The organism is Actinopolymorpha alba DSM 45243 (assembly GCF_000373925.1).
GTDB classification, from domain to species: Bacteria; Actinomycetota; Actinomycetes; order Propionibacteriales; family Actinopolymorphaceae; genus Actinopolymorpha; species Actinopolymorpha alba.
Window position 1 is genome coordinate 1 of the sequence record NZ_KB892786.1, and the last position, 47,438, is coordinate 47,438.

The 47,438-nt window shown below is 65.9% G+C and carries 45 protein-coding genes and 1 pseudogene; 27 read left to right on the plus strand and 19 right to left on the minus strand.

The annotated features are described in order from the left end of the window. The coding region (locus B141_RS0128995) for an ArsR/SmtB family transcription factor (RefSeq protein WP_157180814.1) at nucleotides 1-239 on the minus strand (239 nt) is incomplete at its 3' end. 258 nt (nucleotides 240-497) lie between these two features. On the opposite strand from B141_RS0128995, the gene B141_RS43380 reads away from it, so the two are divergent. The 10 genes from B141_RS43380 (at nucleotide 498) to B141_RS0129050 (ending at nucleotide 10,639) form a co-directional block, all read left to right on the plus strand. Then, nucleotides 498-905: an ArsR/SmtB family transcription factor gene (locus tag B141_RS43380; protein WP_051114210.1), complete on the plus strand. Its 408-nt coding sequence runs from the start codon at nucleotides 498-500 to the stop codon at nucleotides 903-905. Then, complete coding sequence (locus B141_RS0129005; protein ID WP_020578698.1) at nucleotides 902-2,875, plus strand: heavy metal translocating P-type ATPase; 1,974 nt, start codon at nucleotides 902-904, stop codon at nucleotides 2,873-2,875. Before B141_RS43380 ends, B141_RS0129005 begins: the two co-directional genes overlap by 4 nt. A gap of 36 nt (nucleotides 2,876-2,911) precedes the next feature. Then, nucleotides 2,912-3,406, plus strand: coding sequence for an RpiB/LacA/LacB family sugar-phosphate isomerase (locus B141_RS0129010; RefSeq protein WP_020578699.1), 495 nt, complete (start codon nucleotides 2,912-2,914; stop codon nucleotides 3,404-3,406). 173 nt (nucleotides 3,407-3,579) lie between these two features. Further along, complete coding sequence (gene mscL, locus B141_RS0129015; RefSeq protein WP_020578700.1) at nucleotides 3,580-3,954, plus strand: large conductance mechanosensitive channel protein MscL; 375 nt, start codon at nucleotides 3,580-3,582, stop codon at nucleotides 3,952-3,954. Nucleotides 3,955-4,595: 641 nt separating this feature from the next. Next, entirely contained in the window at nucleotides 4,596-5,786 is a 1,191-nt protein-coding gene (locus B141_RS0129025; protein WP_020578702.1) for an exo-beta-N-acetylmuramidase NamZ family protein, read from the plus strand. A 17-nt stretch (nucleotides 5,787-5,803) separates the two neighbouring features. Beyond that, on the plus strand, nucleotides 5,804-6,787 hold the full coding sequence (locus tag B141_RS0129030) for a GNAT family N-acetyltransferase (protein WP_020578703.1): 984 nt from the start codon (nucleotides 5,804-5,806) through the stop codon (nucleotides 6,785-6,787). Beyond that, nucleotides 6,784-8,067 carry an extracellular solute-binding protein gene (locus tag B141_RS0129035; protein WP_020578704.1) on the plus strand — a complete coding sequence of 428 codons (1,284 nt, stop codon included), beginning with the start codon at nucleotides 6,784-6,786 and terminating at the stop codon, nucleotides 8,065-8,067. The genes B141_RS0129030 and B141_RS0129035 overlap by 4 nt, the downstream gene beginning before the upstream one ends. A 22-nt stretch (nucleotides 8,068-8,089) precedes the next feature. Further along, a complete protein-coding gene (locus B141_RS0129040; protein WP_020578705.1) occupies nucleotides 8,090-9,049 on the plus strand; it encodes a carbohydrate ABC transporter permease in 960 nt (319 codons plus the stop codon). After that, nucleotides 9,046-9,927: a carbohydrate ABC transporter permease gene (locus tag B141_RS0129045; protein ID WP_020578706.1), complete on the plus strand. Its 882-nt coding sequence runs from the start codon at nucleotides 9,046-9,048 to the stop codon at nucleotides 9,925-9,927. The genes B141_RS0129040 and B141_RS0129045 overlap by 4 nt, the downstream gene beginning before the upstream one ends. A 22-nt stretch (nucleotides 9,928-9,949) precedes the next feature. Continuing rightward, nucleotides 9,950-10,639 (plus strand): PIG-L deacetylase family protein, encoded by a 690-nt coding sequence (locus B141_RS0129050; RefSeq protein WP_020578707.1) that lies wholly within the window; start codon nucleotides 9,950-9,952, stop codon nucleotides 10,637-10,639. Nucleotides 10,640-10,923: 284 nt separating this feature from the next. Here B141_RS0129050 and B141_RS53000 read toward each other — a convergent pair whose 3' ends face one another. Next, entirely contained in the window at nucleotides 10,924-11,247 is a 324-nt protein-coding gene (locus B141_RS53000; protein ID WP_084678595.1) for a GNAT family N-acetyltransferase, read from the minus strand. Between the two features lie 6 nt (nucleotides 11,248-11,253). Next, nucleotides 11,254-12,249, minus strand: coding sequence for a hypothetical protein (locus B141_RS0129055; protein WP_202805958.1), 996 nt, complete (start codon nucleotides 12,247-12,249; stop codon nucleotides 11,254-11,256). 217 nt (nucleotides 12,250-12,466) lie between these two features. On the opposite strand from B141_RS0129055, the gene B141_RS46290 reads away from it, so the two are divergent. Further along, entirely contained in the window at nucleotides 12,467-13,615 is a 1,149-nt protein-coding gene (locus tag B141_RS46290) for an alpha/beta hydrolase (protein WP_157181378.1), read from the plus strand. A 74-nt stretch (nucleotides 13,616-13,689) separates the two neighbouring features. Next, a pseudogene (locus B141_RS48000) lies at nucleotides 13,690-13,955 on the plus strand (transposase); the annotation flags it as partial. Between the two features lie 343 nt (nucleotides 13,956-14,298). Here the strand turns inward: B141_RS48000 and B141_RS0129070 are convergent. Next, entirely contained in the window at nucleotides 14,299-15,060 is a 762-nt protein-coding gene (locus B141_RS0129070; RefSeq protein ID WP_020578711.1) for a class I SAM-dependent methyltransferase, read from the minus strand. Between the two features lie 139 nt (nucleotides 15,061-15,199). Here B141_RS0129070 and B141_RS0129075 point away from each other — a divergent pair, with 139 nt between their 5' ends. Together B141_RS0129075 and B141_RS0129080 are read left to right on the plus strand one after the other, a co-directional pair. Beyond that, nucleotides 15,200-15,523 carry a PadR family transcriptional regulator gene (locus tag B141_RS0129075; RefSeq protein ID WP_020578712.1) on the plus strand — a complete coding sequence of 108 codons (324 nt, stop codon included), beginning with the start codon at nucleotides 15,200-15,202 and terminating at the stop codon, nucleotides 15,521-15,523. After that, nucleotides 15,523-16,431 carry an HAAS signaling domain-containing protein gene (locus B141_RS0129080; RefSeq protein WP_020578713.1) on the plus strand — a complete coding sequence of 303 codons (909 nt, stop codon included), beginning with the start codon at nucleotides 15,523-15,525 and terminating at the stop codon, nucleotides 16,429-16,431. The genes B141_RS0129075 and B141_RS0129080 overlap by 1 nt, the downstream gene beginning before the upstream one ends. 54 nt (nucleotides 16,432-16,485) lie before the next feature. Here the strand turns inward: B141_RS0129080 and B141_RS43390 are convergent, their stop codons facing one another. Further along, nucleotides 16,486-17,262 carry a VOC family protein gene (locus tag B141_RS43390; protein ID WP_020578714.1) on the minus strand — a complete coding sequence of 259 codons (777 nt, stop codon included), beginning with the start codon at nucleotides 17,260-17,262 and terminating at the stop codon, nucleotides 16,486-16,488. Between the two features lie 225 nt (nucleotides 17,263-17,487). Here B141_RS43390 and B141_RS0129090 point away from each other — a divergent pair, with 225 nt between their 5' ends. Further along, nucleotides 17,488-18,474 (plus strand): GNAT family N-acetyltransferase, encoded by a 987-nt coding sequence (locus tag B141_RS0129090; protein WP_020578715.1) that lies wholly within the window; start codon nucleotides 17,488-17,490, stop codon nucleotides 18,472-18,474. 85 nt (nucleotides 18,475-18,559) lie between these two features. Then, nucleotides 18,560-19,111, plus strand: coding sequence for a phosphotransferase-like protein (locus B141_RS0129095; protein WP_040422654.1), 552 nt, complete (start codon nucleotides 18,560-18,562; stop codon nucleotides 19,109-19,111). A gap of 45 nt (nucleotides 19,112-19,156) precedes the next feature. Here the strand turns inward: B141_RS0129095 and B141_RS0129100 are convergent, their stop codons facing one another. Both B141_RS0129100 and B141_RS0129105 read right to left on the minus strand, forming a co-directional pair. Beyond that, a complete protein-coding gene (locus tag B141_RS0129100) occupies nucleotides 19,157-19,870 on the minus strand; it encodes a hypothetical protein (RefSeq protein ID WP_020578717.1) in 714 nt (237 codons plus the stop codon). Nucleotides 19,871-19,954: 84 nt separating this feature from the next. Then, complete coding sequence (locus B141_RS0129105) at nucleotides 19,955-21,022, minus strand: hypothetical protein (protein ID WP_237742839.1); 1,068 nt, start codon at nucleotides 21,020-21,022, stop codon at nucleotides 19,955-19,957. A 78-nt stretch (nucleotides 21,023-21,100) separates the two neighbouring features. On the opposite strand from B141_RS0129105, the gene B141_RS0129110 reads away from it, so the two are divergent. Next, a complete protein-coding gene (locus tag B141_RS0129110) occupies nucleotides 21,101-21,769 on the plus strand; it encodes a TetR/AcrR family transcriptional regulator (RefSeq protein ID WP_020578719.1) in 669 nt (222 codons plus the stop codon). On the opposite strand, the gene B141_RS46300 is transcribed toward B141_RS0129110, so the two are convergent. The 6 genes from B141_RS46300 to B141_RS43405 all read right to left on the minus strand — a co-directional run bounded on the left by B141_RS46300 (nucleotide 21,744) and on the right by B141_RS43405 (nucleotide 27,178). After that, nucleotides 21,744-22,391, minus strand: a complete 648-nt coding sequence (locus B141_RS46300; protein WP_020578720.1) for a GNAT family N-acetyltransferase — start codon at nucleotides 22,389-22,391, stop codon at nucleotides 21,744-21,746. The genes B141_RS0129110 and B141_RS46300 overlap by 26 nt on opposite strands. Next, nucleotides 22,388-23,155, minus strand: coding sequence for a 4'-phosphopantetheinyl transferase family protein (locus B141_RS0129120; protein WP_040422635.1), 768 nt, complete (start codon nucleotides 23,153-23,155; stop codon nucleotides 22,388-22,390). The genes B141_RS46300 and B141_RS0129120 overlap by 4 nt, the downstream gene beginning before the upstream one ends. Continuing rightward, nucleotides 23,152-23,970, minus strand: coding sequence for an aspartate kinase (locus tag B141_RS43400; protein ID WP_020578722.1), 819 nt, complete (start codon nucleotides 23,968-23,970; stop codon nucleotides 23,152-23,154). Before B141_RS43400 ends, B141_RS0129120 begins: the two co-directional genes overlap by 4 nt. Continuing rightward, nucleotides 23,970-25,346 (minus strand): aspartate aminotransferase family protein, encoded by a 1,377-nt coding sequence (locus B141_RS0129130; RefSeq protein ID WP_020578723.1) that lies wholly within the window; start codon nucleotides 25,344-25,346, stop codon nucleotides 23,970-23,972. Before B141_RS0129130 ends, B141_RS43400 begins: the two co-directional genes overlap by 1 nt. Further along, the gene (locus tag B141_RS0129135) at nucleotides 25,346-25,630 is read right to left on the minus strand and encodes a hypothetical protein (RefSeq protein ID WP_020578724.1); all 285 of its coding nucleotides are present in this window, start codon (nucleotides 25,628-25,630) and stop codon (nucleotides 25,346-25,348) included. The genes B141_RS0129130 and B141_RS0129135 overlap by 1 nt, the downstream gene beginning before the upstream one ends. Before the next feature lie 231 nt (nucleotides 25,631-25,861). Continuing rightward, nucleotides 25,862-27,178 carry a sensor histidine kinase gene (locus tag B141_RS43405; protein WP_040422637.1) on the minus strand — a complete coding sequence of 439 codons (1,317 nt, stop codon included), beginning with the start codon at nucleotides 27,176-27,178 and terminating at the stop codon, nucleotides 25,862-25,864. A 202-nt stretch (nucleotides 27,179-27,380) separates the two neighbouring features. Here B141_RS43405 and B141_RS0129145 point away from each other — a divergent pair, with 202 nt between their 5' ends. From B141_RS0129145 to B141_RS0129175, 6 genes are all read left to right on the plus strand, one after another. After that, nucleotides 27,381-28,139 (plus strand): response regulator transcription factor, encoded by a 759-nt coding sequence (locus B141_RS0129145; RefSeq protein WP_026257659.1) that lies wholly within the window; start codon nucleotides 27,381-27,383, stop codon nucleotides 28,137-28,139. A 271-nt stretch (nucleotides 28,140-28,410) separates the two neighbouring features. Beyond that, complete coding sequence (locus B141_RS0129150; RefSeq protein ID WP_157181379.1) at nucleotides 28,411-28,620, plus strand: hypothetical protein; 210 nt, start codon at nucleotides 28,411-28,413, stop codon at nucleotides 28,618-28,620. A 426-nt stretch (nucleotides 28,621-29,046) separates the two neighbouring features. After that, nucleotides 29,047-29,850: a maleylpyruvate isomerase family mycothiol-dependent enzyme gene (locus B141_RS0129160; protein ID WP_020578730.1), complete on the plus strand. Its 804-nt coding sequence runs from the start codon at nucleotides 29,047-29,049 to the stop codon at nucleotides 29,848-29,850. Nucleotides 29,851-30,100: 250 nt separating this feature from the next. Then, a complete protein-coding gene (locus tag B141_RS0129165) occupies nucleotides 30,101-30,424 on the plus strand; it encodes a YciI family protein (protein WP_020578731.1) in 324 nt (107 codons plus the stop codon). Then, nucleotides 30,421-31,662 carry an RNA polymerase sigma factor gene (locus B141_RS0129170; RefSeq protein ID WP_020578732.1) on the plus strand — a complete coding sequence of 414 codons (1,242 nt, stop codon included), beginning with the start codon at nucleotides 30,421-30,423 and terminating at the stop codon, nucleotides 31,660-31,662. Before B141_RS0129165 ends, B141_RS0129170 begins: the two co-directional genes overlap by 4 nt. Nucleotides 31,663-32,156: 494 nt before the next feature. Continuing rightward, entirely contained in the window at nucleotides 32,157-33,335 is a 1,179-nt protein-coding gene (locus tag B141_RS0129175; protein ID WP_237742841.1) for a PQQ-dependent sugar dehydrogenase, read from the plus strand. A gap of 84 nt (nucleotides 33,336-33,419) precedes the next feature. On the opposite strand, the gene B141_RS43410 is transcribed toward B141_RS0129175, so the two are convergent. Next, nucleotides 33,420-35,207 (minus strand): ABC transporter ATP-binding protein, encoded by a 1,788-nt coding sequence (locus B141_RS43410; RefSeq protein ID WP_084678597.1) that lies wholly within the window; start codon nucleotides 35,205-35,207, stop codon nucleotides 33,420-33,422. Beyond that, entirely contained in the window at nucleotides 35,200-37,071 is a 1,872-nt protein-coding gene (locus B141_RS46305; protein ID WP_020578735.1) for an ABC transporter ATP-binding protein, read from the minus strand. The genes B141_RS43410 and B141_RS46305 overlap by 8 nt, the downstream gene beginning before the upstream one ends. 320 nt (nucleotides 37,072-37,391) lie before the next feature. Between B141_RS46305 and B141_RS0129190 the strand changes: the two genes are divergently transcribed. Then, nucleotides 37,392-39,122 carry an alkaline phosphatase D family protein gene (locus B141_RS0129190; RefSeq protein ID WP_020578736.1) on the plus strand — a complete coding sequence of 577 codons (1,731 nt, stop codon included), beginning with the start codon at nucleotides 37,392-37,394 and terminating at the stop codon, nucleotides 39,120-39,122. A 52-nt stretch (nucleotides 39,123-39,174) separates the two neighbouring features. After that, nucleotides 39,175-40,068: a discoidin domain-containing protein gene (locus B141_RS0129195; RefSeq protein WP_157181380.1), complete on the plus strand. Its 894-nt coding sequence runs from the start codon at nucleotides 39,175-39,177 to the stop codon at nucleotides 40,066-40,068. Here the strand turns inward: B141_RS0129195 and B141_RS0129200 are convergent. Further along, nucleotides 40,017-41,009 (minus strand): LysR family transcriptional regulator, encoded by a 993-nt coding sequence (locus tag B141_RS0129200; protein WP_020578738.1) that lies wholly within the window; start codon nucleotides 41,007-41,009, stop codon nucleotides 40,017-40,019. The two genes, B141_RS0129195 and B141_RS0129200, sit on opposite strands and share 52 nt — an antisense overlap. 31 nt (nucleotides 41,010-41,040) lie before the next feature. Then, nucleotides 41,041-42,066: a YeiH family protein gene (locus B141_RS0129205; RefSeq protein ID WP_020578739.1), complete on the minus strand. Its 1,026-nt coding sequence runs from the start codon at nucleotides 42,064-42,066 to the stop codon at nucleotides 41,041-41,043. Nucleotides 42,067-42,317: 251 nt separating this feature from the next. Here B141_RS0129205 and B141_RS0129210 point away from each other — a divergent pair, with 251 nt between their 5' ends. Continuing rightward, nucleotides 42,318-44,033: a DUF4855 domain-containing protein gene (locus B141_RS0129210; protein ID WP_020578740.1), complete on the plus strand. Its 1,716-nt coding sequence runs from the start codon at nucleotides 42,318-42,320 to the stop codon at nucleotides 44,031-44,033. A gap of 17 nt (nucleotides 44,034-44,050) precedes the next feature. Here the strand turns inward: B141_RS0129210 and B141_RS46310 are convergent, their stop codons facing one another. Both B141_RS46310 and B141_RS0129220 read right to left on the minus strand, forming a co-directional pair. Then, complete coding sequence (locus tag B141_RS46310; protein ID WP_020578741.1) at nucleotides 44,051-44,926, minus strand: glycoside hydrolase family 16 protein; 876 nt, start codon at nucleotides 44,924-44,926, stop codon at nucleotides 44,051-44,053. 146 nt (nucleotides 44,927-45,072) lie between these two features. Continuing rightward, nucleotides 45,073-45,981 carry an RNA polymerase sigma-70 factor gene (locus B141_RS0129220; RefSeq protein ID WP_020578742.1) on the minus strand — a complete coding sequence of 303 codons (909 nt, stop codon included), beginning with the start codon at nucleotides 45,979-45,981 and terminating at the stop codon, nucleotides 45,073-45,075. A gap of 516 nt (nucleotides 45,982-46,497) precedes the next feature. On the opposite strand from B141_RS0129220, the gene B141_RS0129225 reads away from it, so the two are divergent. Further along, nucleotides 46,498-47,438: HAMP domain-containing protein (locus tag B141_RS0129225; protein ID WP_237742840.1), on the plus strand; the 941-nt coding region annotated here is incomplete at its 3' end.

Genomic DNA, 47,438 nt, shown 5'->3' on the forward strand with positions numbered 1-47,438 from the left:
TGGGCGTCGTCGAGGCGGTAGTAGGCCATCCGCCCGTCGCGGCGTACGGAGACGACGCGGTGGGCGCGGAGTAGGCGGAGGGCGTGTGAGGTGGAGGACTCACTCAGTCCGGTGACCGCGGCCAGGTCGCACACGCAGAGTTCGCCGTCGAGGAGGGCGACCAGCAGNCGTAGCCGTCCGGGGTCGGCGAGCAGGCTGAACACGTCCGCGGTGTCGACGACGTCGGTGTCGTGGGGCATCCGCGCGCACACGGCTGCCACGCGGTGCGGGTCGACCAGCCGGTTGCTGCAACCGTCGATCGCCGACACACGCTCATCTGAAGACTTGTTCACACGTCGATTTTGGAGAAGGTGGAGCTCGCGTGTCAACCCGGTCGCCTCGGGTATGCCCGCCGCCAGCCATGGCCACACGGGTCAGCCCCGGCGCGAAAGAGCAATCCATCAAGCCAGGGCTGCGACCCCCGCTCGATCATCGCCCGAAGGGGCTATCATCGTCGAATGGCGATGAAAAGCGAAGATCTTTGCCGGTCGTCGTGCGGGTCGGGGGTGAGCCTGGACTCGGCGGTGGCGCTGTTCCACAGCCTTTCTGATGGCACCCGGTTGGCGATCGTGCGTCTCTTGGCGGGCGGCGAGGCTCGGGTCGCTGATCTGGTTGCCGAGTTGGGGCTGGCGCAGTCCACAGTCTCGGCGCATGTGGCCTGCCTACGTGACTGCGGCCTGGTCGAGGGTCGGCCCGAGGGTCGGCAGGTGTTCTATTCGCTGGCCCGTCCTGAGCTGTTGGACCTGTTGGCGGCTGCCGAAACGCTGCTGGCGGCGACCGGAAACGCGGTTGCGCTCTGCCCGACGTACGGCATCACTGCCAGAGCAGCCGGTCCCGACCCCGCAGGCTCGGGCGCTGCCCGGTGAGCGACGCGTGCTGCGGCGACGATGAGCCCCGTGCCGCAGCAGGGTCTGAGGAACACGAGCCGGAACGGCTCTGGCAGGTAACCGAGCTACGGGCGGCGGCCGTTTCTGGCGTACTGCTCCTTGCCGCCCTTACTGCCGGCTGGGTCGACGCCCCAGAATCTGTCGGGCTTGCGCTCGAAGCGCTGGCCCTGCTGGCCGGTGCGTACACCTTCGTCCCGTCCACGCTCAAGCGCCTGGTCAAGGGCAAGATCGGCGTGGGCACGCTGATGACGATCGCCGCCGTCGGTGCGGTCATCCTCGGCGAGGTAGGCGAAGCGGCCATGTTGGCGTTCCTGTTCTCCATCAGCGAGGGCTTGGAGGAATACTCCCTTGCCCGCACCCGGCGCGGGCTGCGGGCGTTGTTGTCCCTGGTCCCGGAGCAGGCGACCGTGCTGCGCGGCGGTTCCGAAGTTGTCCTGGCCCCGGCGCGGTTGCGGGTCGGTGACGTCATGCTGGTCAGGTCAGGCGAGCGGGTCGCCACCGACGGCATTATCCGGAGCGGATTCAGTGCCCTGGACGTGTCGGCGATCACCGGTGAGTCAGTACCCATCGAGGCCGGTGTCAACGACGAGGTGTACGCGGGCTCGATCAACGGCACCGGCGTACTCGAAGTCCAGGTCACCAAAACCGCCGAGGACAACTCGCTGGCCCGGATCGTGCGGATCGTGGAAGCTGAGCAGGCCCGCAAGGGCGCCAGTCAACGGCTAGCGGACCGCATTGCCAAGCCCTTGGTGCCCGGAATCATGATCGCCGCGGCACTCATCGCCGGTCTGGGCAGCCTGTTCGGTGACCCGGTGACCTGGATCGAACGCGCGCTGGTCGTGCTGGTGGCCGCCTCACCCTGCGCGTTGGCGATCGCTGTGCCGGTCACCGTCATCGCCGCGGTCGGCGCCGCCAGCAAGCTCGGCGTCCTGGTCAAGGGCGGTGCCGCCCTGGAGGCGTTGGGTCGTATCCGGGGGATCGCGCTGGACAAGACCGGAACGCTGACCCGGAACCAGCCGGTGGTCATCGAGGTCGCAACGGCGAACGGCGCCAGCCCTGACGACGTGCTCGCGGTGGCGGCCGCGCTGGAGTCGCGCAGCGAGCATCCTCTCGCCCGCGCCATCCTCGCCTCCGTCAACGATCCGCGGCCGGCCACCGAGGTCGAGGCGGTGACCGGTGCTGGGCTGGTCGGCCGTGTCGATGGACGGACGGTCCGGCTCGGCCGGCCCGGCTGGCTTGAGGCGAGCGGGCTCACCAGCGAGGTGGAGCGGATGCAGCGGGCGGGCGCCACTGCCGTACTCGTCGAAGACGACGGCCAGGTGATCGGCGCGATCGCCGTCCGCGACGAGCTGCGCCCCGAAGCTGCCGAGGTGGTCGCCCGGCTGCGCCGAAGCCACTATCAGGTTGCCATGTTGACGGGCGACAACCAGGCCACCGCGGCCGCGCTTGCGCTGCAGGCGGGGATCGATGCGAACGCGGTGTACGCCGAGTTGCGCCCCGAGGACAAGGCTGACCTGATCCGGCGGCTCGGCCGGGAGCGGCCAATGGCAATGGTCGGTGACGGCGTCAACGACGCCCCGGCCCTCGCGACCGCCGATCTGGGGATCGCAATGGGTGCCATGGGGACCGATGTCGCCATCGAGACCGCCGATGTCGCATTGATGGGTGAGGACCTACGACACCTACCCCAAGCGTTCGACCATGCCGTCCGGGCTCGTCACATCATGTTGCAGAACGTCTGGATGTCATTGGCGATCATCGCCATTCTGGTGCCGCTGGCTCTGGTCGGTGCCATCGGTCTGGCCGCGGTGGTGTTGGTGCATGAGGTTGCAGAGATTTTCGTCATCGCCAATGGCGTACGTGCCGGGCGGGCCCGCCCGCTGGGATCCAGGCCCGGCACGATCTCGCCGACTCCCGAGGCTGCCGCTCCGGCGGGAGTGTCGACATAGAAAAACACAGGACTGCGCGGATAGGAGCCGCTAACGATGCGCATCGCCATCTCCAACGACCACGCCGGATACGCGCTCAAGCCGCTGATCGTCGACGCCGTAAGCCGGCTCGGCCACGAGGTGATTGACGTTGGCACGACAGACAACACGCCCGTCGACTTCCCACTCATGACACAGCGAGTCACTGGCCTGATCACCTCTGGGCGGGCCGACCGCGGCATCCTCGTCTGCGGTACCGGAGTTGGCGCCGCGATTGCCGCCAACAAGGTGCCGGGCATTCGCGCCGCGGTCATCCACGACACCCACGTTGCCCGGCAGGGCGTCGAGCACGACGACGTCAACGTCGCCTGTCTCGGAGCCTGGATCGTCGGGCCACGGATCGCCGAGGACGTTGTTGCCGCATACCTCGCCGCGAGCTTCAGCACCGACCCGGATTTCCGTCGGCGGGTGCGGCAGCTCTCAGACATGGAGCGATCGGCTCGTACTGGACCCGATGACTCGCCGGGACCGAAGGGAGGTAGCACGCCGTGAAGCTCCGTGGCGTGGCAGCGGTGTCTCGGCAATGAACCCCACCATGCAAGACAAATTTGCCGCGTGAGGTGCGGTCGAGTTCTTCCCCGCGTATGCAGTTACGGACCTTCATCCGGCGGGCACGGGGGGTACATCGCCAGTTGGCGCCTTCAGCGCACGGAGCGGGAGAAGCGATGCTCAAGGGCTTCAAAGAGTTCATTATGCGGGGCAACCTCGTGGAGCTCGCGGTAGCGTTCGTCATGGCCGCGGCGTTCGGCATAGTCGTCACGAGCGCGGTCGCGGTGGTCCTGAGCTTGATTGGCAAGGTAGGCGGTCAGCCGGACTTCACGGGCTGGCGGCCAGGTGGTGTTCCCCTCGGCGCCCTGGTCACCGCGATCGTTTCGTTTCTCATCCTGGCCGCAGTGGTGTACTTCCTGATCGTCGTTCCGTACAACAAGCTCAAGGAACGCCAGTCGCGTGGTGAGGAACCAGCGCCGCCAGCCGACGACGTCCGGCTGTTGCAAGAGATCCGTGACCTTCTCGCCGAACGTCAACGCTCACAAGACTGAGGGATTGCGCCGTAGCGTTCCAGCTCCACCGGGTCGTGGGCGCAGAAGACCTCAACCCGATGGTCGTGAGCCGCGCGGAGTTCACGCAGCCGGGCCAGGTATCCACGGCCACACCCACATGTCCGCGACTGTGCCCGTCGAGGGGGATCAGGAGGATCTGCGGGGGCAGGCCGTCGGTGAGCTTGCGTGCCGCGGCGAAGCCGAATCAGTCGTCGCCGCTGGTTTCGTCGTACGCCGCCCAGGAAGGCCCGTTGGCCCACTGGCCCGGGCGGTAGCGGTTACGCTCGCCGCTGGTCAGGCGGCTCATGGCGGGTGAGCACGATGTGTCGTACGTCGGTCGGCTGGTCCTCGCATGGTGCCGCACTTGAGGTGATGTACCCGCATGGCCAATCAGCTCGTGACAGAAACCAGTACTCGGTCGGAGCGTACACCCGGTCGCGGTCGCGACATGCACGTTCGATTGACGAGCCCTCGGCGGTCCACCCGCGCCCGATTTGCCGTGAGGCATTTCGCCTCGAGGTCAATGTCTGGCCAGTGCGGGATGCTCGTCGCTTGTTGACCCCAGTAGGGTCGCATCGGTAACTTTCCTACGGTTCCTTCCTGGCCGACGACCCCGGGATGCGACGAGTGAGATCACCGTTATGACAACTCCCAGCGAGGTTTTGACCGGTGTGGCCCGGCTGTGCGCGGAGCCCGATCTCGTTGCTGGCAAGAGAGTCGGCCTGGTGACGAACCACACCGGAGTGCTGCCAGACCTGCGCCAGAACCTCACGGCGCTGCTCGATGCCGGCGTACCGTTGGTGGCATTGTTCGGCCCGGAGCACGGGCTGAGAGGCACAGCACAGGCTGGTGGCAGCGAAGCCGCGGATCTGGATCCCGACTCCGGGTTGCCGGTCTTCGACACCTATCTGAAGACCGGCGCGGCTCTTGACCGGCTGCTGGAGAGCTCCGGCATTGACGTGCTGATGTTCGACATCCAGGACATCGGCACTCGCTTCTACACCTACGTCTGGACGATGTTCGACTGCCTGTTGGCGGCCGGCCGGACCGGCCGACGCTTTGTCGTCCTCGATCGGCCAAATCCAATCGGTGGTCACGTAGCGGCGGGCCCGATGCTGCAGCCGGGCTTCGAGAGTTTCGTGGGACGAGCCGCCATACCCGTGAGGCATGGCTTGACGGCCGGCGAACTCGCCCGGCATCTGAACGCGACCCTTGTTCCTGAGCTGCTCGGAAGCCCAGTGGACCTGCAGGTGCTGGCGATGACAGGCTGGCGACGCCACACCTTCGGTGATCAGACCGGTTTGCCGTGGGTGCTTCCATCGCCGAACATTCCCACCTTGGATACGGCTCTCGTCTATCCAGGAACGGGTCTGTTCGAGGGGACGAACCTCAGCGAGGGTCGCGGCACCACTCGACCTTTCGAGATCATTGGAGCGCCGTACGTCGACCGGCGTCTCGCCCCCGCACTGGCTGAGCGGGAGCTTCCCGGGGTGCGGTTTCGGTTCACCACCTTCTCGCCGACGTTCCACAAGTACGCCGGCGAACTGCTGGCCGGAGTCCAACTTCACGTGTATGACCGAGTCGCCTTTGACCCGGTCCGGACAGCGGTGGTGATGCTGGCGGTTCTGCGTGAGCTGTACCCGGACGACGTCGACGTTGTGCCGCGCGGTGGAGGCGTCGACAACCCCGGCGAGAGTTATCCGCTCGATCGGCTCTGGGGCAGCGACTCGCTCAGATTAGCGCTTTCGACGGGTGTGGACCCGACCACCGTGCTGCCTGACGTCAAAGGTCCGGAGAGCTGGGTCGCGCCGGGTGCACTCCTGTACGACTGATTTCCCGAGGAGGCAGCATGGCCGAGGTCCAGATCCGCAGCTTCGCCGTCGGCGACGGGCCGGGGCTGGCAGCGGCGTGGACGGAATCCGCGCCGGGCGACCCGATCACCTACGACCGGTTCCGCGACCTGGTGCTGCTTGATCGCAACTTCGATGCTGAGGGACTGCGGGTCGCGGAGCAGCACGGCCGGATCGTGGGTGCCGCGTATGCCGTCCGGCGACGGATCGCGGCCTACGGTTCGGACCTGGAGCCACAGGCCGGATGGATTCCCTTCTTCTTCGTCAGTCCCGCCTACCAGGGCAATGGCCTCGGCCGGTCGCTGCTGACCAGCGCGATGGGTTGGCTCGCCGAGCAGGGCTGCGAGGAGGTGTACTTCTCGTCCTACACACCGAACTACTTCCTGCCCGGCTTGGATGTGAAGCGTTATCCGCGGGCGCGGGCACTGCTGGAAGGCCTCGGCTTCGGCGTCCAGTACGCCGCAGTCGCGATGGATCGCAGTCTGGTCGACTATGAGATGCCTGCCGATGTACGAGCGCGGATCAGTGAGCTGCGCACGGCTGGTTATCGGTTCGGCGCACCCAGCGGTGACGACCTCGTCGAGCTCGTCGATATGGCGGGCTCGGTCTTCAACCCGGACTGGGCCCGGGCGATCCGCGAGGCGGTTGTCGCGGGCTTGCCGCTTGCCCGCATGGTCGTCGCGCATGACCCGTCCGGATCCCTGCTGGGCTGGGCGATGCACGGCACGTACGAGGGCGTTCCGGAGCGCTTCGGGCCCTTCGGTGTTGTCCCGGAGGCCAGGGGCACTGGGCTCGGCAAGGTCCTCCTGCACCTCACCCTGGAGCAGATGCGGGCGATCGGCGCCCACAGCGCGTGGTTCCTGTGGACCAGTGAGAAGTCGGCGGCCGGACAGCTGTACCTCAAGACAGGTTTCACGATTACCCGGACGTTCACAATCCTGCGGGCTCGGCTGGCCCGGGCCAATGAGGAAGGAAACCGATGAGGCTCACCATCAGGGCCACGCTGTCAATCGCGGTCGGCGTTCTCGCACTCACTCTGCCGGCGTGTTCGTCCGGCGATTCCAGGGCCGGATCGGCTGGCGGACCCGTCCAGCTCACGCTGCTGAGCCACTACGGCTCGGAGCCGGCCAAGGGTGGGCTGGACAAGATGATCTCTCAATGGAACAAGGAGAACCCAGACATCCAGGTGAAGTCGGAGGTCGTCAAGTTCGACGACCTGCTGACCACGCTGATGGTGCGGCAGACCGGAGGTCGAGGTGCCGACATCGTCAGCGCATACGGCCTGTGGGGTGGACAACTGGAGAAGGCGAACGTGCTGGCGAAGGTGCCGGACGATGTCCAGAAGAGCATCAAGGCCAGCTACAGCGAGGCCGCTCAGGGTGCGGTCACCACCGGCGATACCTTGCTCGGCTTCCCGACGGAGCTCAACACCTACGTGCTCTTCTACAACAAGACGATCCTCAAAGCGGCCGGAATCACGAATCCGCCGGCGACCTGGGATGAGCTGAAGACCGACGCCCAGAAGGTCGCCAAGCGGGATGCGAACGGCAACGTGCTGGTGGAAGGCATCAGCCTGATCCAGGACGGCGACAACAAGTCGGTACACCCGTTCCTGTCGTTGCTGGATTCGGCCGGTGGCCAGTTCCTTGGTCCGGACGGCACGGCGGCGTTCGACGACGCCAAGGGCAAGGCCGCGTTGCGGCTCGAGGCCGACCTCGCCAAGGCCAAGTCCACCGACACCTCGATCTCACCTACGAAGCAGTTTCGCAGCGGGCGGGTGGCAATGGCGATCCAGGCCGGCTGGTGGGTCGGCAGCCTGAAGACCCAGATGGGCGGCAAGTACTCCGACGTGGGCGTGGCACCCGTTCCGGGCCCGGCCGCCGGCAGCAAAGGCTCGCTGGCGTACGGCTTCTTCATGGGCGTGAACCAGCGCAGCAAGCACCAGGAGCAGGCCTGGAAATTCCTCACCTGGCTCAACGAGCACAAGACAGACAAGGGTGTCACCGGGATGGGCCAGTACATGGCCGACATGGGGCTGATCCCGCCGCGGACGGCGGACGTCGAGTCCCTGAAGAAGTCCCTGTCCGATCCGAACCTGATCCCTATCTACGACGCCGCGAAGTACGCGATGCCGGAGCCGAACCTCGTCGGCGCCTACGAGGCGAAAACCGCACTGCACAAAGCGATCATGACGGTGCTGGTGAATGAGCAGAGCCCAGACAATGCGCTGGCCGAAGCGGTGAAGGGCGTCAAGCCGCAGTGACGACCGAGAGAAGGGAGTCGCGATGGCAGCCTTGACCGAGATGGTGGTGCACGACAGTGCTCGCCACCCACCGGGGAAGGCATCTGCCGGGCGGTCCGCGATGGCGCGGCAGGAGAGCCTTGCGGCGTACCTCTTCCTGTCACCAGCGCTGCTGTTCTTCGGGGTCTTCCTGGTGCTGCCGTTCCTGTTCGCGCTGGTTCTGGCGGTGTCGGACTGGAGCGGTTTCGACCTCGGTACCATCCGCTGGGCGGGGCTGGACAACTTCGCCGACGTCCTGAAGCCGGACGGGGCCTTCGTCAAGCCGATCCTGGTGAACACCCTGCTCTTCGCCTTCGGATCGGTTGCGCTCGCCACCGCAGGATCGCTACTGGTTGCCTCGTGCATCGACCGGCTGAGGTTCCAGGGGTTTTGGCGGGTGTTGTACTTCCTCCCCGTGGTTGCCACCGTGGTTGCCATCGGCAACATCTGGAAGATGATGTACCAGCCGGCCGGGCTAATCAACGGCCTGCTCAACAAGCTGGGTGTCAACAGCGTCGGCTTCCTGTCCGATCCGCACCTGGCATTGCCGGCGGTCACGGTCGTACACGCCTGGGCGTCGATCGGTGGTGCTGTCCTGATCCTGATCGCGGGCTTAAAGGCGATCGACGGCACCTACTACGAAGCGGCCGAGGTGGACGGTGCGAACTCGTGGCAGATGTTCTGGCAGATCACCTTGCCACTGTTGCGGCCTTCGCTGTTGTTCGTGCTGATCACGCAGTTCATCGGTGGGCTGCAGTCGTTCGCGCTGATCATCGTGATGACGACTGATGGCGGTCCGGTAAACGCCACCAATGTCGCGGCGTTCGAGATGTACCAGCAGGCCTTCAAGTTCGGAGCTTGGGGGACGGCGAGCGCGATGGCGATGGTGTTGTTCGTGGTCATCTTTCTGATCACCTTGCTGCAGTTGTGGATCGCCCGTCGCAAGGGTGAGGAGACCTCATGAGGGCACGTCGACGCAGCCGGTTCCCGTGGTTCTCCTACCTTGTCGTGATCGCCGGCGGTGTCGCGATGGTGATGCCCTTCCTGGACATGGTGATGAGCTCGTTCAAGGGGGCGGGGGAGTACGGCGTGCTGCCGTACCAACTGCTGCCGAACTCCTTCGACCTGGCCAATTACCGGGCCGCCTTCGATCAGCTCGATCTGCTCCGGCTCTTCCGGAACAGCGTCATCGTGACGGTGGCGGTGACAGTCAGCGTGCTTGTCACCTCCAGCATGGCCGGCTACGCGCTCGCCAAGCTGCGGTTTCGCGGCCGAGCGATCATTTTTCGGTTCATCCTGGCGACGATGATGCTGCCGCCGTTCCTGCTGCTGATCCCAGACTTCCTGATCATGCTGAACTGGCCCCTGGTCGGTGGAAACGACGTGCTCGGTCGCGGGGGTGACGGCGGGCTTACCACCTCGATCGTGTCGCTGATCCTGCCGTTTGCGGTCAGTGGCTTCGGAATCTTCCTGATGCGCCAGTTCATGGTGTCGCTGCCTGACGAGATGCTCGAAGCCGCGCGGATCGACGGCGCGAACCAATGGCAGACGTGGCGGCTGATTGTCCTGCCGCAGACCAGGCCGGTAGCCATCACGCTGGGGCTGATCACGTTCATTGGAATGTGGAACGAATACATCTGGACGTTGCTGATCTCGTCCTCCAACCCGGACCTCATGACGCTGCCGGTGGGCATCCAGCTGCTGCAGAGCTTCCTCGATCCCGACCGCACGATGCCGATCGTGATGGCTGGACTGGTGATCAGCACGCTGCCGGTGCTGGCGATCTTCCTGGTGTTCCAGAAGTACTACGTCCGCGGCGTCGTGCTCAGCGGGCTCAAGTGACCCCTCGAGGCTTGGAGAGAATGTGAGCAAGTCGGTACTCGCCATCGGAGGCCATATCGGTGACATGGACCTGACTGCCGGACCGACCCTGGCGAAGCTGGTGCTCGAAGGCGCCAGCGCCACCATCGTCGCGCTGACCTACGGGGAGCGCGGCCACCCGCGAGTCAGCCCGGAAGAGTACAAGGTCCAGAAGATCGCCGAAGGCGCGGCGTTCGCCGCCGGTATCGGAGCGGACTTCCGCGTCCTTGATTACAGCGACGGCTTCCTGCCCGACAACGACGAAGCCGCGATGCAGGTCGCGTCGATCATCCGGGAGACGACGCCGGACACGATCATCACGCACTGGAAGCGCAGCATCCACCGCGACCACGAGCACGCGGCGAGGATCGCCGAGCGGGGGCGGTTCCTCGCCTCGCTTCCGATCGACCACGAACTGCCGCGACACAGCGTCCAGCGGTTCTTGTACGCGGAGAACTGGGAAGACGCGGAAGGCTTCGAACCCTCGCTGTATGTCACGATCCCAGATGAGGGGTTCGAGCTGTGGGCGAAGGCGATCCAGGGCCAGGCGTTCGCTCGCGGCGAGACCTACGGCTTCCGTTACATCGACTACTACACGGCCCTGATGACAATGCGAGGTTGCCTGGCCGGTCAGAAGCGCGCCTGCGCCTTCGCCGACACTAGCTCACCGGCGACGGTGCTGGCCGGGCCATAGCCGCAACTCCGGTCTGCGGCTGTAGTTTTAGGTGCGGATGGGGCGTTGGTTGATGTCGATCCAGGGTGGGGGTAGCCTACTCCAAGGCTCCCCGGAATGTAATTGTATGTAGCTATGAATTGCTTTCCGTGACCTCTCGAGAGGGTTCACTAAACGATCCGCGGTCCCATTGAATAGACCGTCACTGAGGCTGGCTGACCAATTCGAGCTGAGCGCAGCGGCTAGCGCGGCAACACTCGATATCCCAGAGCCCTTGTCGCAAATTGATCAGCCGAGATCACGACCTACGGCTGTGGTACTAAACCTGGCCAACTCCGCCGAAGGTTCGAGAGAGGAAGAGCAAGGCTCCCCGGTCGTCTTCCTCCGTACGGTTCAAACTTCATGCCGATTCGCTCAAGGACACGCATTGAGGCCTCGTTAGTGGGGCGTACGGTAGCCTTCACGCGACCGAGCTGGGCCCTGGCACATTCGGACATCACCGCAACTGCCGCCTCAGCGGCATACCCGAGTCCCTGGCTGTCGCGTCGAATCATGTAGCCAATCTGGCTCTTCACGTCGGTATTGCCGCATGGGCGTGGGAGCAAGGCGTCGCGGAACCTAACCAGCACCAGTAATCAGCCCTGCTCCATGTCTTGTTCCCGATAGCGGTAGTAGTAGCCGACCAGTGCGAATGCGAGCGAGATGGACCACAACGGAAAGAGGAGCCAGCCCAAGCCACCGGCCCCCCAATAGGCCCAGCCGTCGTGGGGCTGTCCCCAGGCTTGGAACGAATCCAGTTCGCCCGGGACGTGGAGGCCGAGCTGCCCGGTCAGCAGCGAACGGCCGAACCCGAAAATCCCCATGACAGCGGATCCGCCCAGACAGAGGGGAAACCACAGTGGGACAGGACGTCGACCGACCAGCGGCATCCACCGGGGGAAGACCCTTCCCCACCGACGCAGGAGACCCCAGGTCAGAATCACGCCGCCGATCGCGAATCCCGCCAAGGTGGGCTCGATGTAGACGTTCTCCGGCTGGTTTCTCAGCAGAGATGCGACGAACGGCTCAGGGGCCCCGAACGCCCATCCGCGTGACCAGGCCAACCGAATCGTTGCATAGGGGAGCGGACAGGCCATCGCGACGAAGGTGGCGATGCGACCGGCCTTGATCCACCGCTGCGCCCGCAGTCCTTCGCGTCGCTTGGCCTCGGCGTCGGCGGGTGCGCTATGACGTGCGAATGCGACTGTAGCCAGGAAGAACAGGCTGGCACCAATGGTGATTATGCCGCGGAAGACGGTCGGCCAGTCAGCGCTGAGCCACTGCACCGGAATGAGCAGACCAAGCGGAGGAAGCATCGTGATCATGCGGGCGTCCAGCACGCCACCGGCCAGGATCACGGCGATGGCTCCACCGGTGCCCAGGACGGCCGACCGTCCGTGCCGGCTCACGACACGTCGGTCCAGCAGGACCGCCACCAAGAGCGAGACAAGCCCGAAGGCCGTGACAGCGGCTCCCCCGATCGGAGGGTCGAGCCATGTCAGCAATGACGAGTTGCCAGGCCCTTCGGCGTCGTTGCGGCCGAACGGAAACCCGGCTCCGCCGGCCCACCAGTAGACTCCCAACGCGGACACGAAGACCGACCATGCCGAGGCCGCAACCGGCGTCCAGACTCGCCACGAGGGCAGTCCGGAGGTCGCTTGCGAGATCCATCCAGAGCTCATAAGTCGAGGATGTCAACGGCGCGGCATCTTCGCCTCTGCCATTCGGGGCATTTTCCTGTCGCCGGAGGCAACGAACTCGGCCCAAAGGTGGAGGGTCGTCATCCATTCTGGGTCTCATCATGGATACATGCTGAAGAGACACGTGTTGCCCGCGATAGCGGCGCTCGCACTGGCGGCTGCGACCACTCTGCTCATGCCTTCGCATGGAAAGACGAGTGGGTGGCAGAACACGTTCAGCCCTTCATTGCAAGGTCTTACCGGGTCGCACCCGGTCGGCGCTCGCCGGAAGATCCTGATGGATACGAGCCGGCGGGACCCCTGGGCGCCGGCGAGGTCGCGCGAACTCATGGTCGACGTGCACTATCCTGCGACGCGGAAGTCGCTACCCCTCGAGCACTACTACCTGTCGAACGCCGCGACCGAGCTGGGAATCCTCGAATGGGCGCCCAAGCAGGAGAAGCGGCTTGGGCTTGTTCCCAATGAAGTCAACTGGCAGTTTCGGACCCACGGCCATGAGTGGGCGCCGGTGGCCGACGGGCGTTACCCGGTGGTGATCCTCTCGGCTGCACCCGATCGGATGCGGTCCTCCTACCGGGGACTTGCCGAGGATCTGGCCAGCCACGGGTACGTCGTTGTGTCGATCGATCATCCGTATGACAGCGCGGTCGTGGAGTTCTATCCGAAGCGACGTGTCGTCGAACCGGAGGACGCCACGGCTGACGTACCGAGGGATGTTGCAGACGAGACGCGGGTCCGCGATATTGAGTACGTCGCTGCTCACCTGGCTGATATCGACGCTGAGGTCGCCCGAGCGGCGAATCTTGAACAGGTGGGGTTGCTTGGCTGGACTGGGGTTGGAACACCTCAGTTGGCGCAGCTGAGCTCGATAGCCGGCGTACACGCGATCGCGTCTGTCGGTGCACTTCCGTCCATTGTGGACTCCACCGCTGCAGGCCGGATCCCGGTGCTGATGATTGCACCAGAGCGCACTCTCAGCAGGCCAGTACCTGGGGCATGGCGAGCCCTCGTCGGGGTTCGAGGCACTACCGCGCGCGGCCTGACCGACGACGGACTGGTGCTGGCCCAGATCGCAGCTGCCTATCCGCGGGTCGCACAGGCGGTGGAGGACGAAATCGGTACCGCTCCGGCCGCGGAGGTTGCCCAGTCGGTCCACAAGTACGTACGGTCCTTCTTCGATGCCTGGCTGCGCGGCGGAAGCGACAGCACGTTCAAGGGCTCTGTACCTTCGGGAGTCACTGTGGAGGTATCTCCGTAGGGCAGTATCGCTGAGGTGGGGGGGGTCGGTGTCGTTGAACTGATCCAGGTGGTCCTTTGTCGATCGGCGCACACTTGCCGGGAGACGCGCTCGACCAGTGCCGCCGCCGGGTCCAGCAGGCCATCCACGGGCACCGTGGCCGCAAGAGCGACCCGCTCTATGCGGCGCGACGAACGCTGCACACCGGAGCCGGCCTGCTCACCGAAAGCAGATGGACCGACTCCACGCGCTGTTCGCGGCCGACGAGCACGTCGAGGTCGAGGCGGCCTGGGGGATCTACCAGCAGATGATCGCCGCCTACCGCGAACCCGACCGGAAGAAGGGACGCAAGCTGATGCAGCACACCTCGGCGGCTCCGCCCTCGGCTTCCGCAACCTCACCGATCCCGCGACGCATACGATCGGTAGCGGGCCTTTCGGCCGCATCGAGGAGACAGGGGCCTGGATAGAGCGAAGGATCGCCACCCGCCGTGACCTCGGTCTGCTGGTACGGAGTGCGACAAGAAGCCAAGCTTCGTTCGTACCTCCTGTTTCCACCATTGATCAGTGCGGCGGACGGGGATGGCGTTCCACCAGAGCCCGGCGGGCGGAGCTGCTGGTTCGCGCTTGAGCTGTTGATGAAGGGGGTCCCTGACCTCGGGTGTGTCTGTCAGGCGTTCGCCGTCCCAAAGATGCCAGCCAACCTCACTCCCTCCTGGCTTTGATCACATAGATCGCAGGCAGCCAGCTGGACGCGTCGCCGAGTCCGTCAAACATGTCGGGGAACGGCGCCTCGAAGAACTCTTCGATGCGCAGGCCGGCGCGCACCAGACTCATCACGACGTCGCTCACCGGCCATAGGAAGGCGTCGAACGAGGTCTCGGGTGTGGACCCGGTGGGACGCTTGGCCTGGTCATAGGTCTGTGTGGTGGGTCGATTGCGGCCGAAGTAGTCGACAGTTACGGCTACGCCGTCGGTGCGGACGCCGAGAACTTCCCAGATTGGGTGGTGCTCATTGAGCAGGAAGGTGCCGCCGGGGCGCAGACGGTCGGCGATCATCTGGGCCCACTGGTCGAGATCGGGGAGCCAGCACACGACGCCGGCGCTGGCATAGATCACGTCGAAGTCACGCAAGCCCGCGGGCATCTCGTACATATCTGCCGCGATGAACCGCGCGTCTGCCCCGGTCGCGCGCGCGAGGGTGTTCGCTGACTGGATCGCGACGTCACTGATGTCGACGCCGGTAACCGAGGCGCCGAGGAAGGCCCAGGAGATCGAGTCGTTGCCGTTGGCGCAGGCGAGGTGAAGCATCCGCTTGCCGGCAACGTCTGGCAGTTGACCAGGTTCGTAGTACTCCAGGGTCGAGCCACCTTGGAGGAAGAACTCGGGTGGTTGCTGCGGGCGAGCTGGGGCGATCTCATTCCAGCTGATCCGGTTCAACCGCGTGTGGGCAAGGATTCGGTCCATGGCCGGACCGTACTCAGCCCGTGCGCGCCCGCCAAACCAGATTCGTCGACCGGACACTCCGTGTGCCGGTCGAGGTAGCGACCTTGCGCTACGAGCTGTACTCTGCATTGCAGAGTAGCCTCCAGTAGAGGGTTCGGAGATGAATGTCACCCAGTTGCTCAAAGGTGTACTCGATCTCGCCGTCTTGGCGGTGCTCCGTGACCGCGACGGCTATGGATACGACGTACTCAGACGCCTGCGTGATGCTGGGCTCAGTGAGGTCGGCGACGCGTCGGTCTACGGCACCTTGCGTCGACTACTCAAGGCCGGACTGCTGACGTCGTACGTCGAACCCAGCGATGCAGGCCCCCATCGCATCTACTACCGGCTCAATGACCATGGCCGTCACCAGCTCGAGGCGTCGGCGAAAACGTGGCGTGAGTTCACCGCCACGATGAACGACCTAATCGGGGAGACGAAATGATGACCAGAACGATTCAGCAGGAGATCGACGTCTACGTCGCGGCCGTCCAGGCCGCCTTCGACGACTTGCCAGCATCGGAACGCAACGAGCTGATCGGCGATATCCGGACTCACCTGTCAGAAGTGATTGCGGAGCTTGACGCTGCCGCCGACGTCGAGACGGTGCGGCGCCGACTCGGTTCACCGGAGGAGTACGCCCTTAAGCTGCGCGAGGCCGCGGGCTACGGCACGCCACGTTCGGTCTCCCGGCTCTGGCGCTGGGGTTTGAGCATCAACAAGGCCAGCCTGCAGTTCTGGATCGGGCTCGGCGCTCTCACGGCAGGCTGGACCGCGTTGGCCGTCGACACGGTGATCAATGTCGGCAGGCCATCTAGACTGGCGTTGCTCTGTGCCGCTCTGCTGAGCCTTGCCGGTGTACCTATGATCCTGGCCATCAGACGTGGGCTTCCCCCAGCGGTGGGCAATCTCTTCACGGGCGATGGGCTGAGCATCCGGGCGCGGATCATGCGGTGGATGGTGTGGGTCCTACGCGCCTGGGGTGCAGTGCATCTGATTCACCTAGTCCTCGATTTCAGATGGGCTGAATTCTTCAGCGGGTCAAGGCGTCCGTGGTATTTCGGCGGTTGGGAATGGTCATATGCATATGTGTACCCAGACAGCTTCCGCGACTACGGCCCGGCACTCTATACGTACTTTCGCAACTGGCCCGCGTTCGTGGCCCTTCTGCTCTCAATCGCGGTCTCAGTGCTTCTCGGGCGGCAGGAAGCCCGCCTACGTGTGTGGCGAATCCTCGTGTTCCCGATCAATGTCTCCCTCATCGTGGTGATCATCGTGTCCCTTTACCTCCTCGGCCCGGACCTCTGGCCCCTCGGCCCAGAACACTCGGTGGACATAGGGCCTTTCGGCTGATGCCGGTAGCAGCTCCTGATGTCTGGCCAGGTGCGCCTCGACTCCTTCCCTTCGCTACGGCGTCTCAGGCGCGTTCTGGATACAGAAGGGGTGGTTGGCTGGGTCGGCATAGATTTCAGTGTCGGCCAGTTGGGGGAGCCGGATCGCCCCAAGACGTTCGGCACGCTTCAAGGCGGCCCCCGCCTCGCTTTCCTCGTACCACCGGTAGTCGACGTGCATCTGCGCCGGATACGCAGGATCGGGCCAACGGGCAGCGCGATACTGCGCGTGCTGGAACGCCAGGTGCGGCAACATCTCGTCGCCCAGGTCAATCACGACCCGCTCCGGTGTGTCTTCGAGTCGTCCCCGGGCTTGGAGAAATCCCTCGTAGAAGCTCGCCAAGCTGCGCGGGCTGGGGCAGTCGAACACTACCCGCCCCACCACGGGCTTCTCGGTTGACGAGTCGGGATACAGGCAGAACGGGTGACCGACGGGATCGGCGTACACCCGGAAGTCGGTGTTGTCCTGCAACAAGCTTGCGCCCATGCCGGTGACGAGCGCGTCGGCGGCCTTCGCGTCGGGTACGAGCACGTCCAGATGCATCTGCTGTGGATACTCCGGATCTGGCCAGCGCGGAGGTCGTTCATCCGACCAGCCGTCACCGTCGAGCGCGAGGAAGAACTTGATGCCATCGGTTGGCAATCCTTCCGCGATCAACAGCCAGCCCTCGTTGACGACCTTCATACCGAGCAACTCGCCGAAGAATGCGGCGAGCTCGTACCGCCCTTCCTTCCCGTTCAGTGACCGGGGAGACCCGATCGTCGGAATCAAACACTTCAGATGACCGACCATCGCTTGACTCCTCCTGCTCGTATCGCCGTCGGTTGCCCAGGCTGCCAGCACGTATACGACGTCTTGTGTCCTATACCTGCCGGCAGTTGCCCGACATGGCCGCCAAGCATCTCTGGCCGCCTGTGTCGACGCAGGCACTTGGTACGCTCCTCAAAGATCTCGGAAGGCTGAGCCCTTCGAGCCTCCCGATCCCTACCAGGGCTGGCCGCGGAAGGATGGTCGATAGTGAAGGTCATCGCACTGAGCGCCGCCCACGTCGAGTCCGCAGCAGAGGTAGTCGCGGAGCTGCACATGTCGGGCTCCGGCCCGGTTTCGTCGTTGGCGGATCGCGAGGCCGCGCGGCTGGCAGTGGACTCTGTCATCGGAAGTGGTCCTGGGGTTGTCGCAGTCGATGAGTCCGCGGTCGTTGGGTTCATGGTTGCGCCGCTGCCGCCGGTGCCTGGTCAGACGGCAGTGCGGCTGTGGCCAGCTCACCATGCGGTGCGTCCTGACCATGCTCGACCCGCTTACCGCCGGATGTACGAAGCGATCGCGGAGAAGCTCGTGGCCGTGGGTTGCACCTATCACTCGTTGCCTGTCCCGGCGGGTGTGCCGTCAGCTCTCGACACGTTCTTTGAACTCGGGTTCGGCGTCGATCAGATCAAGGGCGCGGTCGCGATAGGCGACAGGGAGGTCCCGTCCTCGGCAGGTGACGACGGACGAGACGTACGAGATGTCCGAGTGGCTACTCCGAAGGACATCGACGAGCTTGTTCAGTTGGCCATCGAGCTAACGAAGTTTCACTCCCGCACGCCGATGTTCCAGCCAGCGCTCCTCGACGTACCTCGGATTCGTGAGAGCCTGATCTGGGCAATCGAGGACGACGCTGCAACTGTCCTTGTGATCGATGACGGCGAACGCCCTGTGGCGATGATGTCCGCCCAACCCGACAACGCCTACGCCCGTTCCGTGGTGATCGGAATGAACATCGTCGCGGAGTCGGTCAGGTCCGAAGGTATGGGGACGGCCATGCTCGATGTGCTATTGCGCTGGGCCGCCGACCGCGCATATGAGTACTGCACCGTCGGTTGGGCATCGTCCAATCTCATCAGCGACGCGTTCTACCGCTCGCACGGCTTCACGCCGATTCGGCACCGCCTTCACCGACGCATCGATCCGCACGTCACTTGGGCAAATGACGACCTCGACTACAGCATCTTCCAATCGCAGTAGACCTCCTTCTTGGTGAGGCACCTACGACCGACGGGGAGGCGCCCCGCTGGCACCCTGTGTCCCCGTTGTGACAGGGTTGGCGACCATGCGAAAAGTCGTGATGGTCACGGGCATGCAGGCTGCCGGGAAGTCGACGATTGGACCACTGCTTGCGGCTCGCTTGGGTACGCCCTCTGCGGCCTTCGATGGTGACGTCTTCTACCGGATGGTCGTGGCCGGCAACGTTGACATGACTCCCGACCCGGATCCAGAAGCGGTCCGTCAGGTGCGCCTGCGATACGACGCGGCAGCGCTGGTTGCACAACACTATGCGGAGGCCGGATTCGATTTCGTCTACACCGACATCATTCTAGGCGAGGATGTCACCAGATGGATGGAGTCGATCAAGAACGCCGAACGTCACCTGGTGGTCCTTGATCCGTCGGTCGAGGCCATCGTGGAGCGAGAAATTCGTAGGGGCAAGACGTCCTATCGTGATTGGCAAAAGCCTGGCATGACACTCGCCGAGGCAGTTGCCTCAATGCGACTCGCACTCCGGGACACACCTCGCCGGGGCTTGTGGCTCGATTCAAGTTCTCAAACGCCGGAAGAGACAGTAGAGGCGATCCTGAGCGATCTATCGGCCTCCAGGTACTAAGTGGGGACCCGGACTCGGTGCAGCCACCACTCTTAGGAGGTGGATTCACCGACGGCGGTAGGCCGAGCGTGTGTTCCAGAGCGTGCGGAGCATGGATTCGCTGCCGGAGTGGCGTCCGATGATGTCGGTGAACGGGAAGTCTGCGGGCGCGACAGGGATCCGGGTGAGCGGCCTGACTGGGTTGGCATTGACCCACTGGCCCGACTGCAGGAGTCCAGCGACGGCGGGCTCGGCCATGAAGCCGGCCCGTGGGAGTACGTACACCCAACCATCGGCCAGCAGTTCCGCGTCGGGTTGGTCGCTGTTGACCGAGAAGAAGTAGTGCCGATGTTGGCTGTTGCCGCGTACCGACCAGACGCCGTTACGGGTTGAGTGGAAGTCTGGCCCACGGGTCAGGAGGGCAAACCACATTGCCCAGACTGGATCCTCCGTGGCGAACACCGCGCGCTGGCTACCGAACGCCGTGGTGCCGTTGGACTCGCGGTCAGGCCTCAGCTCGCTGATGCTGTCACGCTGGCTGCCATGGAACAGCACTTGCCTGTGCCTCGCGAGCCATCGCAGGTAAGTCGTGGTCTGCCCGGGCGGCTGCAGTTGTTCCGGTGAGCCGGGTGGGTCAACGTAGGCGCTGGTGAACTCCTCATATGCAGTGTGCGTCGCCGGGTCCAGCGGCGGTACGTCTGGCAACCGGGGCAGGCCAAGGAGTGCGAGCAGACGGGAACCCGACATGGACAGCACCGTGTTCAGTGTCGTATGCCACATGCGCACATCCTCGCGCACAGCAGGTGACGGATCAGAGAGCGGATGCCAAACGTGAGCGGCCAGAGCCCTGCAAGGTCGCAGGTCTCAAAGTCCTCGGTAGTGCTCAGCGAGGGCGGTGAACGCGGCTTTGGGCTCCCACGGCATGTCGGGGTAGGTGTCTCCGTGACGGTTCTCGAGAACCTTGACGATGCCATAGCTGGCCATGTCCAGGTCGTCGCGGGGGTCGCCTTCGGGCCGATGTGGGTGGTCGTTGAGCGCGAAGATGAAGACAAAGGCGCTGTCGACACCTTCGGCGTCGAAGACCTCCAGCAGCTCGCGCAGATACGCGGCCTGGCCGGCCTCGTCGCGGACGTACTCCCCGTTCAGTCGAACCGCCGCGCCGGTGTCCTTGTCGTACTCGACGATCTCCAGACCGCGAGCGCCCATGTCGCCGGCCCCACGGAAGGTGGCGGCGCCGAACTCGGTGATCGCGACGGGTATTCCCTGAGCGACGAGGTTACGGACCCCCTCGGCGAATCGATCGGCGATCTCGGCTGACCGGTAGAGATCCACGGACACGATGTCGAAGGGTGCCCAGTCGACGCGGTCAGGGGGTATCGCGGCGTAGGTGACCTTGCCGCCGAATCGCTCGCGGACGACGGCCACGGCTTTGCCGAGAAAGTCGTTGACGCGTGCGCCGACCTCGGCGGCCTGCTCGCGCAGGCGATGCGGCTGGCTCAGCAGCAGTTCGAGCCGCTGCTCGAGGTTGTCGCCGGGCAGGAACCCCTTGTTCATCAGGCTCATCTCCGCGCCCGTGACGAACACGACCTCGCCACCCCGCTGCCGGAGCCGCTCCGCCCGCTCGGCGCAGTCCGCGAACAGCGCCAGCATCTCGTCGGTGGTCAGCTCGAGAGGGTACGGCGAGAGCCAGACCTCCAGGCCCAGGTCGGCGGCGAACGTCGCGGCGAACTCCAACCGTTCAGGATCGCCACCGGTGACGCGGACCGCATTGCAGTGCAGGTCGTCGCGGATGATGCGCAACTCGCGCTTGACGATCTCCGGGTCGAAACGCTCACGGGAGTTCGCTCCTTGGCGGACGAAGCCAGTGTCGTAGGTGATGCCCTTGGCGCGCACGCGGCGTACCCCTTCCACTCGACGGTTTAAGGTACTCACCGTACCTTGCTTGTCTCCTTGGCCCGATGTCAAGTAGAACGTTGGAAGGAACGGTCGGTACCGATTGTGGGAAGGGCCATGGCGGCGGATCCGAAGAAGCAGCCACGTGCTGGACAGACCCGGCGACGTGGCTCTGCCCTGGAGGAGGCGATCCTGCGCGCCGCGGTCGAGGAACTCACCGAGTCCGGATACGCCGGACTGACCATGGACCAGGTCGCCAAGCGTGCCGGCACCAACAAGAACGCGCTCTACCGCCGCTGGCCAAACCGCCTCGCGCTCGGCATCGCCGCCTATCGGCAACTGGCCACGACAGTCCAACCCCCCGACACCGGCGATCTGCGCGGCGATGTCCTTGAGCTCCTACGCCGGGCGAACCGCCACTGGAGCTCCCCGCTCGGCGCGATCCTGCGCGAACTAGTGTCCGCGGCCGGCAGTACGTCGGAGTTCTTGTCGCAGCTACCAGAACAATCCAGCGACGCCCTCGCCGCCACCTGGCTGACCATCCTGGGGCGCGCGGTCGCCCGCGGTGAAGCCGCCCCCGAAGCGCTTCATCCACGGGTCGCCACCGTGGCCATCGTCCTGCTCCGAAACGAATTCGTCATGCGCGGAGTCCCCACCGCACCCGACGAGGTCCTCGTCGAGATCGTCGACGAGGTCTTCCTCCCGCTCGTGCAAGGGCGAGGGCGAGCGCGAGGCACTGAAGCCGCTGGCAAAAGCAGGTTCAGTCCGGGACCGAACGCCACATAGGAGTGAGCGCGGGCCCGTCGTCCGGTAGTTCGATCGGATCACCGATCTCGACGAATCCCAGCCGCTCGTAGAGTTTGCGGTTTCGCGGGGTGCTCGACTCCAGGTAGACCGGAACAGCTTCGGCGTCCGCTTCGGCCAGGCGATTCCGGATCAGTGCACCGCCGAGTCCGAGCCCGCGGGACTCGGGCACTACCACGATCGTCTGCAGATAAAGGTGCGGCTCGTTGTAAGGATGGCGCTCCGCGGTGAGCTCGAAAACCTTCGCCATCCGGGGTGCGTACTCACCGTAGGAGTGCTTGAGGAACTCAGCTATCTGTGCCGCGGCCTCCTCCGAGGGCGGCTCCGGTGGGCCTTGCAGACGCTCCCAGAGGGAAACACCTGCGATCGCACGTGATTGATCGCCCACAGCGAGGATCTCTCCGCCGCTCGTCAAGACGCTGCCAAGCCAGGTCGCTGTTTGCTCCAACCCGGTCTCCACCCGCCGGCGACGAAACCGCTCGTCGGGGATCACCCAACTGAACACGGCCTCGTCAAAGGACGCCTCGGAGAACACCCGAGCCACCTCGGTCAGGTCCTCCGCGGACGGACGCCACACCACCGGCTCATCGCGCAGATCGCTCATGTCGCAACCGTACCTGAGCCTGCACCGCGCGACCCGAGGAGCGCGTAGGCGGCGGCGTACGCCCCACAGGAGTCGGCAAGGTCAGCGTCAGTGACGGGTATGTCGGCCAGCGTCCAGGGACCGACTGAAACCATCTGCTCGCCGGTGCCGACATACGTGTACGCGGGGTCCTGGAACAGCCCGGTGCCGATGCCCTTGAGATATGCCTCCTTCCGCGTCCAACAGCGCGCGAACCCCACTGACCGACAGTCCTCGGGTAGTGCGTCCAACTCGGCGCGTTCGGCGGGGTGCAGACTCTGGGACACTTCCGCAACGACGGGTAGAGGCTGCACAGTCTCCACGTCCGCGCCGATCGGCGAGCCCGCGAAGGCGAAGAGCAGCAGATCGCCGGAGCGCGACATGCTGAAGTGCAGTGGGGTGCCGACGACGGTGGGCCGCCCGTGCGGGCCACCGCAGCAGGTGCATGCCTCCCGGGTGAACCGAACGGTAGCGGGCTCGACGTCCAGATAGGCACCGAGCAACATCCGCAGGGCGAGGTGTGCCGCCGTGTAGCGCTCCTGATCTTCCGGCATAAGGAACCCCGCGGCGCGTTCCCGTTCGCCAGCGTCAAGGATCTTGGTGCGTACGTCAGATTCCACGGCCGAGCCGCTGGATTGGGAAATGCTGAGCATCCAGACCTCCGTCGTGTCGGGCGGCCACATATCCCTTACGGCGAAGGGCAGCGGGTCACGGCCGAGGATGCGCGGTGGTCTTACGGGCGTCATTTCGCACCTCCAGATGCTTCGACCAGTCGCCGCTGCCCGTTACCGTCGACAGCGCTTACGGTTGGTTCCGCCAGGTCGTTCACCTTGTCTGACACCACAGTGCCGGGCCGGTCGTTGTAGGACGAGCGGACGTGTACGGTCACGCCGTACCGGCAGGCGTAGTCCACACTGCTCAGTGCCAACACCTTGGCTCCGTCGACGGCCATCTTCCGCATCTCTCCGTACGTCACGTGACGGAGCAGGTGCGCCTCCGGTGCGAGCCTGGGATCCGCGGTGTAGATACCGTCGACATCGGTGTAGATCTCGCACGTGTCGGCCTTGAGCGCCGCCGCCAGGGCGACAGCCGTGGTGTCGGATCCACCGCGGCCAAGGGTTGTGACGTCCTTTGTCTCACGGCACAGCCCCTGGAACCCCGCGACCAGTGCGATCGCACCACCGTCAAGGGCTCCGCGTACCCGCTCCGGCTTAACGTCGACGATCTGGGCTTCGCCGTGTACTGAGGTCGTGATCACACCGGCTTGCGGGCCAGAGAAGGAGCACGCCCGGGCGCCCAGGGCATGAATCGCCATCGCGGTCAGCGCATTGGAGGCCTGCTCTCCCGTCGTCAACAACATGTCCAGCTCGCGTGGGGACGGAATGGAATCCATCTCCTGCGCCGCCCGAAGCAACCTGTCCGTGGTGTTGCCCATGGCGGAGACCACGACGACGAGATCGTGCCCGGCCTCATGGGCGGCGACGATTCGTTCGGCGATGCGCTTGATCCGCTCGGTGCTACATACCGACGAGCCGCCGTACTTCTGGACGATGAGCGCCATCAGTCGACACCTCCGAGCAGACAGGCGGTGATGGCTTCCACGATGATCGCGCAGGCTGTGTCGACGACCTCTGCCGTCACATTCAGCGGAGGGAGCAGCCGAATGACCGCGTCGCCACGCCCTCCGAGTTCGACGATGAGCCCGTGGCGGAGTGCGTAGGCCTGAACGGCTGATGCGATCGCGGTCGCGGGGCGGCCGTCACGGGGATCGGCCAGTTCGATACCCCACATCAAACCCAGGCCCCGCACGTCATGGACCCATGGGTTGGTCATCAGCCCGGCGAGCCTCGTCACGATCTGGTCGCCCCGCCGCCGAACGTTGCCGAGCACAGCATCACGCTGGATGACTCGGACTGTCTCCACTCCCGCTGTGAACGCCAGTTGGTTCCCCCGGAAGGTCCCGATGTGCGCACCGGGGGCCCAGGTGTCCAACGCCGCGTCGTACATGATGATCGCCACCGGCAGGCCAATGCCGCTCAGCGCCTTGGACGCCACGATGACATCTGGCTCGATGTCGTACTGCTCGAACGCGAACCACGTTCCGGTACGCCCGCATCCGGTCTGTACCTCATCGACGATCAGGGGGATGCCCAAGGAGCGCGTAACGTCACGCACACGACGTACGAAGTCGGTGCTCGCGGGCACGACTCCGCCCTCGCCCTGCACGAGTTCGATCAGCACCGCGGCCGGAAGTCCGATGCCGCCGTGGCTGTCGCGCAGTGCCTGTTCGAAATAGTCGGCGCAGGTCATGGCGCCGTTGTCGGGTGTGGGGCCGGCAGGACACCGGTCGCGGGAGCCGTACGGGAAGAAATGGACGCCAGGCATGACGTTGCGCACGGGCCCCTTTTGAGCCAGCAGCCCGCTGAGCGCCATGGTGGCGTGCGTACTGCCGTGATAGGCCCCCTGGAAGGCGATGATGTCGCTACGGCCGGTCGCGATCTTGCACAGTTTGACGGCGGCTTCCACGGCGTCGGCTCCCGTAGGCCCGCAGAAGTGCAGCTTCATCCGTTCCCGCAGCTCCGGCGCCAGCATGGAGAGCTGCGCCTGGGTGAAGGCATCCTTGGCGGGGGTGGGGAAGTCAAGGCCGTGAGTGAGGGAATGAAGTTGCCGGTCGACGACCCGGACGATGTCCGGGTGACTGTGGCCCAGTGAGAGCACACCGGCGCCCGCAAGGAAGTCGATGAAGACGTTTCCGTCGACATCCCGAACGTAGCTTCCGGCACCATCGGCAAGTGCGATGGGCAGATGACGGGGGTAGCTGCGTGCGCTGGATTCCCACTGCTCCTGGTGCGCGAGGAGATCGGCAGAGCGGGGACCGGGCAAGTCACCGTTGACATGTGGTGCGGTCAGGAAGTCCTGCTGGAGCAACGTTGTCATCAGCTGCCTCCACGATGGTGAGTGGATGGGACGGGTCCGGGCGTGGTGGCCGGCTCGACGTCAATCCATGGAACGGCCGGAATGCCCCGCCAGTGGGTTCCCTCCGGGAGCGAGAGGCGCAGGATCATGCCCCCCCACGGAGTGCCGCTGAGGAGATTCAGCGAAACGGGCACCATGAGGTTCTCGTACAGACCGGAGATGAGTTCGGTGCATCGCACCCAGATGCTCCACAGAGGCTCCACTCTCGGCTGGTAGCGCCCGATGACCAGCCACTTGAGCGCCACCGCTACGAGGGTGCAGGCGAAGGCTGCCAGGCGCGCCGCGATAGAACTCCGTCAGGACCCGTGCGGGGGGATGATCGACCGTGGCTCTGGTGTGAAGCTGCCCGTTCTGCGTCGGTACCGGCATTATGGGTGTCCTCCGTAAGCGTGCACCGCTGCTGTTTCCGACGCTATGGAGAAGGCGACCAGAGCTTGCTCTGGCGAGGGTTACGTGCCGGCAAAAGCGCGAAGCGATCAGGTCTGCGGGTGATCAGCCGCGGGTCCCATGCTGGAGGATGGCAACAGCAGGGTGAAGGTCGTGGGCGTGGCCCGGGTGAGAGTGAGACGGCCACCCGCCGCCTCCGCCATCTCCCGCGCCAGCGTCAAACCGATGCCACTGCCGGCGCCGCCGGTTGCACCCCGCTTGAACACCACACGTGGGTCGAGTGCCAGAGAGCCTTCGTCAGCGACATCGATGGCGACCGCGCCGTCTGGCTCGCGGACGGTGACCTTGACGGCACCACGGCCGTGCCGTAGGGCGTTGTCCAGTAGGACGTCCAGCGCCTGCTCGGCAATGCGGCCGGGAACCAGCAGACTGCCGCTGGCGCGCTCGACGCTGAAACCCAGCTGGCGGTCTTCGGCGGCGAATGCGCCCTGCCAGCGACGCTCTACGCTCTCGACCAGGTCGTCGACCGGCCGGGATGTCGAGAGAACGTGCGGGCCCGGCCCCGCCCTTGCCAGTCGCAGCACCTCGTCGACGGTGCGCTGCAGATGCCGGGACTCCTCCAGGGCCTCCTCCACGGCAGCGCGGAGGTTCGCGTCAGGGTCGCCCGCGGCCGCTTCCAATCCAAGCTGGAGGCCGGCCAGCGGCGTACGAAGCTGGTGGGAGGCGTTGGCGCTGAAGTGCCGCTCGTGCTCGAGCAACTGGGTCAGATGTTCGACCATAGTGTTTTGCGTCCGCCCCACTTGGTCGATCTCGGCGATCGCGCTGGGGTCGGCGCGGGCGGTCAGGTCGCCACTGGCGACGGCCCTGGCCTTCGCCGACAGCTCCTCCAGCGGCGCCGTGAGCGTACGCGCCTGACGCCGTGCTACCAGAACACCGGTGGCGAGCGCGACCAGAGCGAGACTGGTCAGGCCCAGCCAGGCCAGAACGACACGACGCCAGACGTTCTCGGTTCCAGCTGAGGCTCGAACCACGCCTATCACCCGATCGGCGGTCAAAACGGGTACGACGACGACGAGTTCGTCGTCGCTCTGCCCGCGTGCCACGACCGCGGACAGGGCCTGTCGGGTCAGGGAGTCCGCATCCATGGGGCCTCTGCCGTCGCGCAGGCGCCCGGAGAGGTCGTAGACGCCCACCCGGGTGCCGCGTTCCTGAGGTGGCAACTTCACAGCGTCCCCGGCCATGAACTTCGGGTCCACGTGGACAGCGGCAGTCAGGGCAGCACGCTCGAGTTGGCCGCGCGCTTCTGCGAAGGAGGACGTCTGGATCGCCACAGCCAGCGGGACGGCGAGCAGAACCAGCGCGATCATGGCCGCCACGACAGCCACGTGCACCACACGCCGTCTCATACACCCATGATGAGCGCGACACCTGCGGAGATGGGTCGTTTAGACAGCAGACAGGCGCGGCCAAACCGTTGCCGGCTTTGACATTCCGGGCAGCCGCCGACTGGGCAATCGATCCTGGATGAGGTCCAGCCCGGTCACCAAAAGGTTGCATGAGATTGTGACATCCGCGCGCTGAGGCGCGGCCAGATTTAGCCTTCGGAGCATGCGTACGACTGTGGCCAACGACGGTATTTCTGTCTTGCTCATTGAAGACGACGAAATCATAGGGCGGCACCTGGAGACAGGTCTGCGCTCGAACAGTTACGCCGTGACCTGGACTCGAACGGGTCGTTCAGGTCTGAGCGAGGCGCGCCGCCTCCCGATCGATGTCGTCCTGCTGGATCTTGGGCTCCCTGACATGGACGGCATCGACGTTGCCCAGCAGTTGCGCGACGAGTTTCCCGATGTGCACATCCTTATTCTGACCGCCAGGAGCGAGGAGATCGATATGATCGCGGGCTTGGACGCGGGTGCCGACGATTACCTTGTCAAGCCCTTCAGCCTGACCGTGCTGCTTGCCCGGCTCCGCGCCCACCTCCGCCGCCACCCGATCGATTCGTCGGAACCATCCGAGACGGTCCGCATCGGAGACCTGGCGGTGGACCTCGCGGCGCGGCGCTGTTGGGTCGGTGATCGCGAGGTCGACCTGCGCCGCAAAGAGTTCGAACTCCTTGCCGTCCTGGTGCAACATCCGGGGCAGGGAGTTTCCCGGGAGTCGCTCATGTCGCAGGTATGGGACGAGAACTGGTTCGGTCCGACCAAGACCCTGGACGTCACGATCTCCTCCCTGCGCCGCCGCCTGGATTCGGCGGCGGCCACCTCCGGTGTGTCCCTTGCGTTACCCGAGATCATGACCTTGCGTGGATACGGCTACCGGCTGGATCCGCCGACGCCCAGCACACCGTCAGCACGCCGGGGCTGACTGGCAGGTGAGTCGCAACCATTCGTCCACCATTTCCACTGGAACGTCCTGCGCCCTGTTCTGTCGCGCGTCAGACCCCTGTGGCAGGGCGGTTAAGTCAGTCCTGACGGAGTTTCCTCCACATGGGAAAGCCCCAATCCATCCCGGCTGAGATGGAGGCTCACCAGAATCCTCGAAAGAAGTCCGGGCGGCGGTGTCGGATCGGGGCGGAGGTGTTCGCAGCTGGGGTGAGAGGCCGCCCGGGAGGGGCGCCACCCAAATAGACCGACCGATGAAAGGGACGACCATGAACGGCTACATGAGCTACGAATTCGTCAAGCAGCGCCACGCCGACCTCATCGACGAGGTGGGCCGTTCGCGGCCGATCAGGTTCCGGGGCTACCTGGGCAAGTGGACCGGTGTGACCACGAGTGCCCGGCCGCCGTTCGTGGCCGTTGCTCGCGTGTTGACCAACCGGACGTGGACCCCGACGGCGGATTGATGAAGTGGCGACCCGACCGGTGGCCAGGACGCCCTGAGCACCTCCACCATCCCGACCTCCGCGTGATTGAGCAGCCGCTGGGTCCGATCCGGTGTCGCGTCACCGACGTACTCAGCGATCTGCCAACCGTTCTTGCGAGGCAAGTCAGCCAGCAACGCGCTCATGTATTTGCCCGCCTGCCCATGCACCTCAACCCTGGCGAACGCTGGCCGCAGCCGCTCATGCAACTCTGCCAGGTTGGACGCCGCCCGCTGCCCCTCTACGATGGCAGCCGCAGCCGCCTCCCGACTGTCTTTGTTCACAGCATGATCGTCGCGGGGCGGCTGCTCACATGATCAAGCCGACACGCCGACGCCCGGGCAATCAGCCACCAAGGCGACCATGATCAACAAAAGTGCGCTGCCGTACTAGGGAACGGACAATCCAATGACCGAGCTGAACGCGGAACATGCCCGGCGAGCGATCGTCGAACACACCCGACGTCTGGCGGAATCGGCCGCCGCGGCCGGACCTGACGCCGCCGTGCCGACAACCCCGAAGTGGACCATCACTGACCTGGTCGAGCACGTGGGCCAGACCCAGCACTGGGTCGCGGAGATCATCGAGCGGCGCATCACCGATCCCACACAGCTGCCCACGGAGATGGCCATACTCCCCACCGACCCCCGCGAGTGGCAGGCGTGGCTGTCGGAGTCCGCGCAGCGGGTCGCGAGCGCGTGCTCCGATGACGCGCTTGACGCGCCGGTGTTCAACGCCGCGGGGGACGAGCGGTCCGGGACGCGATTCTGGATGTCCAGCTCCCTCAACGAGGCGGTCGTCCACGGCTATGACGCAGCCAACGCGGCGGACCGACCGGCCGACATTGACCCCGACATCGCAGCCGCGCTCATCAGCATCCACTTCGCGATGCTCACGTCCCCCACGTGGGAGATCCAGCGGTCCGAGTCCGCCCACGCCATCCGGGGCACCGGGCAGACCCTGCAGTGGCTGGCCACCGACACCGCGGACGACGCGGGCGCCTGGTTCGTCGAACGGCGGCCTGACGGGGCGACATGGCAGCCCGGAACCCAGCAGGCCGATGTGACGGTGACCGGCCCGGCACGATCACTGCTGCTGACCTTGACCCGACGACTCCCTCTCACCGACCGCGAAGCCACCAACATCAGTGTTGTCGGTGACACCGACCTCGCCCAGCATTGGCTCGACAACACCGCCCACGTCAGCGGCTGACCGGCACCGAGGCGCCCACCGCGCCACGACGAAGGGAACGTTCGGCATGACACCGGTACGAGATGCCGTCATCGGGGAAGCAACGGACGGTGCGGGGGACGTCTATTTCTCGTCGGTTCGCTCCGATCCGGCGTACCGGAAAGTCCCTGTAAGAGATCCGGGAGGCGGTGTCGGATCGGGGGAGCGGTGTTCGTGGCAGGGGTGAGAGGCTGTCCACGAGGGGCGCCCGGACCACAGGGAGATGATCCGAATGCAGTATCTGGTTTCCGTGATCGACGACACGGCCGGCTTGGCCACCCCGGACGAGCAGGCCGCGATCGACGTGTTCAACGACCGGCTCAAGGCGGAGGGTCACTGGGTGTTCGCCGGTGGCCTCGGGGCGCCCGCCACGGCCACTGTCATCGACAACCGGGGTGACGTGGCGGTGTTCACCGACGGGCCTTTCATCGAGTCGAAGGAGTACCTCGCCGGCTTCTGGATCATCGAGGCCGCCGACCTTGACGTGGCGCTGAAGCTGGCCGCCGAGGGGTCCAGGGCCTGCAACCGGCGGGTCGAGGTGCGGCCGTTCCTGTGAGCGTGGTCGAGGTCGGGGAGGCGATCACCCGCGCCCACCACGAGGAGTGGGCGCGGGTGGTCGCCGCCTTGGCCAGGCGTTTCGGTGACCTCGACATCGCCGAGGAGGCGGCGGCCGAGGCGTTCGCGACCGCTGTCGAGCGGTGGCCGGCCGACGGCGTACCCCCTAACCCCGGCGCCTGGTTGACCACGACCGCCACCCGTAAGGCCATCGACCGGATCCGGCGGGAGAACAAGCGCGACGACAAGCACAGGGAGGCTCACATGGTCTACGACGACGGCCCGCCCGAGCCTGTCGGCGCGATCGACGATGAGCGGCTCCGGCTGATCTTCACCTGCTGTCACCCGGCGCTGGCGATGCAGACCCGGGTGGCGTTGACGTTGCGGATGGTCGGTGGTTTGACCGTGGCCGAGATCGCCCGTGCCTTCCTGGTGCAGGAGGCCACCATGGGGCAGCGGATCACCCGCGCGAAGGCCAAGATCAAGGCGGCTCGCATCCCTTACCGGGTGCCGTCGGCGGAGGATCTCCCGGCACGGGTGGCCGGCGTGCTCGCCGTCCTCTTCCTCGTCTTCAACGAGGGCTACCTGGCGACCGGCCCTGACACCGATCCCCTACGTCACGAGCTGACCGCCGAGGCGATCCGGCTCACCCGTCTGATCCGTGCCCTCCTGCCGACCGATGGTGAGGTGGCCGGGCTGCTGGCGCTGATGCTCCTCACCGAGGCCCGCCGCACCGCCCGGGTTTCGGCGAGCGGTGAACTGGTCACCCTGGACGAGCAGGACCGTGGGGCCTGGGACGCGGCGCTGGTCGCCGAGGGTCATCAGCTGGTACGCGAGCGATTAGCTGCTGCCGCCGCCGGGGTGGCTCCGGGTCGCTACCAGATCCTCGCAGCGATCAACGCCGTGCACACCGGCGCCCGCGACGTACGCGACACCGACTGGTCACAGGTCGTCGCCCTCTACAACCAGCTCGTCCGCCTCGACCCCTCCCCGATCATCGCCCTCAACCGCGCCATCGCGGTCGCCGAGCTCGACGGCCCGGAGGTGGCGCTGGCCGCCGTCGACCGCCTCGAGGACACGCTGGCCGGCTACCACGCCTACCACGCCACCCGCGCCGACCTGCTACGCCGGCTGGGCCGCAGCCAAGACTCACGCGCCGCCTACGACAAAGCCATCGAACTGGCCGGCAACACCGCCGAAACCGCCTACCTGACACGCCGCCGCGACCAGCTGCGGTAGCGCCCTGGCCAGATCCCGGTCGAAACCCCGAGCAAAAGCGACAGCTCGAGGCCCTGGCCGGGGCACACCCAAACCTATGCATCGGCGGAATTAAGTGATCGTCTACACACTATCGGCGACCACCGACGAAACCCTGCACGAAAGAGCTCATTCGGAGGCAATCGGAATGTAATTTCCCCCACTTCACCTTCGCCCCCAACATGTCCACGACGCCATCGCCGCGGATCGCGATCGGATCGGGAGCGGGGCAAGCTCCTGCGGTCTTCTGTGTACGACACTGCCGACTGCGATCAACCGTCCGCGGTTGTGGATAGCTGTCCCTTGGATCCGGGTAATAGACCTTGACAGACACCTGGGACACCGCGAATGAACGCGGGGAGGAACGGAGATTGCTGAGAGCTGGAATGGGCGACGACAGCTCCCATGCGAATCGTGGGCCGAGGCGGCGGCTTCCGTCGCGCGTGGCGGCAGCGGTGATACTCCTCATGCTCGCGATGGTTGGTGCCTGCGTTGGCGTTCATCCATCGAAGCCGCGGCGGTCGACCGCTGATCCGACTGACTTTCGTCCTGGACCGGCGGCCAAGGGCGCGCGCGGTGATGATCTTGTTTCGGTGACGACGTTGGTGAAGCACCTCGAGGTCCCGTGGGGGATAACGTTTCTGCCCGATGGCAGCGCGCTGGTTACGGAGCGGCAGAAACTGCGAATCCTCAAGATTGGGCCCCAAAAGGCGTCCAATGGCGAGCTTACGGTGACGCCGGTAGCCACGATCAAGGAGGCATTCTCCCACAACGAAGGCGGCTTGCTGGGTATCGCGGCGTCGCCACGGTTCGCCCACGATCGCACCGTCTTCATCTTCTACACCACCCGGTCCGACAACCGGATCGCGAAACTGCGGCTCGGCGGCAGACCCCAGCCGATCGTCACCGGCATTCCGCTGTCTGGAATTCACAACGGCGGCCGGTTGATGTTTGGGCCTGATGGCTACCTCTACGCGAGCACCGGTGACGCCTCCAATGCCGGGAATGCCCAGCACCTCAGCAGTCTCGGCGGAAAGATCCTGCGGATGACCACCGACGGCAAGCCCCCGCCCGGCAATCCGTTCCGGGGCTCCATCGTGTGGTCGTACGGCCATCGCAATCCCGAAGGAATGGCCTGGGACAGCCAGGGCAACATGTACGTCGCCGAGATCGGCGAAGCGGTCTGGGACGAGCTGAACGTTATCCTGCCCGGCCGTAACTACGGTTGGCCAAAGGTTCAGGGCATGGGCGACGACCCACGCTATGTCAATCCGATCGTGACATGGCGGCCTGAGGTAGGCGTCTCCAACGATCTGGCGATCCTCGGCCGCACCGCGGTCGTGACCTGCCTGCGCGGCCAGCGGATCTATCTGGTGAGCCTCGACAGCGGGATCGGTGTCGGCATCAACACCCGGCGGATCGTGGGCTCAGCAGATACGAGCACTATCCGCTGGCGCCCCGACGCAGGTGTCGCCGCCCGCCCCAAAGAAGCGTTGTACGGCAAGTACGGTCGGCTGCGCGCCGCGATCAACGCACCCGACGGAAGTATCTGGATCACCACCTCCAACCGGGACGGGCGCAACCAGCCAGTCCCGGATGACGACCGCATCGTCCGGCTCACCTTGCGCTCACGCAACCAAACGCCCTCGCGTTGAGAGCCCGCGCGCGACAGACGCCCTCACCACGACGTCAGGGACCACTCCACGCGCGATGAAGCCGCGGAGCGCGTCCTGAACGCGCTATCGGTAAGCGCTGGCCTGGAGGTCGAAAAGCTCGGCATAGGGCCCGCCGGCGGCCATGAGCTCGTCGTGGCTACCCGACTCGGTGAGCTCGCCGTTATCGAAGACGAGGATGAGGTCCGCCATTCGTACGGTGGAGAGCCGGTGTGAGACCAGGAGGGTGATGCCTCCGGTGGCGCGGGTGGCGGCGGACGCGGCGTTGAAACGGTCCAGGAGGGCGTGTTCGGATTCCGGGTCGAGGACGGAGGCGGGTTCGTCGAGCAGCACGAGTAGCGGTCGTTCGCGGAGGAACGCGCGCGCGAGTGCGAGTCGTTGCCACTGGCCGCCGGAGAGTTCGGTGCCGCCGAACCGTTTGCCCAGGCGGGTGTTCAGGCCATCGGGGAGCCGGTCGATCACGGCACGGGCGTCGCCGGCGTCGATGGCCGCTTCGTAGTCGATTTCGTTGCCGAGGTCGTTGTTGGTAAGGGCTGATGGCTCGCCGAGTCCGATGGCTTCTCGGGCGGTGTATTCGTACCGCACGAAGTCCTGGAATCCGGCCGAGATCCGGTTGCGCCAGGCCTGATGGTCGAGCGTACGTAGGTCGGTGCCGTCGACGAGGATGCTGCCGTCGCTCGGGTCGTAGAGGCGGGCCAGCAGTTTCACCATCGTGGTCTTGCCGGCGCCGTTGTCTCCGACCAGGGCGACGGTGCTTCCTGCCGGGAGGTTGACGCTGAGATCGCGGAGCACGGGGCGTTGCGTGCCTGGATAGGCGAATGACACGTTCTGGAGTTCGATGCCACGCCGCAGAGTGGTCGAGGGCTCCGCGGTGCCGGCCCACGCGACGTGTTCGCCAACGTATCGGCGCAGCCATCGGATGTGTCCGACGACGTCCAACATCGCGATGAGCACGCGCACGGAGTCGGACAGGCGTTGTGCGGCCTGGTCGGTCTGCGGCGCGAGGAGCATCACCATCGTCACGTCTCCCGGTGTCGCGCGTCCCTGTCGTGCCAGCCAGAGGACGAAGACGATCGCGGCACCGTAGGCGAGTCCGAAGAGTACGCGGGCCGCGATCTCCAGAAGGTTGCTCTGCCGCCGGGCCTGCCAACGTGGGCCGTTCTGCAGGCGGAACAACTCCGCGATCCGGTCAGTGAGGAGCCCACGCAACCCGAACGCGCGGACCTCCAGGCCGTGCCTCGGGTGACTGACGATCTCCAACAGCCGGAAAATGCGCCGGTGGTGCTCCATCGTCGCGGTGATCGCATGCCGGAACTGCCGCGCGCCAAAGGCCGACGCCCACAACCGCAGGAGTCCCAGCAGGGGCAGCGTCAACAGCAACGGGTGGATGCCGGCGAGGAGGACGAGCACGGTTGTGGTGCTGACCAGGACCGCCAACCCGCTACCGATGGTGCCCGCGGTGCCTTTCAACCGGCGGAACTCCTCGCGGGCGGCGCCGAGCCGGTCGGCGATCTCTGGCTGCTCGTGATGGGCGATCCCGGGCGGCCTGGTGGCCAGGTCCAGAAGCTCGCGCTGCAGCCCGATCTCGATCCCGTCTTCGAGCCGGTGGCGTACGGCGTCGGAGAGCACCAGACCGCCGAAAGCGACCGCCAGCGCGCCAAACAGGACGGCGGCGCCCGCCGTCACCGAACCCTGCCCGGTCACGGCGTTCACAATCCGGGCCACACCATAGGCCTGCAACGGCCCCGCGATGGCCATCACCACCACGAGCAACAACTCGGTCGCCGCCAACGAAGGTGACGCCGAAATGGTCAGGCGTACCAGGGCAACCAGTGAATCCCACCGCTCACGCATCCCCGTCGCCTCCCACATAACGCGCCGCCTGCAGCTCGAACATCTCCGCGTACCGGCCGCCCATCTCCAGCAGCTCGTGGTGTGACCCCTGTTCGGCGATCACGCCCTCCTCGAGGACGCAGATCCGGTCCGCGTTTCGTACCACCGAGAACCGGTGCGAGATCAGCAGGGACGTCACGCCGGTGGCGAGCTTCAGGTAGCGGTCCACCAGCTCCGCCTCGGACCGGACATCCAGAGCCGCCGCGGGCTCGTCGAGCACCAGCAACCCGGCTCCGTCGTTGACCGCATAGAGAGCCCGCGCCAGGGCCAGCCGCTGCCACTGCCCGCCCGACAGGTCTCCACCATCGGTGACCGAGCGCTCCAGCACCGTGTCCCAACCCCGCGGTAGCGTCGCCACTGCCGCGTCGACTCTCGCGGTCACCGCCACCGCGGCCAGCCGCTTCTGGTCCGGTGGTTCAGCGAGGGTGACGTTCTCCGACGCGGTGAGCGGCAGCCGCAGGAACTCCTGCGTGACAGGCGCCAGCCGGCGCTGCCATGCGGCCAGCTCGTGATCGTCGAACTCGGCCAGATCCACTCCGTCCACCACGACCCGTCCCGCGCTTGGACGGTAAGCGCCTGCCAGCAGGTGCACCAATGTCGACTTGCCGGCGCCGTTCAACCCGACCAGACCAATCGCCTCACCCGCGCCCAGTCGAAGATCCAGGCCGCGAAGCACGTCGACGTCCGAACCCGGGTAGCGGAACCACACGCCCTCCAGCCGCACCTCCGGCGGACCCGACGGCAGGCGAGGCGGATCCACCACCGCGGGCCCGGCGACCCTCGCCGCCCACGCGCCAACGGTGGCGTCCTTGCCGTCGGCGTGTTCGCCGCTCCGGTGCTCGCCTTCGCGTACGGCCAGTGCGGTCCCAGGCAACCGGTACAACGACTGCAGGGCAGAGGTTGCCCGCTCCATCGAAGCCGCGGCGACCCCGTTGGCCGACATCGCAAGGCGTAACAACGCCGTTAGTACGGTCGCGACCTCGGCCAATCCCAGCAACCCAGCGTTGACATCCCGCACCAGAAGCCAGACGGCGAACGCCAGCGCACCCAGATGCGCCGCGTACACCACCATGGTCCGCAACGTCGCCACCTGACGAACCCGCCACAGCGGCACCATCCCCGCCCGCCAGTCACGTACGTACCGGTCCATCAGCCACGGCGCGAAGCCGAACACCCGCAGCTCCTTGGCCGCCGTCCCCATGCCCAGTTCGTACGCGTAGTCAGCTTCCCGGCCGGTCCGCGTCCCGCTGCGCCACGTCACCTGCTCGACCGCTGACATGCGCGCCGACCACCACTCGACCAATGCCGTGGTCGACAACAGCAGGGCCGCAGCCGGCCACGAGAACAACACCCCCACGAGCACCGCGGAACCGATGGCCAGCAGCCGCGACCGAACAAGCTCAGCCAGCGGGAACAACCCCACCCAGATCGCGCGGTTTCCGATACCCCGAGCCCGCCGGGACTCGTCCGAAACCGCCGGTGACTCCAGATGGCCGATCCTGGGCGACGCCGTCATCGTCGCGGAGATCGCCCGATAGACCACCTCATCGGAGTCGTACGTCAGCCGCGTTGTCGCCATGCTTGACAGCACGGTCAGGACACCATCCGCCGTGAACACCAGGACCAGTGCGGCCACCAACAGTGAGAACGCCGTCAGCGACGGCGCACCCGGACCACCGGCCACGAACGCCGGCGTCAGACCTACCACCTGACCGATCAGAACGGCCACGGCGAGACTCGTCACCGCGCTCAGGACCGCCAGCGCCAGCAACCCGCCACCAAGCCGTGGCGCCACCACTATCGAGAAACGCAGCAACGCGAACATCCGAGCACCCTCACCAGCCCACCAAGCTCATCAGGGCTGGCTCCCCACCCGCCCCCGGCGGTCGCTCATCCTAGTAAAGAGACGCCGCATCGGCTTTGATGCCGAACGCAGATCAGGTGGAGCGGGCCAAGCGGTAACGGACTTCAACATTCCCGCTCCCACCCGCCTTCGCTGATACGTCGTGTCCGAACCGGTCGTCCGGTTGGATCCGTCGCTGGTTCCCGCCGCCGTTCGCCTCATCTATCTTCTCGATAGCCAAGATCGCGAACCGAGTGCGGTGTGGCGCGGGTGCGTGCGCGCCGGGGGGAGGGGCGAGGTCGATGCGGGACGAGGACGCGGGGCACCAGCTGCGGAAGTGGCTCCTGGCCAGCGATGTCGACCGGCGGAGGTTCCTGGGGGTGGCCTCGGCAGGGGCGGCGGCGCTGGTCTTTGGCAGGGGTCCATACACGACGGAAACCCTTGCCAGTCAGAAATTCGCCGACTATCCGTTCCAGCTCGGAGTTGCCTCCGGCGACCCACTGCCTGACGGTGTTGTGCTCTGGACCCGCCTGGCACCAAAGCCGCTCGACGTGAGTGGTGGGGGAGGTATGAAGAGCGTACGCGTTCCGGTCCGCTGGGAGGTCGCCGAGGACGAGCGCTTCCGTACGGTCGTACGCGCAGGAACGACCTCGGCCTATCCCGAGCTCGCCCATTCCGTGCACGTCGAGGTCTCGGGGCTGCAGCCTGACCGGTGGTACTTCTACCGGTTCTCCGCGGGTAACGAGATCAGTCCGGTGGGGCGTACGAAAACCGCACCCGCACCCGGCGCGTCGCTCCAGCGGTTCAATTTCGCGTTCGCGTCCTGCCAGATGTACACCGAGGGCTACTTCACCGCGTACGACCACATGGTGAACGAGGACCTCGATCTCGTGGTGCACCTTGGCGACTACATCTACGAGTACGGCATTCCGTCCAACGGCGGTTACCGTAACCAGCCGACGGTGCTGCCGGACTACCTCATCACCGAGCCGGTGACGCTGGATCGCTACCGGCTCCAGCACGCCGTCTACCGGAGCGAGGCGCCTCTGCAGGCCGCCCACGCCGCGTTCCCGTGGATCGTCACGTGGGATGACCACGAGGTCGAGAACAACCATGCCGGCCTCGTGCCGGAAGTCGGCAGCCAGACGCCAACCCTGGAAGAGTTCCTGGTCCGACGCGCCAATGCGTACCGCGCCTATTACGAGCACATGCCGCTGCGACGAAGCTCGGTGCCGGCCGGGCCGGACATGCAGCTCTACCGGCGCCTACGGTACGGAACGCTGGCGGAGTTCAATGTCCTGGACACCCGGCAGTACCGCGACGACCAGGCGGCCGGCGACGGTAACGACCCGCCCAACCCCGAAAGCCTCGATCCCTCCCGCACGCTCACCGGAGCCGCGCAGGAGGCCTGGCTGCTTGACGGCCTGGCCGCGTCGACGACGACCTGGAAGGTCATCGCCCAGCAGGTGTTCATGGCGCAACGCGACTTCGGCGCGGATGACGCGGTGCTGTTCAGCATGGACGCCTGGGACGGGTACGCACCGAACCGCGACCGCATCCTCGGGGCCATCGCGGAGGGCTCGATCGCCAACCCGGTGGTCCTTACCGGCGACGTCCACGCCAACTACGCCAACAACCTGAAAGCGAACTTCGACGATCCCGCATCACCGACCATCGGTGTGGAATTCGTCGGGACCTCGATCGCCACCGGTCGCGACGGCGCGGACACCAGCCCGAGCGGCGACCGGATCCTGGCGGAGAACCCACACATCAGGTTCTTCAACGGCCAGCGTGGCTATGTCCGCTGCACGGTGACCCCGCAGGCGTGGCAGTCCGACTACCGCGTCGTGCCGTACGTCACTCAGCCCGGCGGCGAGATCCACACCCGGGCGAGCTTCGTCACCGAAGCGGGAAACCCGGGCCTCCAACTCGCCGACCACAACGCCGTTCCGACGCTGCCGGAGTCGGCGTTCGAAACCGAGGAAGAACGCCGCGTCAAGGACGAGCGACTGGGCCGCGGCCCGACGGCGTGAGCCGCCAGTGCGTGCCCACCGTCGTACGACGGACAACAAGGGAGCGACCATCATGCTCGACCGTCCTCTTCGTGCCCGTGCGCGCGCCCTGCTGGCGGCGGCAACCGCGCTCCTGCTCTGCGCGGGTGTCGTGCCGGCAACGCTGGCGCCCCCGGCTGTCGCATCACCGGCGTCGGCGGCGGGCAAACCACGCGCGTCGATCGTGCTCTCGTCCCAGCCGGCCGCGGTCGAGCTGAGGCAGTGCATGACCGAAACCCTGCGGGTCGCGATCACGAACCAGTCGGGGGAGTCGACGTTCGTCGATCTCACCGTCACTCCAGACGCGCCGCTGTGGAGCGCGAACACCCGCGTCTCCACCTACGTACCAGCAGGTGGCACGGTAACCGTTCCCGTCCAGATCTACGTTCCTGAGGGCGCCGCGGACGGTGAGTACGACGTGCTGTTCGGAACAAACGCCGTCGCACCACGGGCGCGACTTTCGGTCCCCGTCGCCGTGTCGGCCCCGAACGACCGGCGGTGCGTTCCGCGAAGCGCGATGGCAGTGACGGCATCGAGCGCCCAGGAGCCGGAGAACGCCGCCGAGAAGGCGATCGACGGTGCCACCGCCACCATCTGGCACGCGAGATACCGGCCGGACCGGACCTACCTCCCGCAATGGATCAGCTTCGACCTCGGCGGCAGCTACGACGTGGCCGAGCTGTCGTACCAGCCGCGTCTCGACGGCAACCTCAACGGCACGATCACGGCGTACACGGTGCTCGCGAGCACGGATGGCGAGACCTTCACCGAGGTGGTCAGCGGCACCTGGGTGGGTGACGCGACGCGCAAGACGGTGGCGTTCAACGCACCCGGCGCGCGGCACATCCGCCTCCTGGCAACCGCGGGCGTGGCGAACTACGCCTCAGCCGCGGAGATCGTGCTCTTTGGCCGGGAAAGCGACGGCTGACCTGGCAGCGGACGCTGCACCGCCACGCGCGAGGCTCGGCCGGCCTGAAGCGCGATGGCGATGAGATTCCGTGCTGGTGCTGGAAGGTCTCGCCCCGACGCCCATACAACGCGCAGCCGTCGACGCAGGTCCAATCCGTTCACGGGGACCTCGATGAGGCGTCCCGCGGTGATGTCGTCGACGACGGCCAGAGAACTCAGTACGGTGGGCCCGGCGCCGGCGGCTACAGCCGCTTTGATCGCGGTGGTGGAGGAAAGCTCGGCGACGGGCGCTGCGGTCGGCGCGTACATCTCGAGCCCGCGGACAAGGATCTCCCGGGTGCCGGAGCCGACTTCGCGGAGGATCAGTGGCGTCGCGGCCAAGTTCTCCGGCGTCAGTGGCACGGAGCGGCCGGCCCACGGATGGCCTCGTCCGACGACGACAACGAGGTGATCGGTCATGATCTGGCGGGAGCGGAGGCCCCGAGGAACGCCGAGCCCTTCGACGAATCCGATGTCGGCGCGGCCATCCAGCACCATGTGACCGACCTCGACGGAATTGGCGACATGGAGCGACAGCGCCAGGTCTGGCGAGTAACCCCGCAAGGTCGTGAGCCAGCCGGGTAGGAGGTACTCCGCGACTGTCAGGCTCGCCGCAACCCGTATCCGAGCAAGGAGTCCAGCGCGCAACGCGCGGACGCCCTCGTCCAGAGCGGAGGCCGCATCGATGACGTCGCGTGCCCAACTCGCCACCATCGTGCCGGGTTGGGTCAGCCGCGAACCACGGGGCGTGCGTTCGACAAGCTCGATTCCCAGCAGGCGTTCAAGGTTACGGATACGGAGGCTGGCCGCGGGCTGGGAGATGCCATGCTCGTGGGCGGCCTGACCGATGCTGCCCAGTCGCGCCACGGAGAGCAGAAGATCCAGGGCACCCAGATCTGGAACGCTTGACGACAGCGGCATAAGCCGACTCTACGGGCTGGTCATCTGCACGCTAGGTCACCACCAGGACGCCGGCGTACGCGGTAATGAACGCCAGCAGTGAAGCGGCAAGGCCGACGCCAACCGCGCGTACGCCAAGCCGGCGCAGCGCCGCGAACCGCACGCCGGTCCCCAGCCCGAACAGCGCGGCGGCGAGGAGGTAGCTGTCGACGATCTTGGCCGTACGCAGGATCTCGGCGGGCAGCACCCCGGTCGTGCGGACCGCAATGCAGGCGAGAAACCCAACGACGAAGAGCGGCACCATGGGTGGTCTGGTGCGCCCCACGCCCGCGCCACGGGTGCGTCGAACGACGCTCATACCGGCCACCATCGGGGCGAGGGTCACAACGCGGGCGAGTTTGACAATCGCGGCGACCGCGACGGCGCCTGGAACCACCGCCGCCGTGGCCACCACCTGGGCCACCTCGTGCACGCTGGCGCCGACCAAGATCCCGAACTGCTCGGGAGACAGGCCAAGCGGCACTCGCACGAGTGGCAGGACGACGATCGCGAGCGAGCCGAAAAGCGTCACCATGGCAAGAGCCGTGACGACATCCTCCTCCTCGTTGTCCGTCACGCCGTCCATTGCCACGATCGCCGACGCACCGCAGATGGCGGTACCGGTCGCCAGCAACAGCGACGCGCCAGGGCTGAGCCCAGCCAACCGACCGAACCAGCGGGTCCCGACGAACGTCAGCAGGACAACCGTCGTGACAAGGAGGAGAGTCGGTGCGCCGAGTGCCAGAACGTCGGGGATGGCGAGTTGCAGGCCCATCAGTACGACACCGGCACGCAGCATCCGCTTGGCGGCGAACTCCAGGCCGGGACGCGTCGTATCGGGTACGAACCGGAGGTTGACAAGCAACGCGCCCAACATCACCGCGGCTACGGGTACACCGATCGCCGGGACGATGGAGTTGATGGCGGTTGAGGCGAGCAGGCCCGCACCGACAAGGGCAAGCCCCGGCACCAGGGAACGCGACCTTGGGCCACGGGCGGAGGTCTCGCCCTTGGACTCCTGAGTGGTGACGTGGCTCATGGGTGCTTCCTCGCGATCACACCCCCAAGGGTTCTCGCCTGCGACCGCTGCCGGTAGGGGTCAGCGTCCTTCCACCACATAAGCACCGGTTATGACTCGCCCGAGACGATCAAGCGACCTTCGAAACGAAGAAAAGGTAAGTACGTATTCGTCTACCTGGCCGGCCTTGGCCGGCCATCATACCTGTATGACTTGATCATCGTGGAGGAGAAGGATCAAATGGTTCGTACCAATAAGGAGGAGACGTCGACATGTTCGAACTCGACTTGATCGGCACCTGGTGGCATCGGCGCCGGCGCAAACCACGCGGACCCGCGGCCGCCGCTGTCGCGATCGTCACACTCGCGGGTGTCGCGCAGGCTCCACCCGTGGCGGCGAGCGACCAACCTCCGGAGCCCAGGAACCTCGCCGCCGGCCTCGGCTACGCCTGGTCGCAGGCCCCGGATGCCGCCTACCCGGACGAGGGCAGGGAACTCACTGACGGCGAGTTCGGCTCCCTTGATCGCAACGACCCCGCGTGGGTGGGGCATACCAGAGGCAAGACCCGCGAGGTGGTGATCGACCTCGGCAGCAAGCAGTCGGTGTCCCGCATCAGTGCCCATTTTCTGCAGGACTGGCCGACCTCCTCGATCCTCGTACCGCTGACAGTGTCGATGTATGTGTCCGACGACAACCAGTCGTGGGCGAAGCTGGCGCACAAGTCCACGCAGCTGTTGTGGGGCGATGGGCCGCCGCGTGACGAGACGTACTCCTGGGACGCGGCTACCGACGGGCTGCCGGACCGCAACGTCAGGGGCACAATGGCGTATACGAGATATGTCAAGGTGATGTTCTCGGTGCACACCCGGGCCTCGCAGCTTCTGGACGAGGTTCAGGTCCTCGGCTTCGACGGTAAGACCAAACAGGCCGTGACCCCCCGCCCGGACCATCCGGCTTACCTCGCGCCGGGCACCGCGACGGCGGGTATCAGTGACCTTGCCCTTCTGTACAACGGCTATTACGAAAGCGGGAAGGGTAACTGGACCAAGGACCGGATCATTCCATACCTCGCTTATGTCGACACCTCCGGAAGGCCGGTCGAGCCGCTGTTCGACGGCGTTCTCTATCTCGGCCTGAGAACCCCAGACGGTCGCGACTTCGGATCTGGGGACACAACGCTCTCTGACTGGAACTGGTATCTCGACAAGACGTTCGCCGCACACGGCGACCTGACGGCGTTGAACGAGGCCGCCAAGGAGGTCGCCAACGGTCTCGGCAAGCCCAGGTTGCGCACCAAGGTTGTCCTGATGATTCCGGACCCCGGTGAGTGGCTGACCGACTTCGGAGATGTCGATGGTGATGGTGTCTCTGAGAACGTCAACGAGGCCTCCGTCGGACGCGACCGCGCGATTGCCAACCGCGAGAAGATCGTTCGCTGGTGGATCGACACTGTCCAGAAGCGCTGGGCGAGCGCTGGCTACTCCCACCTGCAGTTGTCCGGACTGTACTGGCTCTCCGAGCAGATCAGCACCAGCGCCTCCGGCCCGGAGACGCTACGGCGGGTCACTACGGCAGTGCACGACAACGGTTTCAAGCTGTTCTGGATCCCACACTTCCTTGCGTACAAGAGCCACCTGTGGTCCGTGGTGGGCATTGACGCGGCGGCATTCCAGCCCAACTACTTCTTCGAGGAGATGAGCGCCGAGCGGATCGACGACGCGTCCAGCATCGCCAAGCGGTACGGCATGGGCGTCGAGCTGGAGTTCGACGAACGAATGCTGACGGATGACGTCTTCCGCAACCGCTACATCAGGTACCTGAACGGCGGGGTCGAGTACGGCTACATGAAGAACGCCTTTCTCGCTTACTACCAAGGCAACGATGCCGTTCTCCAGGCCGCGTACAGCAGCGACCCACGCCAGCGAGTTCTCTACGACTGGCTCCACGAATTCGTCCGCGGCACCTACCGCCCGCAGCCGGTCAGCTAGCTAGTATCGGTGACCTCCTATTGCCGACCAGGGCGGTCGTACACCCGGACATAATCAACGTCGAAGGTGTTCGGAAAGACGGTGCTGGCGTCAGGCGGGCCACCCCGGTCGGAATTGACCCAGACCCCGCTGTTGAGTACGACGTACATCGGCTTGTCAGGAACGTAAGAGCCGCTGAACTCTCCGGTCGGGCGGCCGTCGATGAAGAAGGTCGCCCGACCGGGTTCCCAGAGCAGAGCGTACCTGTGCCAGCCGGTCGACGGTGCTGGGTCATAGGTCCAGCTGCTGTCCCAGCGGACGTTCGGCCAGGAGCCGGTCGCGATGCCCTGGTGCATTCCGTCGATGCCGCCGAACCACTCGGCCACGTCGAACTCCGGCGGCCAGCTGCGGTCCTGCGGCACCAGCCAGAACGCCGGCCACAGACCGCGCCCGGCGGGGTACTTCGCGCAGATCTCCCAATAGCCGTAGGCCTGAAAGAACTTGTCGTGTGAGGACATGAATCCCTCGGTGTAGGCGTACGTCCCGACCGGGTCGTCGCCGACCACAGGTGTGTCGTCAGCCACCAGGTGCAGGCGCCCATCGCGGATCACGATGTTCTCGTCGAGCGCGTAGCTGCCATAGGAGGAGTTGTGGTAGCGGCCGCCCGCCCGACCGGGAAAGTCCATCGTGGTATTCCATTTGGTGCGGTCGAGCGTGGGCCGCGTGAACTCGTCGTGCCACGCCAGTCGCCAGCCCTTTCCGGGTGGCTGCGAGCGCGCACAGGGTGGCGCACCCGCCGCCTGATGCTCGGTGGCCCGAGCCGACTCCGCCGCGGTCGCCGCGGCAGGCGGCAGAGCCGCGAGGGCAAGGCTGGCACAGGCGGCGAGTGCGAGCCCCGCAAAGTGGCGACGCATAGGTGACCTCCTACGAAACTCCCGCAGTGGCATGCCCACGCGAGTGAACACGGGTGGCGGTGGCGCGTCAACGACTGTGACCGAGGTTGTCCACGGCAGCTGCCGCGGCGAGAACTCTCGCCCGGCCGACAGCGGGACCCCGGGACTCAGCGGCTCATAGCGGTTTCGCGCTCTATACACGTCAGCTTCTCGGGGTTGCGCACGTAGTAGATCCCGGTGATGAGGCCGTTCTCGACCCGCACCGAGTAGACGCCGTCGATCTCGCCGTTGAGCCGCATGATGAGCGCTGGGGACCCATTGATCTGTGCCGGTTTGACCGACATCTGCGCGCCGACCATGTCTAGGGCGACGGCAAACAACCGAGCCACCTTGTCGGCTCCCACGATGGGCCGCGGAATGGCCTGCTTGACGCCGCCACCGTCGCTCAAGGCGACGACGTCNGGNGCGAGGATGTCGAGCAGGCCCTGCAGGTCGCCNGTTTCGACCGCCCGTTGGAAGGCCTCGAGCGCGGCTCGGGTCTCGGTCGGGGAGACGACCCCGCGCGGCCGGCGCGCGGCGACGTGTGCCCGCGCCCGGTGGGCGATCTGGCGGACCGCGGCCGGATTCTTGTCGACGGCTTCCGCGATCTCGTCGTACCCCAGATCGAACACCTCGCGCAGCACGAACACCGCCCGCTCCGTCGGCGTCAGCGTCTCCAGCACCAGCAGCATCGCCATCGANACGCTGTCAGCCAACTCGATGTCTTCGGCCACGTCNGGCGCGGTNAGCANNGGCTCGGGCAGCCAGGGGCCGACGTAGGACTCCCTGCGCCGNCCGAGCGTACGCAGCCGGGAGAGCGCCTGCCGGGTGGTGATCCGGACCAGGTACGCGCGCTGGTCCCGCACTGTNTCCAGATCACCCTGCTGGTTTCTGGCCGCCCACCGCAGCCAGGTCTCCTGGAGGACGTCCTCCGCATCCGCCGCCGAGCCGAGCATCTCGTAGGCGACCGTGAAGAGCAGGGCGCGGTGGGCGACGAACACCTCAGTAGCGGGGTCGGGACGGCCGTCCTCGCTCATGGATGGCTCCTGTCCTGCCGGTTTGCCTGCTCGAAACCATGAGACGCCGGACGCGACCGAGTTGTGACAGCGCGGTTGCGTGACGTGGGTCACGCAGGCTGCTGCGCTGTCACAAGGATCGCGTCGTCGCGTGGGGCCGCTTCGGCCCCGAGTCGTTCGTCTGAGCGTGGGGCTGGTCGTCACGCAGTGTCGCCGGATGACCTTCTGAATCAGGGACTTTCGACCCTACGTCGGCGAGCAGTGCGTCATGTGTCGTCTGAAGCTGAAGACATCGTGGGCGGAGACCAGCCCAGGGATCGATCCGCTGAGCGGATACACCGACTGAGAGATGTGGCTCAGCGCAATTTTCATCGACAAGACGGTCAAGAAGGACTTCTCGCACCTGTTCGCTGAGCAGGTCGGTGGCGTGTGGGCGCGGGCTGCCCTTTCGTCGCCTCCAGGTCCTGAGCGCGACGCTCAACACAGCGGTGCGCGAACCGTGCGGTCCGATTGCTGGTCGGGAATTTGGAGATTTCGGTGACTACCACAAGCGGAATGGGTCGGAACGTCGTGAACGCCGACCGCGGCGAGCAGGACGTGCCCGGCGGGCAGGAGTTGGCGCTCGAGCGGCTGCTGGCGGCAATGGTGGATATGCGGGACGGCAACTTCCGCCGTCGCCTCACCGTCACTGGCGACGGCGTGGCCGCGAAGCTGGCCGCGGTGTTCAACGAGATCGCTGAGCACAACCAGGACTTCGTGGCTGAGTTGATGCGGGTACGCGAGGACACTGGGCGGGGCGGTCAGTTGGGCGAACGGGTGCGCCTGGACGCGGCACGCGGCGGCTGGTCGGTCGCGGTGACGTCGGTCAACGACATGATCGAGGACCTGCAGCGGCCCACCACCGAACTCAGCCGGGTGCTCGCTGCGGTCGCTGAGGGAGACCTGTCGCAGCGGATGCCCCTCCACGAGTCCAGCCGGCCTTCCGACAGTGAGTTGGACGACCTGAGCACGACGGTCAACGGGCTGCTCGACCAGCTGTCGCTGTTCGCCTCCGAGGTCACCCGAGTGGCGAGGGAGATCGGCACCGACGGCCGGTTGGGTGGTCAGGCGCAGGTGCCGGGTGTGGCTGGCACGTGGCGGGATTTGACCGATTCGGTGAACTTCATGGCCGGAAACCTGACCGCACAGGTACGTGACGTGTCCCAGGTCGCCAAGGCGGTCGCTCGCGGAGACCTCAGTCGCAAGATTTCGGTCGAGGTCTCCGGCGAGATGCTGGAGCTGAAGTCGACGATCAACACGATGGTTGACCAGCTGTCGGCGTTCGCTGATGAGGTGACGCGGGTTGCGCGTGAGGTGGGCAGTGACGGTCGGTTGGGTGGTCAGGCGCAGGTGCCGGGTGTGGCTGGCACGTGGCGGGATCTGACCGATTCGGTGAACTTCATGGCGGCGAACCTCACTGGTCAGGTGCGCAATATCGC

Coding starts and splice junctions, on each gene's coding strand:
- B141_RS0129190 (WP_020578736.1), top strand. CDS start 37,392: ATGCGGGACGAGGACGCGGGGCACCAGCTGCGGAAGTGGCTCCTGGCC.
- B141_RS0129030 (WP_020578703.1), top strand. CDS start 5,804: ATGGCCGAGGTCCAGATCCGCAGCTTCGCCGTCGGCGACGGGCCGGGG.
- B141_RS0129045 (WP_020578706.1), top strand. CDS start 9,046: ATGAGGGCACGTCGACGCAGCCGGTTCCCGTGGTTCTCCTACCTTGTC.
- B141_RS0129205 (WP_020578739.1), bottom strand. CDS start 42,066: ATGAGCCACGTCACCACTCAGGAGTCCAAGGGCGAGACCTCCGCCCGT.
- B141_RS0129070 (WP_020578711.1), bottom strand. CDS start 15,060: ATGGACCGAATCCTTGCCCACACGCGGTTGAACCGGATCAGCTGGAAT.
- B141_RS0129095 (WP_040422654.1), top strand. CDS start 18,560: ATGCGAAAAGTCGTGATGGTCACGGGCATGCAGGCTGCCGGGAAGTCG.
- B141_RS0129110 (WP_020578719.1), top strand. CDS start 21,101: ATGGCGGCGGATCCGAAGAAGCAGCCACGTGCTGGACAGACCCGGCGA.
- B141_RS46310 (WP_020578741.1), bottom strand. CDS start 44,926: ATGCGTCGCCACTTTGCGGGGCTCGCACTCGCCGCCTGTGCCAGCCTT.
- mscL (WP_020578700.1), top strand. CDS start 3,580: ATGCTCAAGGGCTTCAAAGAGTTCATTATGCGGGGCAACCTCGTGGAG.
- B141_RS0129145 (WP_026257659.1), top strand. CDS start 27,381: ATGCGTACGACTGTGGCCAACGACGGTATTTCTGTCTTGCTCATTGAA.
- B141_RS46300 (WP_020578720.1), bottom strand. CDS start 22,391: ATGAGCGATCTGCGCGATGAGCCGGTGGTGTGGCGTCCGTCCGCGGAG.
- B141_RS0129200 (WP_020578738.1), bottom strand. CDS start 41,009: ATGCCGCTGTCGTCAAGCGTTCCAGATCTGGGTGCCCTGGATCTTCTG.
- B141_RS46305 (WP_020578735.1), bottom strand. CDS start 37,071: ATGTTCGCGTTGCTGCGTTTCTCGATAGTGGTGGCGCCACGGCTTGGT.
- B141_RS43405 (WP_040422637.1), bottom strand. CDS start 27,178: ATGAGACGGCGTGTGGTGCACGTGGCTGTCGTGGCGGCCATGATCGCG.
- B141_RS0129175 (WP_237742841.1), top strand. CDS start 32,157: ATGGTTGGTGCCTGCGTTGGCGTTCATCCATCGAAGCCGCGGCGGTCG.
- B141_RS0129040 (WP_020578705.1), top strand. CDS start 8,090: ATGGCAGCCTTGACCGAGATGGTGGTGCACGACAGTGCTCGCCACCCA.
- B141_RS43380 (WP_051114210.1), top strand. CDS start 498: ATGGCGATGAAAAGCGAAGATCTTTGCCGGTCGTCGTGCGGGTCGGGG.
- B141_RS0129210 (WP_020578740.1), top strand. CDS start 42,318: ATGTTCGAACTCGACTTGATCGGCACCTGGTGGCATCGGCGCCGGCGC.
- B141_RS0129120 (WP_040422635.1), bottom strand. CDS start 23,155: ATGACGCCCGTAAGACCACCGCGCATCCTCGGCCGTGACCCGCTGCCC.
- B141_RS0129160 (WP_020578730.1), top strand. CDS start 29,047: ATGACCGAGCTGAACGCGGAACATGCCCGGCGAGCGATCGTCGAACAC.
- B141_RS46290 (WP_157181378.1), top strand. CDS start 12,467: ATGCTGAAGAGACACGTGTTGCCCGCGATAGCGGCGCTCGCACTGGCG.
- B141_RS0129080 (WP_020578713.1), top strand. CDS start 15,523: ATGACCAGAACGATTCAGCAGGAGATCGACGTCTACGTCGCGGCCGTC.
- B141_RS43410 (WP_084678597.1), bottom strand. CDS start 35,207: ATGCGTGAGCGGTGGGATTCACTGGTTGCCCTGGTACGCCTGACCATT.
- B141_RS43390 (WP_020578714.1), bottom strand. CDS start 17,262: ATGGTCGGTCATCTGAAGTGTTTGATTCCGACGATCGGGTCTCCCCGG.
- B141_RS0129025 (WP_020578702.1), top strand. CDS start 4,596: ATGACAACTCCCAGCGAGGTTTTGACCGGTGTGGCCCGGCTGTGCGCG.
- B141_RS0129130 (WP_020578723.1), bottom strand. CDS start 25,346: ATGACAACGTTGCTCCAGCAGGACTTCCTGACCGCACCACATGTCAAC.
- B141_RS0129075 (WP_020578712.1), top strand. CDS start 15,200: ATGAATGTCACCCAGTTGCTCAAAGGTGTACTCGATCTCGCCGTCTTG.
- B141_RS43400 (WP_020578722.1), bottom strand. CDS start 23,970: ATGGCGCTCATCGTCCAGAAGTACGGCGGCTCGTCGGTATGTAGCACC.
- B141_RS0129100 (WP_020578717.1), bottom strand. CDS start 19,870: ATGTGGCATACGACACTGAACACGGTGCTGTCCATGTCGGGTTCCCGT.
- B141_RS0129010 (WP_020578699.1), top strand. CDS start 2,912: ATGCGCATCGCCATCTCCAACGACCACGCCGGATACGCGCTCAAGCCG.
- B141_RS0129150 (WP_157181379.1), top strand. CDS start 28,411: ATGAAAGGGACGACCATGAACGGCTACATGAGCTACGAATTCGTCAAG.
- B141_RS0129035 (WP_020578704.1), top strand. CDS start 6,784: ATGAGGCTCACCATCAGGGCCACGCTGTCAATCGCGGTCGGCGTTCTC.
- B141_RS0129195 (WP_157181380.1), top strand. CDS start 39,175: ATGCTCGACCGTCCTCTTCGTGCCCGTGCGCGCGCCCTGCTGGCGGCG.
- B141_RS0129165 (WP_020578731.1), top strand. CDS start 30,101: ATGCAGTATCTGGTTTCCGTGATCGACGACACGGCCGGCTTGGCCACC.